This is a genomic window from Streptomyces sp. NPDC052701, assembly GCF_040678355.1.
Lineage (GTDB): Bacteria > Actinomycetota > Actinomycetes > Streptomycetales > Streptomycetaceae > Streptomyces.
Genome location: NZ_JBFATO010000003.1, coordinates 146,498 through 204,168, shown reverse-complemented (window position 1 = coordinate 204,168; position 57,671 = coordinate 146,498). Strand labels below are relative to the sequence as shown.

General features: G+C 73.0%; 44 protein-coding genes and 1 tRNA gene (2 of these 45 running past the window's edge). 23 read left to right on the top strand and 22 right to left on the bottom strand.

The genetic code is table 11. From position 1 onward, the window contains the following. From hisI to lgt, 10 genes are all read left to right on the top strand, one after another. Positions 1-130: the final stretch of a phosphoribosyl-AMP cyclohydrolase gene (gene hisI, locus AB0L29_RS05945; RefSeq protein WP_365823765.1), read on the top strand. It extends 284 nt beyond the left edge of the window; 130 of the gene's 414 nt are visible here — the last part of the coding sequence; its start codon lies off the left edge, out of view; it ends in the stop codon at positions 128-130. Positions 131-141: 11 nt separating this feature from the next. Then, the gene (locus tag AB0L29_RS05940) at positions 142-1,632 is read left to right on the top strand and encodes an anthranilate synthase component I (protein WP_365823763.1); all 1,491 of its coding nucleotides are present in this window, start codon (positions 142-144) and stop codon (positions 1,630-1,632) included. 73 nt (positions 1,633-1,705) lie between these two features. Further along, positions 1,706-2,347: a TIGR02234 family membrane protein gene (locus AB0L29_RS05935; protein WP_365823761.1), complete on the top strand. Its 642-nt coding sequence runs from the start codon at positions 1,706-1,708 to the stop codon at positions 2,345-2,347. A 128-nt stretch (positions 2,348-2,475) separates the two neighbouring features. Continuing rightward, entirely contained in the window at positions 2,476-2,727 is a 252-nt protein-coding gene (locus AB0L29_RS05930; protein WP_365823759.1) for an HGxxPAAW family protein, read from the top strand. Positions 2,728-2,817: 90 nt separating this feature from the next. Continuing rightward, the gene (locus AB0L29_RS05925) at positions 2,818-3,252 is read left to right on the top strand and encodes a DUF2752 domain-containing protein (RefSeq protein ID WP_365823758.1); all 435 of its coding nucleotides are present in this window, start codon (positions 2,818-2,820) and stop codon (positions 3,250-3,252) included. Positions 3,253-3,428: 176 nt separating this feature from the next. After that, complete coding sequence (gene trpC / locus AB0L29_RS05920; RefSeq protein WP_365823756.1) at positions 3,429-4,238, top strand: indole-3-glycerol phosphate synthase TrpC; 810 nt, start codon at positions 3,429-3,431, stop codon at positions 4,236-4,238. A gap of 330 nt (positions 4,239-4,568) precedes the next feature. Continuing rightward, the gene (gene trpB, locus AB0L29_RS05915; protein ID WP_365823754.1) at positions 4,569-5,855 is read left to right on the top strand and encodes a tryptophan synthase subunit beta; all 1,287 of its coding nucleotides are present in this window, start codon (positions 4,569-4,571) and stop codon (positions 5,853-5,855) included. Then, entirely contained in the window at positions 5,852-6,685 is an 834-nt protein-coding gene (gene trpA, locus AB0L29_RS05910) for a tryptophan synthase subunit alpha (protein WP_365823752.1), read from the top strand. The genes trpB and trpA overlap by 4 nt, the downstream gene beginning before the upstream one ends. 87 nt (positions 6,686-6,772) lie before the next feature. Beyond that, entirely contained in the window at positions 6,773-7,546 is a 774-nt protein-coding gene (locus AB0L29_RS05905) for a thioredoxin domain-containing protein (RefSeq protein ID WP_365823750.1), read from the top strand. 84 nt (positions 7,547-7,630) lie between these two features. Further along, positions 7,631-8,602 carry a prolipoprotein diacylglyceryl transferase gene (gene lgt, locus AB0L29_RS05900; protein ID WP_365823748.1) on the top strand — a complete coding sequence of 324 codons (972 nt, stop codon included), beginning with the start codon at positions 7,631-7,633 and terminating at the stop codon, positions 8,600-8,602. An 88-nt stretch (positions 8,603-8,690) separates the two neighbouring features. On the opposite strand, the gene AB0L29_RS05895 is transcribed toward lgt, so the two are convergent. Genes AB0L29_RS05895 through AB0L29_RS05870 form a run of 6 tightly spaced genes read right to left on the bottom strand, consistent with a single transcriptional unit; the run spans position 8,691 to position 15,678 of the window. Next, positions 8,691-9,521, bottom strand: a complete 831-nt coding sequence (locus AB0L29_RS05895) for a CoA ester lyase (RefSeq protein ID WP_365823746.1) — start codon at positions 9,519-9,521, stop codon at positions 8,691-8,693. Then, the gene (locus AB0L29_RS05890) at positions 9,518-10,723 is read right to left on the bottom strand and encodes a CoA transferase (protein WP_365823744.1); all 1,206 of its coding nucleotides are present in this window, start codon (positions 10,721-10,723) and stop codon (positions 9,518-9,520) included. Before AB0L29_RS05890 ends, AB0L29_RS05895 begins: the two co-directional genes overlap by 4 nt. Continuing rightward, positions 10,720-12,099, bottom strand: coding sequence for an ADP-ribosylglycohydrolase family protein (locus tag AB0L29_RS05885; protein WP_365823742.1), 1,380 nt, complete (start codon positions 12,097-12,099; stop codon positions 10,720-10,722). Before AB0L29_RS05885 ends, AB0L29_RS05890 begins: the two co-directional genes overlap by 4 nt. Next, positions 12,087-13,271 carry an ADP-ribosylglycohydrolase family protein gene (locus AB0L29_RS05880; RefSeq protein WP_365823740.1) on the bottom strand — a complete coding sequence of 395 codons (1,185 nt, stop codon included), beginning with the start codon at positions 13,269-13,271 and terminating at the stop codon, positions 12,087-12,089. The genes AB0L29_RS05885 and AB0L29_RS05880 overlap by 13 nt, the downstream gene beginning before the upstream one ends. Before the next feature lie 8 nt (positions 13,272-13,279). Further along, entirely contained in the window at positions 13,280-14,569 is a 1,290-nt protein-coding gene (locus tag AB0L29_RS05875; RefSeq protein ID WP_365823738.1) for an ADP-ribosylglycohydrolase family protein, read from the bottom strand. Then, positions 14,566-15,678: an ADP-ribosylglycohydrolase family protein gene (locus AB0L29_RS05870; RefSeq protein WP_365823736.1), complete on the bottom strand. Its 1,113-nt coding sequence runs from the start codon at positions 15,676-15,678 to the stop codon at positions 14,566-14,568. The genes AB0L29_RS05875 and AB0L29_RS05870 overlap by 4 nt, the downstream gene beginning before the upstream one ends. A 280-nt stretch (positions 15,679-15,958) precedes the next feature. Here AB0L29_RS05870 and AB0L29_RS05865 point away from each other — a divergent pair, with 280 nt between their 5' ends. The 4 genes from AB0L29_RS05865 to AB0L29_RS05850 all read left to right on the top strand — a co-directional run bounded on the left by AB0L29_RS05865 (position 15,959) and on the right by AB0L29_RS05850 (position 24,277). Next, a complete protein-coding gene (locus AB0L29_RS05865; protein ID WP_365823734.1) occupies positions 15,959-16,690 on the top strand; it encodes a VIT1/CCC1 transporter family protein in 732 nt (243 codons plus the stop codon). A 417-nt stretch (positions 16,691-17,107) separates the two neighbouring features. After that, the gene (gltB, locus tag AB0L29_RS05860) at positions 17,108-21,703 is read left to right on the top strand and encodes a glutamate synthase large subunit (RefSeq protein WP_365824069.1); all 4,596 of its coding nucleotides are present in this window, start codon (positions 17,108-17,110) and stop codon (positions 21,701-21,703) included. Beyond that, positions 21,696-23,159: a glutamate synthase subunit beta gene (locus tag AB0L29_RS05855; RefSeq protein ID WP_365823732.1), complete on the top strand. Its 1,464-nt coding sequence runs from the start codon at positions 21,696-21,698 to the stop codon at positions 23,157-23,159. Before gltB ends, AB0L29_RS05855 begins: the two co-directional genes overlap by 8 nt. Before the next feature lie 392 nt (positions 23,160-23,551). Then, on the top strand, positions 23,552-24,277 hold the full coding sequence (locus AB0L29_RS05850; protein WP_365823730.1) for a VWA domain-containing protein: 726 nt from the start codon (positions 23,552-23,554) through the stop codon (positions 24,275-24,277). 170 nt (positions 24,278-24,447) lie between these two features. Here the strand turns inward: AB0L29_RS05850 and AB0L29_RS05845 are convergent, their stop codons facing one another. Together AB0L29_RS05845 and AB0L29_RS05840 are read right to left on the bottom strand one after the other, a co-directional pair. Next, a complete protein-coding gene (locus tag AB0L29_RS05845) occupies positions 24,448-25,089 on the bottom strand; it encodes an SIMPL domain-containing protein (RefSeq protein ID WP_365823728.1) in 642 nt (213 codons plus the stop codon). A 40-nt stretch (positions 25,090-25,129) separates the two neighbouring features. Continuing rightward, positions 25,130-26,026 carry a hypothetical protein gene (locus AB0L29_RS05840; RefSeq protein WP_365823726.1) on the bottom strand — a complete coding sequence of 299 codons (897 nt, stop codon included), beginning with the start codon at positions 26,024-26,026 and terminating at the stop codon, positions 25,130-25,132. A gap of 265 nt (positions 26,027-26,291) precedes the next feature. Between AB0L29_RS05840 and AB0L29_RS05835 the strand changes: the two genes are divergently transcribed. The 4 genes from AB0L29_RS05835 to AB0L29_RS05820 all read left to right on the top strand — a co-directional run bounded on the left by AB0L29_RS05835 (position 26,292) and on the right by AB0L29_RS05820 (position 32,768). Continuing rightward, positions 26,292-26,642, top strand: a complete 351-nt coding sequence (locus AB0L29_RS05835; RefSeq protein ID WP_365823724.1) for a chorismate mutase — start codon at positions 26,292-26,294, stop codon at positions 26,640-26,642. Positions 26,643-27,156: 514 nt separating this feature from the next. Next, complete coding sequence (gene pepN / locus AB0L29_RS05830) at positions 27,157-29,652, top strand: aminopeptidase N (RefSeq protein WP_365823722.1); 2,496 nt, start codon at positions 27,157-27,159, stop codon at positions 29,650-29,652. Between the two features lie 222 nt (positions 29,653-29,874). Then, positions 29,875-31,251, top strand: a complete 1,377-nt coding sequence (locus AB0L29_RS05825) for an aminotransferase class V-fold PLP-dependent enzyme (protein WP_365823720.1) — start codon at positions 29,875-29,877, stop codon at positions 31,249-31,251. Next, positions 31,248-32,768, top strand: coding sequence for a SidA/IucD/PvdA family monooxygenase (locus AB0L29_RS05820; protein ID WP_365823719.1), 1,521 nt, complete (start codon positions 31,248-31,250; stop codon positions 32,766-32,768). The genes AB0L29_RS05825 and AB0L29_RS05820 overlap by 4 nt, the downstream gene beginning before the upstream one ends. On the opposite strand, the gene AB0L29_RS05815 is transcribed toward AB0L29_RS05820, so the two are convergent. Beyond that, entirely contained in the window at positions 32,765-34,582 is a 1,818-nt protein-coding gene (locus AB0L29_RS05815) for a 5'-nucleotidase C-terminal domain-containing protein (RefSeq protein ID WP_365823717.1), read from the bottom strand. The two genes, AB0L29_RS05820 and AB0L29_RS05815, sit on opposite strands and share 4 nt — an antisense overlap. 165 nt (positions 34,583-34,747) lie before the next feature. Between AB0L29_RS05815 and AB0L29_RS05810 the strand changes: the two genes are divergently transcribed. Both AB0L29_RS05810 and pyk read left to right on the top strand, forming a co-directional pair. Further along, entirely contained in the window at positions 34,748-35,476 is a 729-nt protein-coding gene (locus tag AB0L29_RS05810; RefSeq protein ID WP_365823715.1) for an SIMPL domain-containing protein, read from the top strand. A 167-nt stretch (positions 35,477-35,643) separates the two neighbouring features. After that, complete coding sequence (gene pyk / locus AB0L29_RS05805; RefSeq protein ID WP_365823713.1) at positions 35,644-37,080, top strand: pyruvate kinase; 1,437 nt, start codon at positions 35,644-35,646, stop codon at positions 37,078-37,080. A 44-nt stretch (positions 37,081-37,124) separates the two neighbouring features. Here the strand turns inward: pyk and AB0L29_RS05800 are convergent, their stop codons facing one another. Beyond that, positions 37,125-37,898 (bottom strand): transcriptional regulator, encoded by a 774-nt coding sequence (locus tag AB0L29_RS05800; RefSeq protein ID WP_365823711.1) that lies wholly within the window; start codon positions 37,896-37,898, stop codon positions 37,125-37,127. A 106-nt stretch (positions 37,899-38,004) separates the two neighbouring features. Then, positions 38,005-38,079, bottom strand: a tRNA-Leu gene (locus tag AB0L29_RS05795). A 103-nt stretch (positions 38,080-38,182) separates the two neighbouring features. Between AB0L29_RS05795 and AB0L29_RS05790 the strand changes: the two genes are divergently transcribed. Then, the gene (locus tag AB0L29_RS05790) at positions 38,183-38,839 is read left to right on the top strand and encodes a response regulator (protein WP_365823709.1); all 657 of its coding nucleotides are present in this window, start codon (positions 38,183-38,185) and stop codon (positions 38,837-38,839) included. A 93-nt stretch (positions 38,840-38,932) separates the two neighbouring features. Here the strand turns inward: AB0L29_RS05790 and AB0L29_RS05785 are convergent, their stop codons facing one another. The 9 genes from AB0L29_RS05785 to AB0L29_RS05745 form a co-directional block, all read right to left on the bottom strand. Then, the gene (locus AB0L29_RS05785; RefSeq protein ID WP_365823707.1) at positions 38,933-39,649 is read right to left on the bottom strand and encodes an ABC transporter ATP-binding protein; all 717 of its coding nucleotides are present in this window, start codon (positions 39,647-39,649) and stop codon (positions 38,933-38,935) included. After that, complete coding sequence (locus AB0L29_RS05780; protein WP_365823705.1) at positions 39,646-40,554, bottom strand: ABC transporter ATP-binding protein; 909 nt, start codon at positions 40,552-40,554, stop codon at positions 39,646-39,648. Before AB0L29_RS05780 ends, AB0L29_RS05785 begins: the two co-directional genes overlap by 4 nt. Positions 40,555-40,559: 5 nt before the next feature. After that, complete coding sequence (locus tag AB0L29_RS05775; RefSeq protein ID WP_365823704.1) at positions 40,560-42,389, bottom strand: branched-chain amino acid ABC transporter permease; 1,830 nt, start codon at positions 42,387-42,389, stop codon at positions 40,560-40,562. A 5-nt stretch (positions 42,390-42,394) separates the two neighbouring features. After that, entirely contained in the window at positions 42,395-43,327 is a 933-nt protein-coding gene (locus AB0L29_RS05770; RefSeq protein WP_365823702.1) for a branched-chain amino acid ABC transporter permease, read from the bottom strand. A 113-nt stretch (positions 43,328-43,440) separates the two neighbouring features. Beyond that, positions 43,441-44,673: a branched-chain amino acid ABC transporter substrate-binding protein gene (locus AB0L29_RS05765; RefSeq protein ID WP_365823700.1), complete on the bottom strand. Its 1,233-nt coding sequence runs from the start codon at positions 44,671-44,673 to the stop codon at positions 43,441-43,443. A gap of 973 nt (positions 44,674-45,646) precedes the next feature. Continuing rightward, positions 45,647-46,051 (bottom strand): hypothetical protein, encoded by a 405-nt coding sequence (locus AB0L29_RS05760; RefSeq protein WP_365823698.1) that lies wholly within the window; start codon positions 46,049-46,051, stop codon positions 45,647-45,649. A gap of 100 nt (positions 46,052-46,151) precedes the next feature. Continuing rightward, the gene (locus AB0L29_RS05755; protein WP_365823696.1) at positions 46,152-47,024 is read right to left on the bottom strand and encodes a trypsin-like serine protease; all 873 of its coding nucleotides are present in this window, start codon (positions 47,022-47,024) and stop codon (positions 46,152-46,154) included. A 122-nt stretch (positions 47,025-47,146) separates the two neighbouring features. After that, positions 47,147-47,635: a hotdog fold thioesterase gene (locus tag AB0L29_RS05750; protein ID WP_365823694.1), complete on the bottom strand. Its 489-nt coding sequence runs from the start codon at positions 47,633-47,635 to the stop codon at positions 47,147-47,149. Between the two features lie 72 nt (positions 47,636-47,707). Next, on the bottom strand, positions 47,708-49,987 hold the full coding sequence (locus AB0L29_RS05745; protein ID WP_365823692.1) for an FdhF/YdeP family oxidoreductase: 2,280 nt from the start codon (positions 49,985-49,987) through the stop codon (positions 47,708-47,710). 291 nt (positions 49,988-50,278) lie between these two features. On the opposite strand from AB0L29_RS05745, the gene polA reads away from it, so the two are divergent. Then, positions 50,279-53,002, top strand: a complete 2,724-nt coding sequence (polA, locus tag AB0L29_RS05740; RefSeq protein WP_365823690.1) for a DNA polymerase I — start codon at positions 50,279-50,281, stop codon at positions 53,000-53,002. A gap of 509 nt (positions 53,003-53,511) precedes the next feature. Here polA and AB0L29_RS05735 read toward each other — a convergent pair. Further along, on the bottom strand, positions 53,512-54,375 hold the full coding sequence (locus AB0L29_RS05735; RefSeq protein WP_365823688.1) for a DUF4184 family protein: 864 nt from the start codon (positions 54,373-54,375) through the stop codon (positions 53,512-53,514). 328 nt (positions 54,376-54,703) lie between these two features. On the opposite strand from AB0L29_RS05735, the gene AB0L29_RS05730 reads away from it, so the two are divergent. Further along, positions 54,704-56,479, top strand: coding sequence for a lytic transglycosylase domain-containing protein (locus tag AB0L29_RS05730; RefSeq protein ID WP_365823686.1), 1,776 nt, complete (start codon positions 54,704-54,706; stop codon positions 56,477-56,479). A 242-nt stretch (positions 56,480-56,721) separates the two neighbouring features. Here the strand turns inward: AB0L29_RS05730 and hrpB are convergent, their stop codons facing one another. Further along, positions 56,722-57,671, bottom strand: the final stretch of a protein-coding gene (gene hrpB, locus AB0L29_RS05725; RefSeq protein WP_365823684.1) for an ATP-dependent helicase HrpB. The gene runs 1,585 nt beyond the window's last position; the window shows 950 of its 2,535 coding nt (coding positions 1,586-2,535); its start codon lies off the right edge, out of view; the stop codon is at positions 56,722-56,724.

Sequence of the window (57,671 nt, the reverse complement as noted above, 5' to 3'; positions counted from 1 at the left end):
GGTCAAGGTCGACCAGGTGGGGGCCGCCTGCCACACCGGCGCCCGCACCTGCTTCGACGCCGACGTGCTGTTCGAGGCCGGCGACGGCGCCGCCGGCGCCGGTTCCGGCACACCCGCCTCGGATCGGTAGGGTCGGCCGCCATGGACCTCGAGACGTTCCGCAAGCTCGCCGCCGACCGCCGGGTCGTCCCGGTCACCCGCAAGCTCCTCGCCGACGGCGACACCCCGGTCGCGCTGTACCGCAAGCTCGCCGCCGAGCGCCCCGGCACCTTCCTGCTGGAGTCCGCGGAGAACGGCCGTTCGTGGTCGCGCTACTCCTTCGTGGGGGTCCGCAGCGCGGCCACCCTCACCGAGCGCGACGGCCAGGCCCACTGGCTCGGCACCCCGCCCGTCGGCGTCCCGGCCGGGGGCGACCCGCTGGCCGCCCTGCGCGCCACCGTCGAGGCCCTGCACACCCCCCGCGACCTCGCCCACGACCTGGGCCTGCCGCCCTTCACCGGCGGCATGGTCGGCTACCTCGGCTACGACATCGTCCGCCGCCTGGAGAAGATCGGCCCCGGCGAGCGCGACGACCTCGCACTGCCCGAGCTGACCATGCTCCTCACCAGCGATCTCGCCGTCATGGACCACTGGGAGGGCTCCGTCCTGCTGATCGCCAACGCGATCAACCACAACGACCTCGACACGGGCGTCGACGAGGCCTACGCGGACGCGGTCGCCCGTCTGGACGCCATGGAGGCGGACCTGTCGCGCGCGGTCGCCCAGCCGCCCGCCGTGCTGCCGCCCTCCGAACTGCCCGAGTACACCGCGCGGTGGGGCGGCGCCGACTTCCAGGCCGCCGTCGAGGACATCAAGGAACGCATCCGGGCCGGGGAGGCCTTCCAGGTCGTCCCCTCCCAGCGCTTCGAGACGCCGTGCACGGCGAGCGCGCTGGACGTCTACCGGGTGCTGCGGACCACCAACCCCTCCCCGTACATGTACCTGTTCCGCTTCGACGGCTTCGACGTGGTCGGCTCCTCCCCCGAGGCGCTGGTGAAGGTCGAGGACGGGCGGGCCATGGTGCACCCCATCGCCGGCACCCGGCACCGCGGCGCCACCCCGCAGGAGGACCAGGCCCTCGCCGAGGAGCTGCTCGCCGACCCCAAGGAGCGCGCCGAGCACCTCATGCTGGTCGACCTCGGCCGCAACGACCTCGGACGGGTCTGCGAGCCCGGTTCGGTCGAGGTCGTCGACTTCATGTCCGTCGAGCGCTACTCGCACGTCATGCACATCGTCTCGACCGTGACCGGGCGGGTGGCACCGGGGCGGACGGCCTTCGACGTGCTGACCGCCTGCTTCCCGGCCGGCACCCTCTCCGGCGCGCCCAAGCCGCGCGCCCTGCAGATCATCGACGAACTCGAGCCGTCCCGGCGCGGGCTGTACGGCGGCTGCGTCGGCTACCTCGACTTCGCCGGCGACTCCGACACCGCCATCGCCATCCGCACCGCCCTGCTGCGCGACGGCACGGCGTACGTCCAGGCGGGTGCCGGCATCGTCGCCGACTCCGACCCGGTCGCCGAGGACACCGAGTGCCGCAACAAGGCGGCGGCGGTGCTGCGCGCGGTGCACACGGCGAACAGGCTGGGGCGGTAGGGCGCGCCCCGGGAGCGGTGGGGCGTTTCTCACGTCGGCCCCGGGTAAGGGTTCGCCCCGGGTTCAGGCGATAGTGGAGTACGTGACTGCTGCATCCCACCCCCGTCCCGAAGCCCCCGGATCCGCCCGGGCCGGCCGCCTGAGCCTCGCCGCCGCGCTGCTGTGCGGCGCGCTGGGCGCGGCCGTGGCGCTGCTCGCCACCCGGCAGACGTGGTCGCGGGGCACCGCGACGGTGGCCGGCGGCGCCTTCCCCCTGACCGCCAGGGGCAGCGACGTCACCGGTGTCCCCGCGGCCCTGGCCGTGGTGGGCCTCGCCGCGCTCGTCGCCGTCTTCGCCGTCCGGCGGGCCGGACGCCTCGTGGTCGCCGCGCTGCTCGCGCTCTCCGGCGCGGGCGCCGTCCTCGCGGCCCTGCTCGGCGCCGTCGACCGCTCCGCGCTCGACGAGAAGGCCGCCGAGGCCTCCGGCGACACCTCCGCCACCGTGGGCGCCCTCACCCACACCGCCTGGCCGTACGTCGCGGCCGCGGGCGGCGCCCTGATCCTGCTGGCCGGACTGCTCGCCCTGCGCTACGGGCGCCTGTGGCCCGCGATGTCCGGCCGCTACGAGCGCGACGGCGCCCCCCGCCCGCGCCGCCGCGCCCGGCCCGTCGACCCCGACCGGCCCGAGGAACTGTGGAAGGCGCTCGACCGGGGCGAGGACCCGACCGGGGCGTGAGCCGCCCCGCCCGCGGGGACGGGCGCGGACGCGCGGGGGAGCACCCCCGCTCACCGCACGCGCGCGAGTGCGGGACAATGGGCGCGAGCGTCCTGCTCAGACACGCACACAGCAACGAGGAGCAAGCAATGGCGGGCAGCAGCCACGGTCACACCCCGGCCGCCTGGACCGGTGTCATCATCGCCTTCATCGGTTTCTGCGTCGCGGGCGCGTTCATGGTGATGGCCCAGCCGGTGGGCTTCTGGGCCGGCATGGGGATCGTGGTCCTCGGCGGTGTCGTGGGCGCCATCATGCGCGCGATGGGCCTGGGCCAGCCGAAGGACCTCCACCCGGTGCACCGGATGACCGGCGACCGGGAGCCGGCGCGCGCCCGGGGCTGATCCCACGCGACGGGCGGGCGCGGAACTTCGTCGAGGGGCGGTCACGGCACCGGGGTGCCGGGAGCGCCCCTCACGCGTGCGACGGGCACAATGCCTACCGTGGACACCGACCGCCGAAGGGGGACGCGGAGCCTGCCGGGCCGCCTGGCCGCCCCCGCCGGGGTGCTCGCGGCCGTCGTCGGCGCCTTCGCGTACGTGGGCGCGGTGGACCCCAACGAACCCGGCCACTACCCGGTCTGCCCGCTGCTGCGCCTCACCGGCCTGTACTGTCCCGGCTGCGGCGGGCTGCGCAGCGCGCACGCCTTCGTGCACGGGGACGTCGCGGGAGCGCTCGCGGACAATGCCCTGGCCGTCGCGGCGTTCCTCGGCTTCGCGGTGGTGTGGACCGTCTGGGTGGTCCGCTCGGTGCGCGGACGTCCGCTGCGGATCGCCCTGGGGCCCGCGCACCTGTGGGCCCTGGGAGGGCTGCTGCTGGTCTTCACCGTTGTCCGGAACCTGCCGTTCGGTGGCTGGCTGCGTCCTTGATCGACCGGCGGAGGTCCAGGTAGTGGGACCGGCGTCAACCGGATGCGAGGGCTTCGCCCTCCTCCGGATACCATCGCAGTGACCATCGGCTTCGCCCGGTGCCCCGTCCGAGGAGGCCGGGCCGGCGGCGGAAACGACCGCTTCAACAGTCAACCGCCTGGAAGGGGGCCGCTCGCGTGAGTGTGCTCGACGAGATCATCGACGGAGTCCGTGCCGACCTCGCGGAACGGCAGGCGCGCGTCAGCCTCGACGAGCTCAAGGAGCGCGCGGCGAAGGCTCCCGCGGCCAAGGACGGGGCCGCCGCGCTCAAGGGCGACGGCGTCAAGGTGATCTGCGAGGTCAAGCGCTCCAGCCCCTCCAAGGGCGCGCTGGCCGCGATCGCCGACCCGGCCGGGCTCGCCGCCGACTACGAGGCGGGCGGCGCGGCCGTCATCTCCGTCCTGACCGAACAGCGCCGCTTCGGCGGCTCGCTGGCCGACCTGGAGGCGGTCCGCGCGCGCGTGGACGTCCCCCTGCTGCGCAAGGACTTCATCGTCACGTCGTACCAGCTGTGGGAGGCCCGCGCGTACGGCGCCGACCTCGCGCTGCTGATCGTGGCCGCCCTCGACCAGCCGGCCCTGGAGTCACTCATCGAGCGCGCGGTGTCCATCGGGCTCACGCCCCTGGTCGAGGTGCACGACGAGGACGAGGTCGAGCGCGCGGTGGACGCGGGCGCGCGCGTGATCGGCGTCAACGCGCGCAACCTGAAGACCCTGGAGGTCGACCGCTCCACGTTCGAGCGGGTCGCCCCCGAGATCCCCGACGACATCGTCAAGATCGCCGAGTCCGGCATCCGCGGCCCGCACGACCTCATCGCGTACGCCAACGCCGGCGCCGACGCCGTCCTGGTCGGCGAATCCCTCGTCACCGGCAAGGACCCCAGGACGGCGGTCGCCGACCTGGTCGCGGCGGGCGCGCACCCGGCGCTGCGGCACGGGCGGGACTGAACCCCCGATAGGCTTGGCCCCGATGACCCTTCCGATCACCCTGACGGCCCGGGACCCGTACGCCCGCCTCGCGCGCGGCTGCCGGCCCCGTGGCTGCCGCGCGCCCGCACGCCGGGTGCACGGGCGCAGGGTGCGGTACGTCATCGGCGACGAACCCGGGCAGGTCAACGGCCGTCGATGGCAGCGCGCCCCTCAGGGGCGCGGGGCAGTGCCCGCGCACGCGGCTCCGCCGCGTGCGCTCGGCCGGCCGCAAACGGCCTGAGGCCCACCGGCAACCCCCGCCCCCACGGCGATCAGTGTCCGTCCACACACTCACCGTGAGGTTTCCGCATGCCCAGCCAGTTCTTCGTCCCCGATCCGGAGGGCAGCCTTCCCAGCGCCGAAGGCTACTTCGGCGCGTTCGGCGGCAAGTTCATCCCGGAGGCGCTGGTCGCCGCCGTCGACGAGGTCGCCGTCGAGTACGAGAAGGCCAAGGCCGACCCCGAGTTCGCCCGCGAGCTCGACGACCTGCTCGTCCACTACACCGGCCGCCCGAGCGCCCTCACCGAGGTGCCCCGGTTCGCCGAGCACGCCGGCGGCGCCCGCGTGTTCCTCAAGCGCGAGGACCTCAACCACACCGGCTCCCACAAGATCAACAACGTGCTCGGGCAGGCCCTGCTCACCAAGCGCATGGGCAAGACCCGGGTGATCGCCGAGACGGGCGCAGGTCAGCACGGCGTCGCCACCGCCACCGCCTGCGCCCTGTTCGGCCTCGACTGCACCATCTACATGGGCGAGATCGACACGCGGCGCCAGGCTCTCAACGTGGCCCGGATGCGCATGCTCGGTGCCGAGGTCATCGCCGTGAAGTCCGGCAGCCGCACCCTGAAGGACGCCATCAACGAGGCGTTCCGCGACTGGGTCGCCAACGTCGACCACACCCACTACCTCTTCGGCACCGTCGCGGGCCCCCACCCCTTCCCGGCCATGGTCCGCGACTTCCACCGCGTCATCGGCGTCGAGGCCCGCCGCCAGCTGCTGGAGCGCGCCGGGCGCCTGCCCGACGCGGCCGTCGCCTGCGTCGGCGGCGGCTCCAACGCCATCGGCCTGTTCCACGCGTTCATCCCGGACGAGGGCGTCCGCCTGATCGGCTGCGAGCCGGCCGGGCACGGCATCGGCACCGGCGAGCACGCCGCGACCCTGACCGCGGGCGAGCCCGGCATCCTGCACGGCTCGCGCTCGTACGTCCTCCAGGACGACGAGGGCCAGATCACCGAGCCGTACTCGATCTCGGCCGGCCTGGACTACCCGGGCATCGGGCCGGAGCACTCCTACCTCAAGGACTCCGGCCGCGGCGAGTACCGTGCGATCACCGACGACGCGGCCATGCAGGCCCTGCGCCTGCTGTCGCGCACCGAGGGCATCATCCCGGCCATCGAGAGCGCCCACGCGCTGGCCGGGGCCCTGGAGGTCGGCCGGGAGCTCGGCGAGGACGGGCTGATCGTCGTCAACCTCTCCGGGCGCGGCGACAAGGACATGGACACCGCCGCGCGCTACTTCGGCCTGTACGACACCGACGCCGAGGTCGCCGCCGACGCCGACACCGACACCGCCGAGATCGAGGGGGACGCCAAGTGAGCGGGAACATCCGGCTGCTGACCGACACCCTCGCCGCGGCGAGGTCCGAGGGCCGCTCCGCGCTGATCGCCTACCTGCCGGCCGGGTTCCCGACCGTGGACGGCGGCATCGAGGCCGTCAAGGCCGTCCTCGAGGGCGGCGCCGACGTCGTGGAGGTGGGCCTGCCGCACAGCGACCCGGTCCTGGACGGCCCCGTCATCCAGACCGCGGACGACATCGCCCTGCGGGGCGGCGTCCGGATCGCCGACGTCATGCGCACGGTCCGGGAGGCGTACGAGGCCACGGGCAAGCCGGTCCTCGTCATGACGTACTGGAACCCCATCGACCGCTACGGCGTCGAGCGTTTCACCGCCGAGCTCGCCGAGGCGGGCGGCGCCGGGTGCATCCTGCCCGACCTGCCCGTGCAGGAGTCGGCGCTGTGGCGGGAGCACGCCCAAAAGCACGACCTGGCCACCGTCTTCGTGGTCGCCCCCAGCAGCAGGGACGCGCGGCTCGCCGAGATCACCGCGGCGGGCAGCGGCTTCGTCTACGCCGCCTCCCTCATGGGCGTCACCGGCACCCGCGAGACGGTCAGCTCCCAGGCCCAGGACCTGGTGGAACGCACCCGGGCCACCGGCACCGGCCTGCCGGTGTGCGTCGGGCTCGGCGTCTCCGACGCCACCCAGGCCGCCGAGGTCGCCGGCTTCGCCGACGGCGTGATCGTCGGCTCGGCGTTCGTCAAGCGGATGCTGGACGCCCCGGACCACGCGGCGGGCCTCGAAGCGGTCCGCGCGCTCGCCGAAGACCTCGCCCGGGGCGTGCGCCGCCGGGTCCGGCCGGCCGGGGCGTGACGAACCGGGAATTCATACGGGTCCCTCGTCCGGGTGGACCTGAGGCCGGGGAGGCGCGCTGCGCCTCCCCGGTTCGTTCTGCGGGGTGTGAGCGAGAAGAACCGTGAGGGAAAGCGCACCGCCCGGGAGCGGCTGGCGGCCGAGCGCGAGAAGCACAGGGCGGCGGAGAAGCGACGGCGGGCGCTGATCGTGGGCGCGAGCGTGGTCGGTGTCCTGGGACTCGCCGCCGTGACCGGCGTGATCGCCGCGAACGCGGGCAAGGACGACGGCGAGGCGTCGGGCCCGGTGGTGGCGCCCTCGGGGGCGCAGGGCAAGGACGGTCTCGCCGTCCCGGTCGGCGAGGACGGCGCGAAGTCCACGCTCACGGTGTGGGAGGACTTCCGCTGCCCGGCCTGCAAGGCCTTCGAGCAGACGTACCGCTCGACGGTCCAGGAGCTGACGGACGCCGGACAGCTGAAGGTGGAGTACCACCTGGTCACCCTCATCGACGGCAACATGGGCGGCTCCGGCTCCCGCAACTCGGCCAACGCGGCGGCCTGCGCCCAGGACGCCGGGAAGTTCCCCGCGTACCACGACGTGCTGTTCGACAACCAGCCCTCGGAGACCGACGACGCCTACGCCGGGAACGACAAGCTCATCGAGCTGGCCGGCAAGGTCGACGGCCTCGACACGCCCGCCTTCCGCAGGTGCGTCGAGGACGGCACGCACAACGGCTGGGTCGCCAAGTCCCACGAGGCGTTCCGCAAGGGCGACTTCTCGGGCACGCCGACCGTGCTGCTGAACGGGAGGAACATCTACCAGGACCGCACGATGACCCCGGCCAAGCTCAAGCAGGCGGTCCAGGAGGCGGCCCGGGGATGAGGCGCCGGCGCGCCGGCCCGTTATGGACCCGTAGCCGGACTGCCCGCCGTGCTCGCGGTCCGGCACGATAGCGTCGACCCTGCCATGGAACTTGCCTACATTCCCAGCCCGTCGCGCGGGGTGCTGTACCTCGGCCCCGTTCCGCTGCGCGGCTACGCGTTCTGCATCATCATCGGCGTCTTCGTTGCCGTCTGGCTCGGCAACAAGCGCTGGATCGCCCGCGGCGGGCGGGCCGGTACGGTGGCCGACATCGCGGTCTGGGCCGTGCCCTTCGGCCTGGTCGGCGGGCGCCTCTACCACGTCGTCACGGACTACGAGCTGTACTTCAGCGAGGGCCGCGACTGGGTGGACGCCTTCAAGATCTGGGAGGGCGGCCTCGGCATCTGGGGCGCGATCGCGCTCGGCGCGCTGGGCGCGTGGATCGGCTGCCGGCGCCGGGGCATCCCGTTGCCCGCCTACGCCGACGCCGTCGCGCCGGGCATCGCCCTCGCGCAGGCCATCGGCCGCTGGGGCAACTGGTTCAACCAGGAGCTGTACGGGCGGCCCACCGACCTGCCGTGGGCGCTGGAGATCACGTCCTCGGCGGACGGGCGGGTTCCGGGCACCTACCACCCGACGTTCCTGTACGAGTCGCTGTGGTGCGTCGGTGTCGCGCTCCTGGTCGTCTGGGCCGACCGCCGCTTCAGGCTGGGCCACGCCCGGGCGTTCGCGCTGTACGTCGCCGCGTACTGCGCGGGACGCTTCTGGATCGAGTACATGCGCGTCGACGACGCCCACCACATCCTCGGTCTGCGGCTGAACAACTGGACCGCGATGCTGGTGTTCGTGCTCGCGGTGGTCTACATGGTGGTGTCGGCGAAGAAGCGGCCGGGCCGGGAGGCCGTGGTGGAGCCGGAAGCCGCCGGCGCCGCCGGGGCGGAGGCGGAGAAGAAGCCCGGCGCGGATCCCGCCGCGGCGAAGCCCGAGGCGGACTCCGCCGCGCAGAGGTCCGACGGCGACGCCTCCGAGGAGGAGGAAGACGCCAAGGGCGGGGCCGGACCGGCGAAGAAGAGCTGAACAAGAGCTGACGGCCGGCCGCGGAGGCAACGAGGGCGTCCCGGGGTTCCCGGGGCGCCCTCGGCCGTGTCGCGGGGGTCGGGGGAGGTCAGGCCCGGCGGGCCAGCGACAGGGTGCGCCGGGCGGCCGCCACCGCCGCCGCGTCGACGAAGCGGCCGTCCGGCAGGGCCTGGGCGCCCGGATTCCCCGCCGCCGCCTCGACGACCGTCTCGGCCTGTTCGATCTCCTCCCCGGTGGGGAGGTAGGCCCGCTCGATCACCGGCAGCTGGCGGGGGTGGAGGGCGGCACGTCCCAGGAAACCGAGGGCGCGGCCGCGGGCGCAGGAGGCGGCCAGCCCCGCCAGGTCACGGATGTCCGGGTGGACCGACTGCGGCGGCGGGGGCAGACCGGCCGCCCGGGCGGCCACGACCACACGCGAGCGGCACCAGTCCAGGCCCGTGTCGCCGCACATCCCCAGGTCGGCCCTCAGGTCGGTCTCCCCGAGCGCGATGCCGCGCAGCGACGGGTGGGCGGTGGCGACGGCGAAGGCCCGCTCGATGCCGAGGGCCGTCTCCAGCAGGGCGTACAGGGGGAGCGGGCCTCGGCGGGCGGACGCCGCGCGGTGCGCGGCCCGCGTCACGCCGGCGGGGGAGGTCACCTTGGGCAGGCGCAGGCCGGCCAGGCCCGGGGCCGGGGCGACGGCCGCGACGTCCGCCTCGCCCCAGGGGCCGTCCAGGGGGTTGACGCGGACGTGGACCGGGACGGGCTGCCGGGTGCGCAGCAGCTCGGCGGTGGCCTCGCGGGCGTACGCCTTGCGGTCGGGGGCGACCGCGTCCTCCAGGTCGACCACCACCACGTCGGCGCCGCAGGCCAGGGCCTTGGTGACGATGTGCGGGCGGTCGCCGGGGGCGTACAGCCAGGTGAGGGGGAGGGCCGTCACAGGGCGCCCTCCGCGCGCAGGCCGGCCACCTCGGCGGGGGTGAGGCCCAGTTCGGCCAGGACCTCGTCGGTGTCCGCGCCGTGCGGGCGGCCCGCCCAGCGGATGCGGCCGGGGGTGGCGGACAGCCGGAACAGGACGTTCTGCATGCGCAGGGGGCCCAGGTCCGGGTCGTCGACGGTGGTGACGGTGTCCAGGGCCTGGTACTGCGGGTCCGCCATCACGTCCCGGACGTCCTGCACCGGGGCGATCGCGGCCTCCGCCTTCTCGAAGGCCGCGAGGACCTCGCCGCGGGGGTGGGCGGCGATCCAGGTGCCGACCGCCTCGTCGAGGACGTCGGCGTGGCGGGCCCGGCCGGCGCCGGTCGCGAACCAGGGCTCGTCGGTCAGCTCCGGCCGGCCCACCAGGCGCATCACGCGTTCCGCCACCGACTGGGCCGAGGTGGAGACGGCGACCCAGCTTCCGTCCGCCGTGCGGTAGGTGTTGCGCGGGGCGTTGTTCTGGGAGCGGTTGCCGGTGCGCGGCTGGACGTGGCCGAGCTGGTCGTACCAGATCGGCTGGGGGCCGAGGACGGTCAGGATCGGTTCGATCAGGGCCAGGTCGACGACCTGGCCCGCACCGGTGCGCTCGCGTGCGGCCAGGGCCGTCATGACGGCGTACGCCGTGGTCAGGCCCGCGATGGAGTCGGCCAGGCCGAACGGCGGCAGGGTCGGGGGCGCGTCCGGCTCGCCGGTGATCGCGGCGAAGCCGCTCATCGCCTCGGCGAGGGTGCCGAAACCGGGACGGTGCGCGTACGGGCCGAACTGGCCGAAGCCGGTGACCCGGGCCAGCACCAGGCGGGGGTTGACGGCCGACAGCTCCGGCCAGCCCAGGTCCCACTTCTCCAGGGTGCCGGGGCGGAAGTTCTCGATGACGACGTCGGCGGTGGCGGCCAGGCGCAAAAGGATGCTGCGGCCGCCCGGCTTCGACAGGTCGAGGGTGATGGTGCGCTTGTTGCGGCCGAGCAGCTTCCACCACAGGCCGACGCCGTTCTTCGACGGGCCGTGGCCGCGGGAGGGGTCCGGCTTCGCCGGGTGCTCGACCTTGATGACCTCCGCGCCGAAGTCGCCGAGCAGGGTGGCGGCGAGCGGGCCGGCGAAGAGGGTGGCGAGGTCCAGGACGCGCAGGCCGGTGAGCGGCGCGGCGGGGGCGGTGGGGCGGGTCATGGGCGGGAGGCCTCCAGGTGCGTGAGGTGGGCCAGGGTGTCGAAGCCGATGCCGTCGAAGCCGCCGACGGAGGTGGCCAGGCGGTTGCCGAGCGGGGCCGTCCAGCGGTCGGGCAGGGCGGCGGGCGAGCCGGCGAGGAGGGCGGCGACGCTGCCGGCGGTCGCGCCGTTGGAGTCGGTGTCCCAGCCGCCGGAGACGGCGCGGCAGATGGAGCCGGCGAAGTCGCCGTCCGCGTGGGTGAGGGCGGCGGCGATCAGCGCGGTGTTGGGGACGGCGTGCACCCAGTGGTGGGTCGCGGCGTGGGCGGCGTGGAGCTCGTCGACGACGTCGTCGAAGTCGGCGTGGCGCGTGGCGAGCCGGACGGCGTGGCGGACGGCCGCGGCCAGCCGGGACTTCGGGGGGACGACCGTGAGGCCCGTGCGCAGGCAGGCGTGGACGTCCTGGCCGCCGGCCGCCGCGGCGGCGATGGTGGCCGCCGCGAACATCGCCGCGTACACGCCGTTGGCGGTGTGGGTCAGCGTGGCGTCGCGGTGGGCCTGTTCGGCGGCGGCGGCCGGGTCGCCGGGGTTGGTCCAGCCGTGGACGTCGGCGCGGATCAGGGCGCCGATCCATTCGCGGAAGGGGTTGCGGTGGCGGGCGGTGCGCGGGGGTTCCAGGCCGGTGAGGAGGTTGCGGTAGGCGACGCGTTCGGCGGTGAAGGTGCGGCCGGCGGGGAGTTCGTCGAGCCAGGTGCGGGCCACGTCCGCGGTGGTGAAGGCCCTGCCGTGGCGTTGCAGGAGGACGAGGTTGAGCAAGGGGTAGTTGAGGTCGTCGTCCTCGGGCATGCCGTCGATGTTCTCGGCGAGGGAGGCGGCCGCCGAGCGGCGGTTCCAGGGGTGGGCCTCCAGGAGGTCCCGGGGGACTCCCCGGGCGGTGAACCAGGTGCTCAGGGGCCAGTTGCCGGCGGACCGGGCGAGCCGTCGGATGGCGTCCAGGGGGAGCTTCTCGACCGGCTTGCCCAGGAGGCAGCCGGCGGCCCGGCCCAGCCAGGCGGCTTCCAGGCGGGAGCGGGCGGGGGCCGCGGGACGGACGGCCCCGGGCGCAGGGCCCGGCTGCGGCCAGTGCGGGCACAGGCTCCTGATCCCCGCCAGGTCCGTCGGCTCGTCGTCCGCCAGTGCGCTGGGCAGGTCCGCCAGTTCGTCCAGCAGGTCCTGCGCCAGCCGGCGCAGGTACGGGGAGGCCGGCCGCGGGGACGCGCCCGCCCGGAGGGGGGCCTGGCCGCCGCCCGCCGCCCGCCAGCGGGCCGCGATCGCCGACGGCTCCCGGCCGTCCTGGGCCGCCTGGCGCAGTTCGTGGCCGATCAGGTCCTCCGGCTGGACCCAGGTCAGCCGGAGCACGCCGGGCCTCCCAGGAGCGCGAACGCCCGCTCGTGGGCGCGGCGGCGGGCCACGTCGCGTGCGAAGACCTCCCGGGTCACCTCGGTGAGCGTGCGCGCCGGTTCCCACAGGTCCAGGCGGCTGGCCTCGGCCACCGTCTCGGCCCAGTCCTTCGGCACGGGGGAGCCCAGGGCCCCGGCCATGGCGCCCGCCATCGTGGCGATGGAGTCGCAGTCCCGGCCGTAGTTCACCGCGCCGAGGACCGCGTGGCGGTAGTCGCCGCGGGCCACGACCAGCATGCCGAGCGCGACGGGGAGTTCCTCGACGGCGTGCAGCCGGGAGGGGCGGCGGGCGCCCAGCGAGGGGGAGCGGTAGTCGGGGCCCACGGTGTCGTAGGGGGCGACCGCCTCCCGCAGGGGGCGCAGCGCCGACTCGAAGTCCGTGTGGCGGGAGGCCTCCTGGCAGACCCGCTCGATCGCCGCCCGGGTTCCGTCCTTCGCCAGCGACAGGCAGGCCGAGACCACCGAGTCCGCGCTCGCCCCGGGGGCGCACGCCGCCGCCACGGCCGCCGCGAGGACGCCCGCCGCCTCGCGGCCGTACGACGACTGGTGGGCGCCCGCGACGTCCAGTGCCTCGGCGTAGGCGGCCGGCGGGTCGGCCGCGTTGACCAGGCCGACCGGGGCCATGTACATCGCGGCACCGCAGTTGACGATGTTGCCCACGCCGGCCTCGCGGGGATCGGCGTGGCCGTAGTGCACTCTGGTCACCAGCCACTTCTCCGCCAGGAAGATGCGGTGCAGGGGCAGCGCCTCGCTCTCCAGCTCCGGGATCCAGCGCGGGGTCGTCATCAGGTCCGGGACCAGGTGGTCGGCGACCGCGTACGCGTCCAGGTGGTCGCGGACCGTCGCGTAGACGCGGACCAGCGCGTGCGTCATCAGGGTGTCGTCGGTGACGTGTCCGTCGCCCTTGTGGTACGGGGCGATGGGGCGGGCGGTGCGCCAGGCGTCGCCGTTCCAGGGGCCGACGACGCCGTGGACGCGACCGCCGTGCCGCTCGGTGATCTGGTCGGGGGAGTAGCCCTCGACGGGACCGCCGAGGGCGTCGCCGACGGCGGCTCCGACCAGGGCGCCGGTGATCCGCTCGTCCAGACGGGCCCCCGGACTTCCGGGGCTTTCTTCCTCTTTGAGTGTCATGCCCGGAATCATCCTCCCGGTGGGGCCGGTTGCGCGGCTTCCAGGAGCCCGGCGAGTTCCACCAGGTCGGTGCCGGCGAGCCGGGGGAGGACGCAGCCGGGGAGGGTGCGGCAGCTCTCCCGCCAGGACGCCGGGATCGACGCGCCGCCGCCCAGCGCGCCGGTGAGGGCGCCCGCCAGGGCCGGGGCCGAGTCGGCGACCCGGGACAGGCAGGCCGCCGCCGGGACCGCCTCCGCGATGCGGCCGCGGGCGGCCCCGGCCAGGGCGAGGGCGACCGGGACGGTCTCGGCGGCGGCGATGCCGTAGCTGTAGACGTGGTCGACGATCTGGTGTTCCAGGGGAGGGACCAGGGCGAAGGCGCTGTCCGCGTCCCGCGCCAGCCGCAGGGCGTGGCGGGCGTTGCGGCCGATCTCCGTCTTCGCGGGCAGTTCGGCGAGCGCGGCCGCGACGCAGGCGTCGACGTCCGCGCCGGCCAGGGCGAGCGCGAGGGCCGCCGCCATGGCGCGGGCGCCGTGCACGCCGTCGCCGTCCTGGGTGTAGCGGGCGTCGAACTCGGCCAGGGCGGCGGCCCGCCGGGGGTCGCCGGGGTGGGCCACGGCCAGGACGCAGGCCCGGACGCAGGCCGCGTCGTCGAAGTAGTGCGGGTTGTCGTGGCCGGTGGCGGGCGGGCGCAGGCCGGTGGCGAGGTTGCCGAGGCCGGCCCGCACGGAGATGCGGGCGCGCAGGGGCAGGACCGCCGACTCGACCTCGGGGGCGCGGTCCGCCGCCGCGGCGACCTCGGCGGCCACGGCGTTCCAGGTCAGGTCGATCGCGGCGCGGGTGCGGCGGTCGCGGCTCAGGTCGCCGAGGGCGCTGTCGTCGCCGGCCCGCAGGACGGCCTCCGCCGCGAACACGGCCCACTCGGCGTCGTCCGAGGGGCCCAGGCGCAGCGGCTCCGGGGACTGGTTGAGGGCGATCGGCACCGGGAGGGTGGTGATGGCGTTCTGCTCGGCGAAGGTGTCCAGCTCGCGGGTGAGGCGGCGGGTCCACTCGGGCATGCGCGCGGCCCGGTGCCGGGCGGCGGGCCAGCCGGCGGCGTCGCCCGCGGCCAGGCCGAGCAGGAGGCCTTCGACGCGGCGGGGCAGGTGCGGGAGGACGGTCCCGGCCTCGCCCGGTCCCCTCGTGCGCCCGCCCGCGCCGTCCGCCCGCCCCGCGCCGTCCGGCGCGGACGGCCCCCGCGGGGGGTGCCCGCCGTCGGCGTCCGCGGACCGCACCGGTGCCCCGGCCGTCCCCGCGCGCCACGGGCCGGGGGGCCTCACGGCCGCACCTCCGCCTCGTGCTCGTCCGCCGTCAGCACGTACGCGGCCGGGTCCGCGGGCGGCCCGCCGTCCGGCCGCAGCAGCTCCCCGCGGTGCACGGCCGCCGCGGCCCGCTCCTCCCCGCTCAGCAGGTCCGCGATCTCCAGGACGTGGTGGCCGGCCATGGCCGGCAGGCAGCTTCCGCGGGCCGGGCCGATGGCCGCCGCCCACTCGGCGGGGATCGCGCCGACGCCCTGCGTGGCACCGGCCAGGGCGCCCGCCACCGCCGCCGTGGTGTCGGCGTCGCGGCCCATGTTCACGGCCGTCAGCACGGCCTGCCGGAAGTCGGCGTCGGCCGCCGCGTACGCGCCGAAGGCGAGGGCGACGGCCTCGGGGGCCAGGTCGGTCCACGGGTAGCCGCCGATGACGACCGCGCGGCGCACCGCCCGTTCGCCCCGGTGGGCCGCGGCCACGGCCCGGCGCAGGGAACGGGCCGTCCAGGAGTCGTCGGGGACCACGGCCAGGGCCGAGGCGACGACCGCGACCACGGGTGCCCCCGCCATCGCCGCCGCCACCCCCGCCGCGACCGCCTGGCCGCCGTAGATGCCCTCGCCGTCGTGGCTGACCGAGCCGTCGACGGCCACCAGGCGGGCCGCCTGCGCCGGGCGGCCGGCCGCGAAGACGCCGTGCGGGGCCGCGCGCATGGCCAGGCCGTCGCTCCAGGCGTGGCGGTGCTGGGCGGAAATGGGGGCGGCCAGGCCCCGGCGCAGGTTCTCCAGCGTGCCGCGTTCGCTGAAGCCGGCGCCCCGGAAGGGGCCCTCCTCGCGGTCGGCGATCCACTCGTGCCAGGCCGCCTCGACGTGGGCCGGGGCGAGGGCGGAGCCGTGCCGGGCCAGGAGCAGGCCCGAGAAGATCGCGTACTCGGTGTCGTCGGTGCCCGCGGGGCGCTCGGCGACGAACCCGGTGATGCGGCCCCACCGTGCGCGGATCTCGGAGGGTTTCATGTTCTCGGCCGGTGCCCCGAGGGCGTCGCCGACGGCCAGGCCGAGCAGCGCGCCGCGCGCCCGTTCACGGAGTCCGGTGGCGTCCCCGGGCACCGGGACCGAGGGGATGCAGGCGCTCGATGCCATACCGGCCTCTCCTCTCAGGGCGCCGAAACCCTTTGCGGAACTGTCCCCGGTGGGGTCGCCGGCGCAGCATCGAGCGGCCCAGCGTCACCCGGTCGACATTTGTGCGAGTAACTCCACGGATGAGCGCTGAGCGGTAAAACCGCAGGTTAGCCCAGCCTTTCCTTGCTGGCGGAGGGGAAATGCGAGGCGTACTTTAGTTGTTGTCAAAGAATAGAACTTGTCCAAAGAGGCTCCGGACGGGCCCGGAGCCTCCCGCCCGCACCACCGTCAGGGGGGCCGCATGGCCATCATCGAGACCGAGGCGACGCTGCACGAGGCGCACCGCGACAACCACACGCACCGGGACGTCAACGGAGGCTGGCTGCGGCCCGCCGTGTTCGGGGCGATGGACGGCCTGGTCTCCAACCTCGCCCTGATGACCGGTGTGGCGGGCGGGTCGGTCGGTCACCAGACCGTCGTGCTGACCGGGCTCGCGGGCCTGGCCGCCGGCGCCTTCTCCATGGCCGCCGGCGAGTACACCTCCGTCGCCTCGCAGCGCGAGCTCGTCGAGGCCGAGCTGGACGTCGAGCGGCGCGAGCTGAGGAAGCACCCCAAGGACGAGGAGGCCGAGCTCGCCGCGCTCTACGAGGCCCGGGGCGTCGAGCCCGCACTGGCCCGCGAGGTCGCCCGGCAGCTGTCCAGGGATCCCGAGCAGGCGTTGGAGATCCATGCCCGGGAGGAGCTCGGCATCGACCCCTCCGACCTGCCCTCGCCCACCGTCGCCGCGGTGTCGAGCTTCGGCTCCTTCGCGCTGGGCGCCCTGCTGCCCGTCCTGCCGTACCTGCTCGGCGCGAGCAGCCTGTGGCCGGCCGTGCTGCTGGCGCTGCTCGGGCTGTTCCTGTGCGGCGCGGTGGTGGCCAGGGTGACGGCGCGGACCTGGTGGTTCAGCGGGCTGCGCCAGCTCGCGCTGGGAGGCGCGGCGGCCGGTGTGACGTACGCCCTGGGCAGCGTGTTCGGAACGGCCGTAGGATGACACGGCCGGAACTTATGCGTTGAGCCGCATAAGTAGCCGTTACTCGCTGGTTTCGCACACGTGACCACCGGGCATGAGCCGTAAGCGCTGCGGGCAATGAAGCCCGCCGCGCACCCGCGGAGTGGGCGACGACGCTCCCCCCGCCCCTTCGGGCCGGTGCGCATCGATCCGACCGATCACTGCCGTTCCGGTCCCTCCTCAGCTTCCGCCGCCGGGCGCGACACCTGCCGCAACCCCCGCGGCGTCCGCATGTTGGAACGGATTATCCCGCTTCCCGAGAACCGCTCCATCATGTAACCTGCACGAAATTTTGCACTCACGCAGAGGGCCAGCGTCGTCCCTCGGCACCTGTTCCCCCGCAGCCCCAAGGGCCCGGGAGGCAGCACCACCAGCCACATGACGACGACGGGAGAGCCGATGCGTACGCCGCGCCAGCCGTCCCAGCACTCCGCGAATGGCCAGAACTGGTCGTTCATGGATGCTCGCCCTGCTGCGCAGGGTATGTACGACCCCCGCAACGAGCACGACGCCTGCGGCGTCGGCTTCGTCGCCACCCTCACCGGCGAGGCGTCCCACACTCTGGTCGAACAGGCCCTCACCGTCCTGCGCAACCTGGAGCACCGCGGCGCCACCGGCTCCGAGCCGGACTCCGGCGACGGCGCGGGCATCCTGTCGCAGGTGCCGGACGCCTTCTTCCGTGAGGTGGCCGGATTCGAGCTGCCCGAAGCGGGTGCCTACGCCGTCGGTATCGCCTTCCTGCCGGAGGACTCCGTCGCCGAGGCCGTCTCGCGGATCGAGACGATCGCCGCGGACGAGGGCCTGACCGTGCTCGGCTGGCGCGAGGTGCCGGTCGCCCCCGAACTGCTGGGCGCCACCGCCCGGTCCACGATGCCCGCCTTCCGGCAGGTCTTCGTGACGGACGGCGCCTCCCGGGGCCTGGAGCTCGACCGCAGGGCCTTCGTGCTGCGCAAGCGCGCCGAGCGCGAGGCGGGCGTCTACTTCCCGTCGCTGTCGGCCCGCACGATCGTCTACAAGGGCATGCTGACCACCGGCCAGCTGGAGCCCTTCTTCCCCGACCTGTCCGACCGCCGCTTCGCCTCCGCGATCGCCCTGGTCCACTCGCGTTTCTCGACCAACACCTTCCCCTCCTGGCCGCTGGCACACCCCTACCGTTTCGTCGCGCACAACGGCGAGATCAACACGGTCAAGGGCAACCGCAACTGGATGGCGGCCCGCGAGTCCCAGATCGTCTCCGACCTGTTCGGCGACCAGGAGAAGATCGACCGGATCTTCCCGATCTGCACCCCCGACGCCTCCGACTCGGCCTCCTTCGACGAGGTGCTGGAGCTGCTGCACCTGGGCGGCCGCTCCCTGCCGCACTCCGTGCTGATGATGATCCCGGAGGCGTGGGAGAACCACGACTCCATGGACCCCGCCAGGCGCGCCTTCTACCAGTACCACTCCACGATGATGGAGCCCTGGGACGGCCCCGCCTGCGTCACCTTCACCGACGGCACCCAGGTCGGCGCCGTGCTCGACCGCAACGGCCTGCGCCCCGGCCGCTACTGGGTCACCGACGACGGCCTGGTCGTCCTCGGCTCCGAGGTCGGCGTCCTCGACATCGACCCCGCCAGGGTGGTGCGCAAGGGCCGCCTGCAGCCCGGCCGCATGTTCCTCGTCGACACCGCCGAGCACCGCATCATCGAGGACGACGAGATCAAGGAGCAGCTCGCCGCCGAGCACCCCTACGCCGAATGGCTGGAGGCCGGCGAGATCGAGCTGTCCGACCTGCCCGAGCGCGAGCACATCGTGCACACGCACGCCTCGGTCACCCGCCGCCAGCAGACCTTCGGCTACACCGAGGAGGAGCTGCGCGTCATCCTCGCGCCGATGGCCAAGGCCGGCGCGGAGCCGATCGGCTCGATGGGCACCGACTCGCCGATCGCCGCGCTGAGCGAGCGCCCGCGCCTGCTCTTCGACTACTTCACCCAGCTGTTCGCGCAGGTCACCAACCCGCCGCTGGACGCCATCCGCGAGGAGCTGGTCACCTCGCTGCGCAGCTCGCTCGGCCCGCAGGGCAACCTGCTGGAGCCGACCGCCGCGTCCTGTCGCAGCGTCGTCCTGCCCTTCCCGGTGATCGACAACGACGAGCTGGCCAAGCTCATCCACATCAACGCCGACGGCGACATGCCAGGCTTCAAGGCCGCGACCCTGTCCGGCCTGTACCGGGTGCACGGCGGCGGCGAGGCCCTGGCCGCGCGCCTGGAGGAGATCTGCGCCGAGGCCGACGCGGCCATCGACAACGGCGCCCGCCTGATCGTCCTGTCCGACCGCCACTCGGACGCCGAGCACGCGCCGATCCCCTCGCTGCTGCTCACCGCGGCCGTCCACCACCACCTCATCCGCACCAAGCAGCGCACCCAGGTGGGCCTGCTGGTCGAGGCCGGCGACGTCCGCGAGGTCCACCACGTCGCCCTGCTCATCGGCTACGGCGCCGCCGCGGTCAACCCCTACCTGGCCATGGAGTCCGTCGAGGACCTGGTCCGCGCGGGCACCTTCCTGCCCGGCATCGAGCCCGAGCAGGCCATCCGCAACCTGATCCACGCGCTCGGCAAGGGCGTGCTGAAGGTCATGTCCAAGATGGGCATCTCGACCGTCGCCTCCTACCGCGGCGCCCAGGTCTTCGAGGCCGTCGGCCTCGACGAGGGCTTCGTGGAGAAGTACTTCAACGGCACCGCCACCAAGATCGGCGGCGTCGGCATCGACGTCATCGCCAAGGAAGTCGCCGCCCGCCACGCCAAGGCCTACCCGGCCTCCGGCATCGCCCCGGCGCACCGCGCGCTGGAGATCGGCGGCGAGTACCAGTGGCGCCGCGAGGGCGAGCCGCACCTGTTCGACCCGGAGACGGTCTTCCGCCTGCAGCACTCCACGCGCACCGGCCGCTACGACATCTTCAAGAAGTACACCGAGCGCGTGAACGAGCAGTCCGAGCGCCTGATGACGCTGCGCGGCCTGTTCGGCTTCAAGTCCGACCGCAAGCCCGTCCCGGTCGAGGAGGTCGAGCCGGTCTCCGAGATCGTCAAGCGCTTCTCCACCGGCGCCATGTCGTACGGCTCCATCTCCAAGGAGGCGCACGAGACCCTCGCCATCGCCATGAACCAGCTGGGCGGCAAGTCCAACACCGGTGAGGGCGGCGAGGACCCGGAGCGCCTGTACGACCCGGCCCGCCGGTCGTCGATCAAGCAGGTCGCCTCCGGCCGCTTCGGCGTGACGAGCGAGTACCTGGTCAACTCCGACGACATCCAGATCAAGATGGCCCAGGGCGCCAAGCCCGGCGAGGGCGGCCAGCTGCCCGGCCACAAGGTCTACCCGTGGGTGGCCAGGACGCGTCACTCGACGCCCGGTGTCGGCCTCATCTCGCCGCCGCCGCACCACGACATCTACTCCATCGAGGACCTGGCCCAGCTCATCCACGACCTGAAGAACGCCAACCCGCAGGCGCGCATCCACGTCAAGCTGGTCTCCGAGGTCGGCGTCGGCACGGTCGCCGCGGGCGTCTCCAAGGCGCACGCGGACGTGGTGCTCATCTCCGGCCACGACGGCGGCACCGGCGCCTCCCCGCTGACCTCGCTCAAGCACGCGGGCGGCCCCTGGGAGCTGGGCCTGGCCGAGACCCAGCAGACCCTGCTGCTCAACGGCCTGCGCGACCGGATCGTCGTGCAGACCGACGGCCAGCTCAAGACCGGCCGCGACGTGGTCGTCGCCGCGCTGCTGGGCGCCGAGGAGTTCGGTTTCGCGACCGCCCCGCTGGTCGTCTCCGGCTGCGTCATGATGCGCGTCTGCCACCTGGACACCTGCCCGGTCGGCATCGCCACGCAGAACCCGGTGCTGCGGGACCGGTTCTCCGGCAAGGCCGAGTACATCGTGAACTTCTTCCGGTTCGTCGCCGAGGAGGTCCGCGAGCTGCTGGCCGAGCTGGGCTTCCGCTCCATCGAGGAGGCCGTCGGCCACGCCGAGGTCCTCGACGTCACCCGCGCGGTGAACCACTGGAAGGCGCAGGGCCTGAACCTGGAGCCGCTCCTCCACGTGCCCGAGCTGCCCGAGGGCGCGGTCCGCCACCAGGTCGTCGCCCAGGACCACGGCCTGGAGAAGGCGCTCGACAACGAGCTGATCCGGCTCGCCGCCGACGCCCTGGCCGCGAACTCCGCCACCGACGCCCAGCCGGTGCGCGCCCGGGTCGCCATCCGTAACATCAACCGCACGGTCGGCACCATGCTCGGCCACGAGGTGACCAAGAAGTTCGGCGGCGCGGGCCTGCCCGACGACACCATCGACATCACCTTCACCGGCTCCGCCGGCCAGTCCTTCGGCGCCTTCGTCCCGCGCGGCATCACGCTGCGCCTGGAGGGCGACGCCAACGACTACGTCGGCAAGGGCCTGTCCGGCGGCCGGATCGTCGTCCGCCCGGACCGCGCGGCCGACCACCTCGCCGAGTACAGCGTCATCGCCGGCAACACCATCGGCTACGGCGCCACCGGCGGCGAGATGTTCCTGCGCGGCAAGGTCGGCGAGCGCTTCTGCGTCCGCAACTCCGGCGCGCTGGTCGTCTCCGAGGGCGTGGGCGACCACGGCTGCGAGTACATGACCGGTGGTCACGCGGTCGTCCTCGGCGAGACCGGACGCAACTTCGCGGCCGGCATGTCCGGCGGCGTCGCCTACGTCATCGACCTCGACCGCGACAACGTCAACGCCGGCAACCTGAACGCGGTCGAGGCGCTCGACGACACCGACAGGCAGTGGCTGCACGACGTCGTCCGCCGCCACCACGAGGAGACGGGCTCGACCGTCGCGCAGAAGCTGCTCGCCGAGTGGGACACCGCCGTGGAGCGCTTCAGCAAGATCATCCCCAGTACGTACAAGGCAGTGCTCGCCGCCAAGGACGCCGCCGAGCGAGCCGGTCTGTCCGAGACCGAGATCACCGAGAAGATGATGGAGGCGGCGATCAATGGCTGATCCGAAGGGCTTTTTGAACCACGGCCGCGAGGTCGCCAAGTCCCGCCCGGTCGAGGAGCGCGTCAAGGACTGGAACGAGGTCTACGTCCCCGGTTCCCTGCTGCCGATCATCAGCAAGCAGGCCAGCCGGTGCATGGACTGCGGCATCCCGTTCTGCCACAACGGCTGTCCGCTGGGGAACCTCATCCCCGAGTGGAACGACTACGCCTACCGCGAGGACTGGGCGGCGGCGAGCGAGCGCCTGCACGCCACCAACAACTTCCCGGAGTTCACGGGCCGTCTGTGCCCCGCGCCGTGCGAGTCGGCGTGCGTGCTCGGCATCAACCAGCCGCCGGTCACCATCAAGAACGTCGAGGTCTCCATCATCGACAAGGCGTGGGAGACCGGGGACGTCGCCCCGCAGATCCCCGAGCGCCTGTCGGGCAAGACCGTCGCCGTCATCGGCTCGGGCCCGGCGGGCCTGGCCGCCGCCCAGCAGCTGACCCGGGCCGGCCACACCGTCGCCGTCTACGAGCGCGCGGACCGCATCGGAGGCCTGCTGCGCTACGGCATCCCCGAGTTCAAGATGGAGAAGCGGCACATCAACCGCCGTATCGAGCAGATGCGCGCGGAGGGCACCCGCTTCCGCACCGGCATCGAGATCGGCCGCGACCTGAAGGCGACGGACCTGCGCAAGCGGTACGACGCCGTGGTGATCGCGGCGGGCGCGACGACGGCACGCGACCTCCCGGTGCCCGGCCGCGAGCTCAAGGGCATCCACCAGGCCATGGAGTACCTGCCGCTGGCCAACAAGGTCCAGGAGGGCGACTACGTCAGCCCCCCGATCTCGGCCGAGGGCAAGCACGTCGTCGTCATCGGCGGCGGCGACACCGGCGCCGACTGCGTGGGCACCGCCCACCGCCAGGGCGCGGCCTCCGTCACGCAGCTGGAGATCATGCCCCGCCCGAACGAGGAGCGGGACCCGGTCTCCCAGCCGTGGCCGACCTTCCCGATGCTCTACAAGGTCACCTCCGCGCACGAGGAGGGCGGCGAGCGGGTCTACTCCGTCTCCACGACCCGCTTCGAGGGCGACGAGGACGGCAACGTCCAGTGGCTGCACATGACCGAGGTCGAGTTCGTCGACGGCAGGCTCACCCCGAAGCCGGGCACCGAGCGCAAGATCCCGGCCCAGCTGGTCACCCTCGCCATGGGCTTCACCGGCACCGACCGGGACAACGGCCTGGTCGAGCAGCTCGGCCTGGAGCTCGACGCGCGCGGCAACATCGCCCGCGACGCCGACTTCCAGACCAACGTGCCCGGCGTGTTCGTCGCCGGTGACGCGGGCCGCGGCCAGTCGCTCATCGTGTGGGCGATCGCCGAGGGCCGCTCGGCGGCGCGCGGGGTGGACCGCTACCTCACGGGCGCGAGCGACCTGCCGGCCCCGATCCGGCCGACGGACCGCGCACTGGCGGTCTGACCGGCCGTGCCACCCCGGTGACCCCACGGTCACCCATCCACGTCCCGTACAACGGCGTACGGAACACCGACGGCGCCTGCCCCCTGTCCCCGACCGGACGAAAGGGCGGGCGCCGTCATGTGCGCCGTGCGGATCACGGCACCCCGGCCGTGTCCCCGTCCGTCTGCGTCCATCCGCGTCCATCCGCCGCACCGGCGGCGCGTCCGGCTCCGGTGCGCCCTCGTCCAGGAAGCGGCGCCGGACGGTGCCGACGCGGCCCGTGCCGGCGCCGGGGCGCCCGGTGGTCCTGGCCGTGCGGCGGACGGAACGACGAACGCCCGGGGACGGAACGGGAGACGGGTGCCCGTGGCGTACCCTCGCAGGCACGTCCGGTGATCAAGGGGGGAGCACATATGGCCGCGATCAGTCTGCGCAAGGTGGAGGAGACCGCGCCCGCCCTGGTCGACCTGTACAAGAGCGCCGGGGCGTCGCTCCACCGGCACGGGCTGGACGGGCTGCGCGCCGCGGTCTACCTCGTCGTCGACTACTCGGGGTCCATGAAGCCGTACTACGAGGACGGCAGCGTGCAGGCGCTCGCCGACCGGGTGCTCGGGCTGTCCGCGCACCTCGACGACGACGGCACCGTGCCGGTGGTGTTCTTCTCCACGGACGTCGACGCCGTCACCGAGATCGCGCTCGCCGACCACCGGGGGCGGATCGAGCGGATCGTGGCCGGGCTCGGCCACATGGGCAGGACCAGCTACCACCTGGCGATGGACGCGGTCATCGACCACCACCTCGACAGCGGCTCGGACCAGCCCGCCCTCGTCGTCTTCCAGACCGACGGCGGGCCCGTCAGCAAGCCCGCGGCGGAGCGCTACCTGTGCAAGGCGGCGAGACTCCCGCTGTTCTGGCAGTTCGTCGGCTTCGGCGACCCGGCGAGCCGGCAGTTCGACTTCCTGCGCCGGCTGGACGAGCTGGCCGTGCCGGACAAGCGGGTCGTCGACAACGCCGGTTTCTTCCACGCCGGCGCGGATCCGCGCAAGGTGTCCGACGCCGAACTGTACGACCGTCTGGTGGGCGAGTTCCCGAAGTGGCTGGTGGCCGCACGGTCCCGGGGGATCGTGCGGCCGGCCTGAGCCGGGGGCTGTTCCCGGTCCGCTCGGACCGCGCCTCGTCCGGGGCGGCTCCGAGGGCGCCGCCACCGCGGCGGGTGGGACCGGCTCGCCCCGGCTCCCCGGCGACGACGGGGACCGGGCCGCCGCCGGGCGGGTGCGTCAGCGGACGGGTGTGTCAGCGGGCGGGCGCGTCAGCGGTCCAGGGCGAAGCCCATCACCACCCCGGCCGACACCTCCACCATCCCCGGCGCCAGATCGCCCGCCGGGCCCCCGCCCCCGCCCCCGTGGCCGCGGTGCCCGCGGAACTCGTACGACTCGGCGTCCACGTCCTGGATGTGCACCACCGGGCCCAGCCGGACACCCGCCGCCTCCGCGTACACCTCGGCCTTGCGCCGGGCGGCGGCCACCGCCCGGCGCCGGGCCTCGTCCCGCAGCGCCGGCTTGTCGCGCACATCGAACTCGACGTGGTCGATGTGGTGCGCGCCCGCCTCCACGGCGTCCACGATCAGCTGCTGGAGATAGTCCAGCGCCTCGGCCTCCACCGCGTACGAGGCCCGGCAGCGGTAACCGGCGAACGTGCGCTCGCCGCCGTACCCGTCGTACTCCGAGCTCAGCTTCAGCCGGGAACCCGACACCGACGCGTCCGGTATGCCGTGCCGGCGCAGCGCCTCGCGCAGCCGGGCCACCGCCGCGCCCGCCTCCCTGAAGGCCTCGTCCGGCGACGGCTTGAGCACGTCCACCGCCAGTCGCACCCGCACCAGCTGGGGTTCGACCCGCACACTGCCCGCCCCGAACACACCGAGCCCCCAGGGCTCCCTGATCGTTTCCGTCATGCGCGCATTGAAGCACCCCCCGGCACCCGTGTGCCGTGCCCTACGTGTCGCACTCCAGCACCGTGCGGCACAGCGCGCACCGCGCCCGCACCCGCCCCCGCACCGGCACCCTGATCCGCTGGTGGCAGGTCGGGCAGGGGAAGCTGACGCGCAGCGGACCGCGCCCGTCCGGGGTGAAGGTGTACGGCGCGCTGCCGTCGGGGGGCACGCGCGCGTGGTCCTGGGCGTGCCGCCGGTCGCGCGCGTACCGGCGCCGTCCCGCCCAGCCGGCCGCCGTCAGCGGCGGCTGCTGCCCGTCGCCGCGGGCCCGCGCCAGGCCCTTGACGTACGCCGTGTACGCCTGCGGACTGGTGAACCACACCGAGGGGTCCTCGCCGAACAGCAGCGCGCGTTTGGCGAGCACGTACCCGAACTCCTCCGGGGTGAGGTAGCCCAGTTTCTGCGAGGACGCCGCGTCCTCCCGGTAGGCGTCCAGCAGCAGCCAGCCCGCACCCAGATACGTCGTCGCCGTGTCCGTGAGGATCTCGTTCTCCCGCGTCCCGGGGAACGACAGGTCCAGGCGGTGCAGGTAGACGTGCATGATCTCGTGGGCCAGGGCCGCGCCGATGTCCCGGCGATGCGTACGGAACCGGTCGTTCAGCTCCACGAAGTACTCGGGGCCCGCCGTCAGTTCGATGTTCGCCGCGTGCGGCATCGCGCGGAAGGACACGACCAGCCGGGCGTCCGGCAGCCGGTAGTGCCGCACCAGCTCGCGCGCCACGCGCTGCGCCCCCAGATACAGGTCGTCGGTGTCGCAGAACGCCACGTCGGCGGGGACCACGCTGGTCGAGAACGTCTGGATCGTGTCGTACGACAGCCGCCTGTACAGCGCGGTGATCGCGGCCCGCACCGTCCGCAGGTGCGGATAGCCGTGCTCGACCGGTCCGTCGTTCACCACGCCTCACCCCCGAGCGCCTGAACCCGCTTCCACTGTACGGGCAGGGCGCGGACCGGGCCCGCGACAGCGGCCGGAAACCGTTCGGCGCTCCCCGCTGTCACCGGCGGAACCCGGGCCGTGACCGGCGGACGGCGCCCGGCCGCCGGGCCGCGGGCGGGCGGCCGGGACGACGGGGGCCGGTCCGGGCCCGGGGCGGCGAGGAGTGGTCCGGACCCGGGCGGCGAGGGGTGAGGGGAGGCCCGTCCGCCCCGTAGGCTGACCACCCATGACCACCAGCAACACCGGCACCCACGGCGCCGACCCCGCCGTCGGCGAGGAGCTCGCGCGGCTGCGCGACAGCATCGACAACATCGACGCGGCCGTCGTCCACATGCTCGCCGAGCGCTTCAAGTGCACCCAGCAGGTCGGCCACCTCAAAGCCCGCCACCAGCTGCCGCCCGCCGACCCGGCCCGCGAGGCCCGCCAGATCGCCCGCCTGCGCGCACTCGCGGAGGACGCCAAACTGGATCCGGCGTTCGCCGAGAAGTTCCTGAACTTCATCGTGGCCGAGGTGATCCGCCACCACGAGCGGATCGCCGACGAGACCGTCAACGGCGCCGCACCCACCGTGAACTGAGCCCGTCGAAGGGGCCGGGGGAGTGACACGGCGGCCCCCGCGGGGCATGCCGCGCCGCGCACTCCCCGCCGCCGGCGAGCACGGCGCGTCGGCGCCCCGGACACGGACCGGCCGCCCACCGGGAGGGACGCCGGGCCGTGCCGCCGGAAGCCGGGATCCTCCCCGCCGACGACCCCGAGGACACCCGCCGCCCCCCTCCCCGGAGAGCGCCCTGGCCCCGCCGGGCCACCGCGGCGACCGGGCGCCCGGCCCGGCCCGCTGCCTCCACGACGCCCACCGGCGGCACCCGGCCGCAGCGCGGGGTACGCGTGCGCGTCCCGCCCCGCGACCGGACCCGAGACCGCCGGACGCCTCCTCTGTCTCGTCCCGCCCCACCCGGACGCACGCGTGCCGTCCCACGGCCCTGGGGGGCGCACGCCGGGGAGCCCGGGAAGGACCCGGACCCGGAGCGGACATGGGGGACGTACCGGTCCGCCCCTGTGCCCTGCCGACCACATCGGGCAGCATGGCCTGCATGTCCGTACTGACGCGCGACGAAGCGCAGACCCGAGCAGAGCTCCTCGACGTCCACCGCTACACGATCGAACTCGATCTGACCACCGGGGACGAGACCTTCGACTCCCGCACCGTGATCAGGTTCACCGCGCGCACCGACGCGGACACCTTCGTCGAGGTCAAGCCCGCCGAGTTGCGCTCCGTCACCCTCGACGGACAACCCCTGGACCCCGAGACCCTGGACGGCAACCGGCTGCCGCTGAAGAACCTCACCGCGGGCGCGCACGAACTGCGCGTCGAGGCGTCGATGCGCTACTCCCGCACCGGCGAGGGCATGCACCGCTTCACCGACCCCACCGACGGCGAGACCTACGTCTACACCCAGCTGTTCATGGACGACGTGCAGCGCGTCTTCGCCGCCTTCGACCAGCCCGACCTCAAGGCCGTCTTCGACCTGTCCGTCACGGCCCCCGAAGGCTGGACCGTCCTGGCCAACGGCATCACCGAACACCTCGGCGCGGGCCGCTGGCGGGCCGCCCCCACCCCGCTGATCTCCACCTACCTCGTCGCCGTCGCCGCCGGCCCCTGGCACTCCGTGCGCACCGAGCACCGCGGCCTGCCCTTCGGCATCCACTGCCGCCGCTCCCTCGCCCCCCACCTCGACGCCGACGCCGACGAGATCCTCGACGTCACGCGCGCGTGCTTCGACCGCTACCACGAGAAGTTCGACGAGCCCTACCCCTTCGACTCCTACGACCAGGCGTTCGTCCCCGAGTTCAACGCGGGCGCCATGGAGAACCCGGGCCTGGTCACCTTCCGCGACGAGTTCGTCTACCGCTCCGCCGTCACCGACACCGAGCGCCAGACCCGCGCCATGGTCATCGCCCACGAGATGGCCCACATGTGGTTCGGCGACCTCGTCACCCTCAAGTGGTGGGACGACATCTGGCTCAACGAGTCCTTCGCCGAGTACATGGGCTACCAGACCCTCATCGAGGCCACCCGCTTCACCGACACCTGGACCGAGTTCGGCGTCGCCCGCAAGGCCTGGGGCTACGACGCCGACCAGCGCCCCTCCACCCACCCCGTCGCCCCCGAGGCCGTCGACGACACCGCCTCCGCGCTGCTCAACTTCGACGGCATCTCCTACGCCAAGGGCGCCTCCGCCCTGCGGCAACTGGTCGCCTGGCTCGGCGAGAAGGACTTCCTCACCGGCATCAACACCCACTTCACCCGCCACAGGTTCGCCAACGCCACCCTCGCCGACTTCGTCGACTCCCTCGCCGGCGCCACCGAACGCGACGTCCACGCCTGGGCCGACGCCTGGCTGCGCACCACCGGCGTCGACACCCTCACCCCCCGCGTCACCACCGGCGACCACGGCACCTGCGCCCTCACCGTCGAGCGCACCGGCAGCCGCCCCCACCGCATCGCCGTCGGCCTCTACGACCGCGACCTCACCGACGAGGGCCGCCTCACCCTGCGCGAACGCCTCGACCTCGACGTCCCGCAGACCACCCCCCAGCCCCTGGGCAAGCGCCCCACCCTGCTCCTCCTCAACGACGGCGACCTCACCTACGCCAAGATCCGCTTCGACGCCGACTCCTTCGAGGCCGTCCGCGCCGGCCTGTCCGGCCTGCCCGAACCACTCACCCGCGCGGTCGTGTGGAACGCCCTGCGGGACGCCGTCCGCGACGGCGAACTGCCCCCCACCGCCTACCTGGACACCGCCCGCGCCCACCTCCCGCACGAGACGGACCTCGCCCTCGTCCAGGGCGTCCTCGCCTTCGCCACCGGCCACATCACCGACCGCTACCTCACCCCCGAGCAGCGGCCCGCCGCCCTGGCCACCCTCACCGACCTGTGCCGCGACCTCATCCGCCGCACCGAGGACGGCGACCACCCCGGCCTGCGCCTGATCGCCGTACGCCACTTCATCGACGTCGCCGCCCACCCCGACACCATCGACGCCTGGCTCGCCGACGGCACCGTCCCCGGCGGCCCCGAACTCGACCCCGAACTGCGCTGGCGCATCCTGGCCCGCCTCGCCGTCCTCGGCGCCACCGACGAGGACGCCATCGCCGCCGAACTGGACCGCGACCCCAGCGCCACCGGCCGGGAGGGCGCCGCCCGCTGCCGCGCCGCCCTGCCCGACGAGGCGGCCAAGAGGCGCGCCTGGGAGGCGATGTTCGCCTCCGACGACCGGACGGACCTGTCGAACTACCTGTTCACCGCCACCGCCCGGGGCTTCTGGCAGCCCGAACAGGCCGACCTGGTACGGCCCTACGTGGCGCGCTACTACACCGACGCGGTCGCCGTCGCCGCCCGCCGCGGCCCCGCCATCGCCGAGGCCGCGGGCCGCTGGGCCTTCCCCGCCCACGCCGTCGACGCCGACACCCTCCACCTCGGCGAGGAATGCCTGCGCGAAGCCGACCCGATCCCCGCACTGCGCCGCAAGCTCGTCGACCAACTCGACGACCTCGCCCGGGCGTTGCGCATCCGGCAGGCCCCGTAACAGCACGCCGCCGGCACGGCACCGCGGCCCGGCCGCCCTCCTGGGAGGGCGGCCGGGCCGTCTCCCGCCGCGACCGCCGCGGCGCACCGGGTACGACGCGTCCGCCCCGCCGGGTCGTACCCCCTCACGGGTGCCGGTCGTTGGGCTCTCCGGGCGCGTCACCGCATCCGCGTACAGGCCGGAACCCTCCCTGCGGAACGCCCGCGCCCCGGAGGAGAACCCATGAGCGCGCGCCCGCCCCTCGCCTCGGGCCCCCACGGCCCCAACGCCCTGCGACCGCTGCTCGACACCGTGCTCGACGCCCTGGAAGCCGGCACCCGCGCCCGCCGGGGGCCACTGCCCGCAGGCGGCCCGCGCACGGTCGCCGCGCGGCTGCGGGCCGCGGTGGGAGACGTCCTGCCCGACGAGGGCGACCCCGAGGCCCTGCGGGACCTGGTGCGCGCCTTCGCCGAGGGCGCCGCCGACCCGGCGCACCCCCTGTGCGCCGCACACCTGCACTGCCCGCCCCTCGCCGTCGCCACCGCCGCCGACCTCGCCGCCGGCGCCCTCAACCCCTCCCTCGACTCCTGGGACCAGGCCCCCGCCGCCTCCGCGCTGGAAGACCTCGTCACCCGCGCCCTGGCCCGCGAGGCCGGCCTCGCCGACGCCCTGGTCACCACCGGCGGCACCGAGGCCAACCAGCTCGCCCTCCTGCTGGCCCGCGAGGCACACGGCCCCGCCCTGCGCCTGGTGTGCGGCGCGAACGCCCACCACTCGCTGCCCCGCGCCGCCTGGCTGCTCGGCCTGCCCCAGCCCCTCGTCCTCCCGGCCCCCGGCGGCACCCTCGACCCCGCCGCACTCGACACCGCCCTCACCGGCCTGCCCGGCCCCCTGCTCGTCGCCGCCACCGCCGGCACCACCGACGCCGGCCTGATCGACCCCCTGCCCCAGATCGCCGCCCGCTGCGCCGCCCACGGCGCCCGCCTGCACATCGACGCCGCCTACGGCGCGGGCCTGCTGTTCAGCGACCGGCACCGCGCGAAACTCACCGGACTCCACACCGCCGACACCGCCACCCTCGACCTGCACAAACTCGGCTGGCAACCGGTCGCCGCCGGCCTCCTCGCCGTCAAGGACCCCCGCGACCTCACCGCCCTGCGGCACCGCGCCGACTACCTCAACGCCGACGACGACACCGACGCGGGCCTCCCCGACCTCCTCGGCCGCTCCCTGCGGACCTCCCGCCGCCCCGACATCCTCAAGATCGCCGTCACCCTCAAGACCCTCGGCCGCACCGGCCTGGGCCGCCTCGTCGACCAGGTCTGCGCCCTGGCCCAGGACTTCGCCGGCCTCGTCCACGGCCACCCCGCGTTCGAACTCCACGGCCGGCCCACCCTCAGCACGGTCCTCTTCCGGCCCGCCGACGCCCCCGACGACACCGTCGCCGCCGTACGCCGCGCCCTCCTCACCGACGGCCGTGCCGTCCTCGGCCGGGCCCGCCTCGACGGCCGGCTCTGGCTCAAGGCCACCCTCCTCAACCCCGCCGCCCGCCCCGACGACCTCGCCGCCCTGCTGCACCTCGTGGCAGCGCACCCCGTGGAAGGACACACCCCCGGATGACCCCCGCGACACCCCCCGCCGCACCCGCCCCCCGCCCCCCGCACCACACCCCCGACACCCCCCGCGACCTCGTCGGCATCGGCATCGGGCCGTTCAACCTCTCCCTCGCCGCCCTCGCCCACCCCCTCCCCGGCCTCGACACCGTCTTCTACGACCAGCGCCCCGCCTTCCGCTGGCACCCCGGCCTGCTCATCGACGGCGCCACCGTCCAGGTGCCGTTCCTCGCCGACCTGGTCACCCTCGCCGACCCCGCCAGCCCCTGGACCTTCCTCAACTACCTCAAGACCCGCGAACGCCTCTTCCCCTTCTACTTCGCCGAGCGCTTCCACATCCACCGCGCCGAGTACGACGCCTACTGCCGCTGGGTCGCCGGGCACCTGCCCGCACTCCGCTTCGGCCACCAGGTCGACGCCGTCCGCTGGAACCCCGGACGCGACCTGTTCGAAGTCGACTTCACCCGGCTCGGCACCGAGGGAGAAGCCGAAGCCCCCGGCCGGACGTACACCAGGAACATCGTCGTCGGCATCGGCACCGAGCCCCACATCCCCGAACCCCTCAGACCCCTCGCCGAAACCCCCGGCGTGCCCGTCCTGCACGCCGCCGACTACCTCCGGCACCGCGAAGCCCTCCTCGCCGCCGGGCACGTCACCGTCGTCGGCACCGGACAGTCCGGCGCCGAGGTCTTCCTCGACCTGCTGCGCCACCGGCCCGCCGGCCGCGAGCGGATCCACTGGCTCGGCCGCACCGAGGCCTTCGCGCCCATGGAGTACTCCAGACTCGGCCTGGAGCACTTCACCCCCGACTACACCCGCTACTTCCACGCCCTCGCCGAACCCGCCCGCGACCGCCTGACCGCCTCCCAGTGGCAGCTGCACAAGGGCATCGACGCCGGCACCGTCACCGCCATCCACGACGAGCTCTACCGCCGCACCCTGCACGGCGGCTGGCCCGACGCCGTCCTCACCCCCGGCGTCCGGGTGCGCGCCGCCGACCGCCTCGCCACCACCAGGATCGAACTGCACCTCGAACACGTCCGGCAGGACACCCGGTCCCGCCTCACCACCGACGCCGTCGTCCTCGCCACCGGCTACCGCGAACGCCCCCTGGACCGCATCCTCGCCGGCCTCGGCCCCCACCTGCGCCGCGACCACCGCGAACGCCCCCGCGTCGACGACCGGTCCAGGCTCGTCCTGGACCCCGCCGTCACCGGCACCGGCCGCCACGTCTACGTACAGAACGCCGGGACCCACACCCACGGCGTCGGCACCCCCGACCTCGGCCTCGCCGCCTGGCGCAGCGCGACCATCCTCAACGCCCTCACCGGCCAGGAGACCTACGCCCTGCCCCGGCGCACCGCCTTCACCACCTTCGGCCTCGACACCCGGCCACAGGCACCGCCCGCCCCGCAGACCCCGCCCCCGTCCCGCTCGCCGACGGCCGGCACTGACCCGGCGACGGAAAACGAAGGACGGGGCCCGGCACACACCGGACCCCGCCACCCGCTCCCGCGGCCCTAGAACACCGGCGCACCGTTCCGCGTCAGCCTCCAGTCCACCGACGCGAACTCCGCCGGATCCAGCGCACCCTTCGCCTTCACCCAGGCGATCATCGTGTTGCGGATCTCCTCCGAGTTCGACCACAGCAACGGCGCCGCCGCCACATGCGGGAAGTTCCCGCCGCCGTTCGCCCGGTAGTTGTTGACCGCGAACACGAACCGCGCGTCGTCCGCGAGCGGCGCACCCCCGAACCGCACGTCCGTCACCCGCGACCCCGCCGGCTTCGCGACGTCGATCTCGTACGTCAGCCCGCTCACCACGTCGTAGTTGTAGTTCGGCGTCCCGTTCGCGTTCGTCAGCTTCGCCGGATCCACCACGGCGTCCGCGGGGGTCTGGACGTAGTAGTTCGCCGAGAACTCCAGGTACGCCCTCATCTGCGCACCCGTCATCAGACGCGCCTCCAGCGTGTTCTCGAACACGTACAGCCCCGCCACGTCCCGGATCGTCACCTCACCGGCCGGGATCCGCGCACTGCGCGAGAAGCACGCCGCCTGCGACAGCACCGGCAGCGCCGCGTACTCCGTGCCCGCCAGGGCCTGCCGCACCGTGTCCGCCTGGATGTGGTTGATCAGGTCGATGATCGGCACGTCCCGGTACGGTGCCTCCGCCGACGTCATCTCGGCGGCGTTCGTGCCGACGACCTGGTTGACGTACGCCACCACCTTCTCGTGCTCGTCCGACAGCAGCCGCACGATCTTCGGGTCCTCCCCGACCGTGTTCGAGTCCAGGACCTTCGCACCCACCTTCTCGACCGTCCAGCGGCCCCCGCCCCACACCAGCTCGAAGTCGAACAGGGTGAGCCGCTGGCCCCACTTCAGCGGCTCGGAGAGCACGACCCGCCGGCCCGTCTCCTCGTTCGTCACGAAGTACTCGGGGATCTCCGTGTGCGCGTGCCCCACCAGGATCGCGTCGATCCCCGGCACCTGCTGGGCCACCAGCCCCGCCGCGTTCTCCACGTACGGCAGCTGGTCACCGTACGAGGAGGTGCCCGACGAACCGCTGTGCGCCGAGACGACGACCACGTCCGCGCCCATCGACCGCAGCTTCGGCACCCACTTCGCCGCCTGCTCCTCCAGACCCGGGAACGTCATCTTCCCCTGCACGTTCGCCTTGTCCCAGATCGCGATGCCCGGATTGGTCAGCCCCAGCACCGCCACCTTCACATCACGGCCGAACGGCGTCCGCAGCCGGTGCATGCTGTACGGCGGGAAAGCCGGCCGCAGCGTCCTCGCGTCCAGCGCGTTCGCCCCCAGCAGCGGGAAACGGCACTGCTCCTCGAACTTGCGCAGCACCGGAATGCCGTAGTTGAACTCGTGGTTCCCCAGCGCCGCCGCGTCGTAGCCGATCGCGTTCATCGCCTGCGCCATCGGGTGCACCGGCCCGCCCTCGGCCGTGATCGGGTCCACCTTGGCGTAGTAGTACGACAACTGCGTGCCCTGGATCGTGTCGCCCGCGTCGATCAGCAGCGTGTTCCCGCGCCCCTTCTCGGCCCGCACCCGGTCCACCAGCGTGGAGATCTTCGCCAGGCCCACGTCGTTGTGCGCCTTGTCGTCGAACTCGGCGTCCGTGAAGTAGTCCCAGTTGAAGACGTTGCCGTGCAGATCGGTCGTGCCCATCACCGTGAAGGAGTACCGCCTGGGCACCCTCCTCCCGCCCCCGGGCGCCTCGGCCGCCTCGGCCGCCTCGGCACCCGGCGCGGCGGCCGCACCGGCCAGCGCCACCCCCGCCCCCGTCACGGCGGACCTCTTCAGGAACTTCCGGCGGTTCAACGGCATGTCGGGCTCTCCTCGGGCAGGGACGGCGGCGCGCCGATGGACGACACGCATGGACAACGCGCGTAGATTCTGACCTGGCCATGACGCACCGGAACAGATCCCACAGGTTGCGATCTGATGACCCACCGGGGTCGCACCCCCACGAGAAATGACAGAGTGGGACACATGGCCACCCCCTCGTCCGCCACCCCCGCGCCCGACGAACCCCAGCCCGCCGTCCCCTACGGCACCCCCGAGGCCCCCCGCATCGCCGTCCGCGGCGAAGCCCACCTCGACGTCGACCCCGAGATCGCCCGCATCGGCATCACCGTCACCGCCCGCGGCCGCGACCGACGCGGCACACTCGCCGACCTCACCCGCCGCAACACCACCGTCCTCGACCTCGTCAAGTCCTACGGCGAAGCCGTCGAACGCCTGGAGACCGGCGCCTTCTCCATCACCCCGGAACTGACCGGACACGGCCGCGGCGAACGCGTCCGCACCCACCACGGCACCGTCCGCATCACCGCGGAACTCGCCGACTTCACCGCCCTGGGCGAACTCACCACCCGCCTGGCCGATCTGGACCTCACCCGCGTCGACGGCCCCTGGTGGGCCCTGCGCCCCGACTCCCCGGCCCACCGCGAAGCACGGCGCAAGGCGGTACACGAGGCGGTCCAGCGCGCCCGCGAGTACGCGGAGGCACTCGGCACCTCCCTGGCCGCCCTCGTCGAACTCGCCGACGTCGGCGCGGAGGGACCCCGGGCCTACCCACCGCCCCCCGGCCGCATGCGCACCCTGGCCCACGCCGCGGCGGCCGAGGACACCGCGGCCGCCCTCGACCTCGAACCCCAGCGGCAGCAGGTGTACGCCCAGGTGAACGCGCGGTTCACCATGCGGCCGCCCCGGCTGTGACCGCACCCGGATTCACGCGCCCGAAAACACCCGCGAGACGCCCCGGAATGCTCATCGGAGCACCCCGCCGCACCATTCAACCCTTGTCGAAAACCCTTCACCCCCAGTCCGCCGGGCAGTTGCACGCGACCAATTCACTACCCACCGGTAAGCCCTAGGCTCGACCTATGCGCCGAGCGAAAATCGTCTGCACACTGGGGCCCGCCACCGACTCGTACGACCAGATCAAAGCCCTGGTCGACGCCGGAATGGACATCGCCCGATTCAACCTCAGCCACGGCACCCACGCCGAGCACGAGGAGCGCTACCGGCGGGTCCGCAAGGCCACCGACGAAACCGGCCGCAGCGTCGGCGCCCTCGCCGACCTCCAAGGCCCGAAAATCCGGCTCGGCCGCTTCGCCGAAGGACCCGTACTCCTTGAACGCGGCGACACCTTCACCATCACCGTCGAAGAAGGCGTCGAAGGCGACCGTCAGACCTGCGGCACCACCCACGCCGGCCTCGCCGACGACGTCACCCCCGGCGAACGCATCCTCGTCGACGACGGCAAGGTCTGCCTGGAGGTCACCGAGGTCGACGGACCCCGCGTCCACACGACGGTCGTCGAGGGCGGCATGGTCTCCGACCACAAGGGCCTGAACCTCCCCGGCGTCGCCGTCTCCGTCCCCTCCCTCTCCAAGAAGGACGAGGACGACCTCCGCTGGGCCCTGCGCACCGGCTTCGACGTCATCGCCCTCTCCTTCGTCCGCAGCGGACGCGACATCAAGGACGTCCACCGCATCATGGACGAAGAGGGCCGCCGCCTCCCCGTCATCGCCAAGGTGGAGAAACCGCAGGCCGTCGAGAACCTCGACGACATCGTCGCCGCGTTCGACGGCATCATGGTCGCCCGCGGCGACCTCGGCGTCGAAATGCCCCTCGAACAGGTCCCCGTCGTCCAGAAACGCGCGATCAAACTGGCCAGACGCAACGCCAAGCCGGTCATCGTCGCCACCCAGATGCTCGACTCCATGATCGACAACGCGCGCCCCACGCGCGCGGAGGCCTCGGACGTCGCCAACGCGGTCATCGACGGCACGGACGCGGTGATGCTCTCCGGCGAGACGAGCGTCGGCAAGCACGCCATCGAGACCGTCCGGACGATGGCACGCATCGTCCAGGCGGCCGAAGAGGACATCCTCGCCAAGGGCCTCCCGCCCCTGACCGAACGCAACAAACCCCGCACCCAGGGCGGCGCGGTCGCCCGCGCGGCGGCCGAGATGGGCGACTTCCTCGGAGCCCGCTTCCTGGTCGCCTTCACCCAGTCGGGCGACACCGCCCGCCGCCTCTCGCGCTACCGCTCCCCGATCCCGCTGCTCGCCTTCACCCCCGACCCGGCGACGCGCTCGCAGCTGAGCCTGACGTGGGGCGTGGAGACCTTCCTCGGCCCGCACGTCGACTCCACGGACGCGATGGTCGACCAGGTGGACGAACTGCTGCTGAAGTACGGCCGCTGCCAGAGGGGCGACGTGGTCGTGATCACGGCGGGCTCGCCCCCCGGCGTCTCCGGCTCCACGAACATGGTGCGGGTGCACCACATCGGGGAGGACGACGGTCCCCGGTAGGCGGTGAGGGGACCTCTTGCCGAGGGACCCCTCCGCTCGGCCGGTCAGTGTTTGGGACCTACGTGGGCGTCCATGAGGGCCACGGAGGCTTTGCGGGCGATGGAGATGTTGAACGGATCACTGCCGCGGGCGAGTGTGGTCCACTCGACGCCGACCTTGTCGAGGGTGTCCGTGAAGAGCTTCCGGATGTCGTCGGACTTGTTGGTGAAGAAGTACCGCGGGTATTCGTAGCGCTTGCGCTCGCCGGCGACCACGCGGGTCGTCCAGTTGGTGATGCGGCAGCCGTCCGAGTGGATCAGGCCTCGGACGAACTCCCAGGGGTGGGCGTCGACGATGTCCTGCTGCCAGGGTTCCAGGGCGATACGGCGCTCGTGCTTCTTACCGGGGCCGTGCTGGGGGAAGAGGCAGGGCCAGTGCTTGCTGGTGCTGCTCACCGCGACACAACCCTGTTTCCGCACCCGGAAGACGCTGTTGTCCGGGCGTACCGCGCGCATCGCCGCGTCACACGCCTCGATGATGCCCGGCCAGGCGTTGTCGAGGACGACGCGCAGGAAGTAGACGCCTTTGCGGTGGGCATTGATGCAGCCGTCACCGAGGTAGAGACCGAGGAGGTAGGCATAGGCGGCTGGGTCGTCAGGCGGAGTGGGCACCTCTCGGCATCTCGGGCAGGGCCTGCCCGGGCGTTCAAGGGGTTCGATACGCGTCTGCCAGGAACGGATCGCATACCGTGATATCCCCGTCTCCCTGCTGACGGAATTCAGGCTGCATCCCTGGGCGACCAGTTCCAGTGCTCGCTTGCGCGTACCGATGTCGTACATGTGAACACTCTGTCGGCGTGATCGCGGCGGCACGCAGCAAAAAACGGATGTTCACGAGAACGTGGACATCCGCTTATGAATGGTGACCTTGGAATCTAAGGAAAAGTGCCCCGGGTCGGACTCGAACCGACACTGTATGGGTTTTGAATCCATTGCCTGCTGCCAATTGGGCTACCGGGGCCCAGCGAATCGAAGGTTGACCTCGACCCACTGCCTGACCACCATACCGCAGCTAGGTACGCTCTTGGGAGCAGTACCGGCCTGCCCCGCACCAAGGAGCCCACGTGAGCGCCCCCGAGTCGCCCCAGCCCGTCGACGTGCCCGAAGACGACAACTCGCACGTGCCTCCGCTGACGACCCGTGTCGTCATCGCCGAGGACGAGGCCCTGATCCGGCTCGATCTCAGGGAGATGCTGGAGGAGGAGGGGTACACCGTCGTCGGTGAGGCGGGGGACGGCGAGCAGGCGGTCGAGCTGGCCCGGGAGCACAAGCCCGATCTGGTGATCCTGGACGTGAAGATGCCCAAGCTGGACGGCATCTCGGCGGCCGAGCGGATCGCCGAGGAGCGGATCGCCCCGGTGCTGATGCTGACGGCCTTCTCGCAGCGCGACCTGGTCGAGCGGGCCCGGGACGCCGGTGCGATGGCGTACCTGGTGAAGCCGTTCAGCAAGAGTGACGTGGTGCCGGCGATCGAGATGGCCGTGTCGCGGTTCACGGAGCTGAAGGAGCTGGAGAAGGAGGTCGCGGACCTCTCGCAGCGGCTGGAGACGCGGAAGCTGGTGGACCGTGCGAAGTCGATCCTGCAGACGGAGTACGGGCTGACGGAGCCGGCCGCGTTCCGGTGGATCCAGAAGACGTCGATGGACCGGCGGATGTCGATGCAGCAGGTCGCTCAGGCGGTCATCGACGACGCGGAGGAGAAGAAGGCGTCCAAGGGCTGAGAAAGGCCTGAGAAGGGCCTGATGTGTGCGCGAGGCCCGCGCCCCGTGTGTCGTGGGGTGCGGGCCTCGTCGTGCCGCCGTGGGCGGGGGTGCTCAGTCCTCGCCGAGGTAGGCCTTGCGGACCGACTCGTCGTGGAGGAGGTCCTGGCCGGTGCCGGACAGGACGATGGAGCCGACTTCCATGACGTGGCCGTGGTCGGCGAGGGAGAGGGCGGCCTGGGCGTTCTGCTCGACGAGCAGGATGGTGGTGCCCTGGGCCTTGAGTTCGGCGATGGTGGCCATGATCTTCTGCATCATGATCGGGGAGAGGCCCATGGAGGGTTCGTCGAGCATGAGCAGTTTGGGCTGGGACATCAGGGCCCTGCCCATGGCGAGCATCTGCTGTTCGCCGCCGGAGAGGGTTCCCGCGGCCTGCTTCCTGCGTTCGCCCAGGATGGGGAAGAGGTCGTAGGCGCGCTGGATGTCCTTTTCGATGCCGGGCCTGTCGCTGCGGAGGAAGGCTCCGAGGCGGAGGTTGTCCTCGATCGTCATGCGGGGGAAGATGTGCCGGCCTTCGGGGGAGTGGGCGAGGCCGAGGGAGACGATCTGGTGGGCGGGGATCTTCTTCAGGGATCTGCCGTTGAACTTGATCTGGCCGCCGACCGGCTTGAGGAGGCCGGAGAGGGTGCGCAGGGTGGTGGTCTTGCCGGCGCCGTTGGTGCCGATGAGGGTGACGACCTCGCCCGCGTCGACGGTGAAGGAGATGCCCTTGACGGCTTCGATCTTGCCGTAGGCGACGCGGAGGTCCTCGACTTCGAGCAGTGCGGTCATCGGTCGTTCTCCTTGCCGGGCGCGGCGTCCGTCGTGGGGCCGGCCTGTGCCTCGGCGGCCTCGACCTCCGCGATCTCTTCCTTGCCGGGTGCGTCTTCGAAGGGTTCGCCGAGGTAGGCGGCGACGACGCGTTCGTCTCCCTGGACGGTGGCGCTGTCGCCCTCGATGAGTTTCTCGCCCTGGACGAGGACGGCGACGCGGTCGCAGAGGTTGAAGATGAAGCGCATGTCGTGCTCGATGACGAGGACGGCGATGCCCTGGTCGCGGATGGCGAAGACGAGGTCCTCGGTGACGCGGGTCTCCTGGGGGTTCATGCCGGCGGTGGGTTCGTCGAGGAGGAGCAGGCCGGGTTCGCTGGCGAGGGCCCGGGCGATCTCGAGCTTGCGCTGTTCGCCGTAGGGGAGGTTGCGGGCGAGGTGTTCGGCCTTGTTCGCGAGGCCGACGAACGCGAGGAGCTCCATGGCGCGTTCGCGGGAGGCGGCTTCGGCCTTGTGGAAGCCGGGGCCGCGCAGGAGGGCGGACCAGAGGCCTTCCTTGGTGCGGGTGTGGCGGCCGACGAGGACGTTCTCCAGGACCGTCATGTTGGCGAACAGGCGGATGTTCTGGAAGGTGCGGGCGATGCCGGCGGCGGTGACCTTGAAGGACTTGGGCGGCAGGATCTGGCCCTTGTAGCGGACTTCGCCCTCGGTGGGGATGTAGAGGCCGGTCAGGCAGTTGAAGAAGGTGGTCTTGCCGGCGCCGTTGGGGCCGATGAGGCCGACGATCTCGCCGCTGTTGACCTGGAGGTCGACGCCTCGTACGGCGGTGAGTCCGCCGAAGCGCATGGTGACGCCGCGTGCGTCGAGGACGGTCTGGCCGGGGGTGGTGCCCGGGGTGGCGTCCTTGGTGGTGGTGTCGGTTGTCATGGTGGTCAGACCCCTGCCTTGCTGAGGACTGTGGGCGCTTCGGCTTCTTCGTGGAATTCGAGCTGGCGGCGCTTGTTGGGGATGAGGCCTTCCGGACGGAAGCGCATGAGCAGGACGAGTGCGAGGCCGAAGGCGAAGAGCTGGTAGTCGCCGAGGAACTGGAGCTTGGCGGGGATGAGGTAGAGGAGGGAGGCGCCGACGAGGGGGCCGAGGATGGTGCCCATGCCGCCGAGGACGACCGCCGCGAGGAGGAAGGCGGAGTTGGGCGGGACGACGTGGGCGAACTGGTACTGCTCGGGGGTCACGGTGTAGGTGACGTGGGCCTGGACGGTGCCGGCGAGGCCGGCGAGGCAGGCGCCGAGGGCGAAGGCGATGAGTTTGACGCGGAAGCCGTTGATGCCCATGGCGAGGGCGGCGGTCTCGTCCTCGCGGATGGCGACCCAGGCGCGGCCGATGCGGGAGTCGCTGCTGCGCCGGAAGACGATGACGACGACCAGCGTGATGAGGAGCATCAGCAGGAAGTAGTTGGCGAAGCGGGCGATGGTGAAGCCGGCGACGGTGTGTTCCTGGCCGAAGTCGAATCCGAAGATGTTGAGGTTCGGTATGGAGGAGATGCCGTTGGAGCCGTTGGTGACGTCGGGTCCGGAGGTGCCGTCCATGTTGAGGACGGTGATGCGGAAGATCTCTCCGAAGCCGAGGGTCACGATGGCGAGGTAGTCGCCGCGCAGGCGGAGGGTGGGGGCGCCGATGATGACGCCGAAGACCATGGCGACGGCGGCGCCGAGGATGGCGGAGAGCCAGAAGGGGAGGTGGAGGTCGAAGGGGGAGGAGGGGGAGCCGGAGACCATGGCCGCGGTGTAGGCGCCGACGCCGAGGAAGGCGACGTATCCGAGGTCGAGGAGGCCGGCGAGGCCGACGACGATGTTCAGGCCGAGGGCGACGGTGGCGAAGATGAGGATGTAGACGCCGATGGTGGCGTACTGGTCGTCGGCCTGGGTGAAGGGGAAGGCGGCGGCGGCGACGAAGGCGCCGGTCATGGTGATCGTGCGGTGCTTGGCGGTGGTGGCGGAGACCCGTTTGACGAGTCCTGCCTTGGTGACGGCGGCGAAGCCGAAGCCGGCGGTGATGAGGAAGCCGACGAAGAGTTCGTCGTACTCGGTGCCGATGCCGTAGGTGAAGACGGTCAGGCCGAGGGCGAGTGCGGCGACGATGACGAGGATTTCGGCGTACGGGGGGAGTGTGCGGGCCGCGGGGGTGAGGGGGCCGGTGGCGAAGGCCGCTTTGACGACGGCGCCCTTGGTGCGTGCGGTGTGGCGGAACTGCTCCCAGCCGGTGTCGTCGGGGTCGTGGGGCTCGGGTGCCGGGTGTTCGAACGGCAGGGCGAGCGCGCCGAGGACGGCGGCGAGGGTGACGGCGGCGGCGATCCAGCCGCCGGGTTCGAGGTTGACCAGGCCGCCGAGTTTCACGCTGATCGCGATGACGGTGTACCAGGTGGTGGCGAAGGTGCCGAGGGCGGCGAGTTTGAGGGCGCTGTCGGCGCCGGCGGGGGTGAGCCAGCGCAGGCCCTTGACGCCGTAGGAGGCGAGGCCGAACAGGGCGGTGAGGGCGCCGCCGACGAGGACGAGGACCTGCAGGCCGCCGGGGTAGCCGTAGACGGTGAGGTCGCCGGGGAACTCGGCGGTCCAGGTCCAGGCGAGGAAGGTGGAGATCACGGCGAGGACGCCGCCGCCGGTGGCGAGGGCGCGGCCGGTGTTCTCGGGGATGCCGACCAGGCCCTTGGGGGTGCGGGTGGCCGGGGTGCCGGGGGTCTTGGGTGCTGTGGTGTGTGTCGTCATCGGTGTCACGCCCTGTCCGCGACGCGCTCTCCGAGCAGGCCCTGGGGCCTGAACAGGAGCACGAGGATGAGGAGTACAAAGGCCCAGACGTCTGCCCAGGACTGGCTGCCGAACTGTGCCATGCCGGGGATGTCGGCGATGTAGGCCGTGGACAGTGCTTCGGCGATGCCGAGGACGACGCCGCCGATCATGGCTCCGTAGATGTTGCCGATACCGCCGAGGACGGCCGCGGTGAAGGCCTTGAGGCCGAGGATGAAGCCCATGCGGAACTGGACTTCGCCGTACTTGAGGCCGTAGGCGACGGCTCCGACGGCGGCGAAGGCGGCGCCGAGGGCGAACGCGATCACGATGATGCGGTCGGTGTTGATGCCCATGAGCTTGGCGGTGTCGGGGTCCTGCGCGGTGGCCTGCATGCCGCGCCCGGTGCGGGTCTTCATGACGAAGTAGGCGAGGACGGCCATGCTGATGGGGGCGGCGACGAGGAGGAAGACGTCACCGGTCTGGATGGTGACGCTGCCGATCTCGAAGGGGCCGCCGCCGATCTGCGGGAAGGTGACGGCGGAGCGCGCGTCGGGGTACCAGGCCCACACCGCCTGCTGGAGGGCGAGGGAGAGGCCGATGGCGGTGATGAGGGGGGCGAGGCGTGGTGCGTCTCGCAGGGGGCGGTAGGCGAATCGTTCCGCTCCCACGGCGACCAGGACGGCGACGATGATGCCTCCGACGAGCATCAGGGGGAGGGCCACCCACAGGGAGGTGCCGTCGGGCAGTACGTACAGATAGACGGTGAGGGCGCCGAAGCCACCCACCATGAAGATCTCGCCGTGGGCGAAGTTGATGAGCTGGACGATGCCATAGACCATCGTGTAGCCGATGGCGACCAGCCCGTACATGGATCCCAGTAGCAGGCCGTTGACCAGCTGCTGCGGCAGTTCGTTCACCGCATGTCCTCCGAGACGTTCGGAATGATTCGACGGATGGGGCTCGGATGCGAGTCCGCGCGGGGCGCCAGTGGAACAGCGCCCCGCGCGGCTCTGGGTGGTGCGGGTGTGGGTCAGCCGGTGTAGGTACCGGACTTGACCGGCTTCCAGGCACCGTCCTTGACGGCGTACACGGTGAGCTGCTTGTTGGTGGCGTCGCCGTACTCGTCGAAGGAGACCTTGCCGGTCACACCGTCGAAGGAGACGTTCTGCATGGCCTCGGTGACCTTGGCCCGGGCGTCGTCGGGGAGCTTGCCGTCGTTGTCCTCGACGACCTTCTTCACGGCCTCGATGATCGCCCACGCCGAGTCGTAGGAGTAGCCGCCGTAGGCCTCGTAGGCCTCCTTGTAGCCGGCGCTCTTGTAGTTGGCGACGAACTCCTTGGCGGAGGGGAGGTCCTCGACCGGGGCGCCGACGGAGGTGGCGAGGTCGCCGGTGCCGCCGGTGCCGGCCAGCTTGATGAAGTCGGCGCTGTAGATGCCGTCGCCGCCGACCAGCGGGACCTTGGCGCCGGCGGCCTTGATCTGCTTGCTGAGCGGGCCGGCCTGGGGGTATTCGCCGCCGTAGTAGACGACGTCGGCGCCGGAGTTCTTGACCTTGGTGGCGACCGCGGAGAAGTCCTTGGCGTCGGGGTTGATGTGCTCGGTGCCGACGACCTTGCCGCCGAGCTTCTTGAACTCGGCGCTGAAGGTGGCGGCCAGGCCGGCGCCGTAGGTCTTCTTGTCGTCGATGACGAAGACCTTCTTCTTCTTGGCGTCGTTGTAGAGGTACTGCGCGGCGAACGGGCCCTGGACGGCGTCCGTGGTCGCGGTGCGGAAGTACGACTTGTAGGGGCGGGTCTTGGTCTTCTGCCAGTCCGCGCCCTGGGTGAGGGCGGGGTTGGTGTTGGCGGGGGAGACCTGGACCAGCTTGGCGTCGTCGAAGACCTTCTGCATGGACTCGGCGACGGAGCTGTTCAGCGGACCGACGACGCCGAGGACGTTCTTGTCGGCGACCAGTTTGGTGGCGTTCTGCTGGCCCGAGGAGGGCTGCGCCTGGTCGTCGAGGGCCTGTATCTCGAACTTGATCCCGTCGACGAGGTTTTCCTTGTTGGCGGTCTTGGCCGCGAGGTCCACCGAGTTCTTGATACCCAGGCCCAGCGCGGACAGGTCGCCGGTCAGCGGGGCGTCGACGCCGATGACGACGGTGGTGCCCCCGCCGCCGGAGTCCGAGCCGCCGCCGTTCTCGTCGCGCGAGCCGCAGGCGGTGAGGGTGAGTGCTCCCGCCGCCAGCGCGGCGGTGATGGCGATGAGCGAACGTTGACGCACGATCAGTCCTTTCCCCTGGCAGCCGTCTCCGGGCGGGAACGGCCGAGTCGAGCGCTGGACCGACGTGACAATCGGACGGCGCGGTGACTGGGCGTGACTCTAAGCGTGTGTGGGGAACGTGGAGGAGAGTCTGACGAAGGCTGTGACGCTCTTGTTATGACACGACGTATTGCAGAGCGGTACCGCGCGGGGAGAACGACGGAATTCTTGCCGATTCGCCCGGTCCACATAGTGAGAACTCGCAGGACTCGAGGGGGACCGTTCAGGCGTCTCAGGGGTTTTGGTGATTACGCGGAATCGTTGCTACAGGCGACCTGTAGAGCTTCGGAGAGGTGCCGGGCATAGGGCGGGCCCAGGGTGAAACCGTGGAGTTGTATTGCGCTTGCATTACATAGAGTTACGCCGGGGAAAGGCGGTCCGACTTTTTCCGGCACTTTTTCGCCTCGGGGCGCCTGCGGAGTGATCGTGATCTTGCGGGGGAAATCCGCGCTGTCCGGACGGCGCGGGCGGCACGGGCGGTGCCGGGGAGGCGTCGAGGCCGTCGTGGGCCGGTCGGTCCGCGTGACGGTGACGGTCGGTCCGCGTGACGATGACGGCGGGCCGCGTGACGATGGCGGCGGGCCGCGCGACGGTGACGGGGCCGGAGTGCACGCCCGGCGTCACGCCGAGGCCGGAGCCCCGGAGCCCCGGGGCGTTCCGAGGGGCGGACCACGCGTCCACGGGGGCGAGGTCCACGGCCTGGCAGGGGTGCGACGGGGGCGGTTTCGGCGGTTCCCGCGGCCGTGCGGCGTGCGGGTGGCCCCGGGCCGCCGGGACGGCGCACGGCCGCCCCGGCTGTCGGGGCGGCCCGGCGGGTGCCGGCCGTACGGGCGCGCGAGGGCCGCGCGGCGGGCCGGGGCGGCCGGCGGTGAGGGGGCCGGGGCGTCCCGCGGGTGGGTCCCCCCGCTCGGTCCGAGGGAGAGACCGACGCCGGTCACCGCCAGGGATCCCCGCCGGGGGCGCCGGTGCGGTACCGGTCGGCGCAGGCTTCGCGCGCCCGGCGGACGAGCAGCTCGTCGGCCGCGCGGGCTCCGTGGCGTCTCTCCTCGGCCCGCGCGGCGTCCACGACCGCGCGCAGGATCTCGTACTGCCCGCCGGACAGGCCCATCGACTGGTAGTCGCCGTAGGTGTCCTGGTCCAGAGTCTTCCGGGACCAGTGGGTGACGAGGCGCGCGCACAGGTCCTGGGGCGGGGCGGCGGGGGCCGCCGGGGCCGAGCGGGCCGGTGTGGCGGGGGCCTCGCGGCCGGTCCCCGCCGGTCCGCACCCGCCGATCAGCCCGCCGGCCGCGAGGATCACGCCGAGCACCGCCCCCGGGCGGTGGACTCCTGCCGTTGCCATGCCCCGACGCTAGGGCCCGGCCGGCGGATCGGCCAGGGGGAGGCGGGCCGGGGCCGCGGCGGTGGCGTGCACCGCCGCGGACGGTGGACCTGGTGCCGGGCTACGGCAGGTCCACGAACGGCGCCAGGAAGGCCCGCGCCCCCGGAGTGTCCAGGCGGTACGTCACATTGGTGGCGTAGCACGGGCCGTCACCGGTGATGGTGGTGGAGGCGAGGATCCGCTCGCCGTCGAGCACCGCGAAGTTCGGGCCGCCCGAATCGCCGTAGCAGGCACCGCCGTTGCCCTGCGGCGCGGTCATCGCCAGGCGGACCCAGGAGGCGTTCAGGGCGTCGAAGGCGACGGGTGCCTTCAGTCGGACGCCGCCGCCGGGGTGGGTGTGGCCGCCCGGCTGCCGCACGGCCTCCTGGGTGCCGTATCCGGCGACCAGCCAGTCGGCGGAGTCCAGCCCCCGCGGGCCCGGCCGGTCCAGCCGGCCGGCCGTGGGCAGGGTGGCCGGCGTGAAGCTCCAGCGGGCCCTGACCTGCGCGGCGGGCAGTTCGATCACCGAGATGTCGTGGGTGTCGGAGGCGGGCCCGGGATAGTCGGGGTGGCTGTGGGCGGTGCCCCGGACGGCGACGGCGTCCGCCTGGGCGGCCGGGTTCCCCGGGTACGTCTTCGCGGCGGCGTCGAGCCCGGCCCGCACGTCCTGGTCCAGCGACACGTGGAACTCCACGGTGTCGGGCCAGTCGGTGGTGCAGTGCGCGGCGGTCAGGAAGGTGTCCGCGTCGATCATGGTGCCGGAGCAGACCCAGTCGACCCGGTCCGGGGTGGCGGGGTCGCCGTCGTCGTCCCAGGTGGCCACGAGTGCGCCGACCTCGGTGCGTTCGGGGGCGGGGGCGGCGTTGTAGGAGTTGATCGCGGAGGACGGCGGCGCGGTGGCGAGCACGGCGGCGCAGGCCGCGGCGAGGACGGCAAAGGCGCGTACGGGGGTCAAGAGAAACCCTTCTGGGGGTGGGGACGGGGTTCTCCTGCGGGGGGTGGAGCAGCGCCAGTGAAGCGCCTGGGGGCGGCCGCGACAAGAGCGCGCCCGCCCCTCCAGGGTTTTCCCTGTGCCGGTCAGCCCTCGGTGCGGACGTGCTCGCCGTCGCCGGGCCGCACGTCGCGCAGCAGGCAGGTCAGCCGGGCGGTGCACACCCGCCTGCCGTCCTCGTCCGTGATGACGATCTCGTACGTGGCGGTCGAACGGCCCCGGTGCACGGGCGTGGCCACGCCCGTCACGAGCCCGGAGCGCACGCCCCGGTGGTGGGTGCAGTTGAGGTCGACCCCCACGGCGATCCTGGAGCTGCCGCCGTGCAGCATGGAGCCCACCGACCCCAGGGTCTCCGCGAGGACGGCGGACGCGCCGCCGTGCAGCAGCCCGTACGGCTGGGTGTTGCCCTCCACCGGCATCGTGCCGACGACACGGTCCGCCGAGGCCTCGAGGATCTGCACGCCCATCCGCGTCCCCAGGTGCCCGGCGGAGAACAGGGCCCTCAGGTCGACGCCGAGCGCCGCGTACTCGTCGATGACCTCCTGCGGGAACTTCACGGTGTGCTGCTCGCCCATCGGCCCGGCTCCGTTCGTCGTCGATCACTGCGGCCTGATCGCACCGCCGCGACCAGGTGGCTGAGCAAACGCTCAGTCGGTCGCCGATTGTTCCAGACGGACCACGACGGACTTGCTGGCCGGGGTGTTGCTGGTGTCCGCGGTGGCGTCCAGCGGGACGAGGACGTTGGTCTCCGGATAGTAGGCGGCCGCGCAGCCGCGCGCGGTCGGGTAGTGCACGACCCGGAAACCGGGCGCGCGCCGCTCCACGCCGTCCCGCCACTCGCCGACCAGGTCGACGTACGCGCCGTCGGCGAGGCCCAGCTCCCGGGCGTCCGCCGGGTTGACCATGACCACCCGGCGGCCGTTCCTGATGCCCCGGTAGCGGTCGTCGAGGCCGTAGACGGTGGTGTTGTACTGGTCGTGCGAGCGCAGCGTCTGCAGCAGCAGCCGCCCCTCGGGCAGTTCGGGGTACTCCACCGGCGCGGCGGTGAAGTGGGCCTTGCCGGTGGCGGTCGGGAAGCGGCGCTCGTCGCGCGGGGCGTGCGGGAGGACGAACCCGCCGGGGCGCTCCACGCGCGCGTTGAAGTCCTCGAAGCCGGGGATCACGCGCGCGATGCGGTCCCGGATCGTCGCGTAGTCCTTCTCGAACTCCTCCCACGGCACCCTGCTGTCCGCGCCCAGCACCCGGCGGGCCATCCGGCACACGATGGCCGGCTCGGACAGCAGGTGCGGACCGGCCGGCTCCAGGCGTCCGCGCGAGGCGTGCACCATGCCCATGGAGTCCTCGACCGTCACGAACTGCTCGCCGCTCTCCTGGACGTCACGCTCGGTGCGGCCGAGGGTCGGCAGGATCAGCGCACGCGCGCCCGTGACCACGTGCGACCGGTTCAGCTTCGTCGACACGTGCACGGTCAGCCGGGCGCGGCGCATCGCCGCCTCCGTGACCTCCGTGTCGGGGGAGGCCGAGACGAAGTTGCCGCCCATGGCGAAGAACACCTTCGCCTCGCCGTCGCGCAGCGCGCGGATCGCCCGGACGACGTCGTAGCCGTGCTCGCGCGGCGGCGCGAAGCCGAACTCCCTCTCCAGGGCGTCCAGGAAGGCCGGGGCGGGCCGCTCGAAGATGCCCATCGTGCGGTCGCCCTGCACGTTGGAATGGCCGCGCACCGGGCACACGCCCGCGCCCGGCCGGCCGATGTTGCCGCGCAGCAGAAGGAAGTTGACCACTTCCCTGATCGTCGGGACGGCGTGCTTGTGCTGGGTGAGGCCCATCGCCCAGCACACGACGGTGCGCCGGGAGGCGAGCACCATGGCCAGGGCTTTTTCGATGTCCGCCCGGTCCAGGCCGGTCGCGGTGAGCGTCTCCTCCCAGTCGGCGGCGCGGGCGGCCGCGGCGAACTCCTCGTAGCCGAGGGTGTGCGCGCGGACGAACTCCTCGTCGACCGCGCCCGGCGTCTCGACGATCAGTTTGTTGAGGAGGCGGAAGAGGGCCTGGTCGCCGCCGATGCGGATCTGCAGGAACAGGTCGGTGAGGGCGGAGCCGGTGGTCAGGCCCTTCGGGGTCTGCGGGTTCCTGAAGCGCTCCAGGCCCGCCTCGGGCAGCGGGTTGACGCTGATGATCCGCGCGCCGTTCGCCTTGGCCTTCTCCAGGGCGGACAGCATGCGCGGGTGGTTGGTGCCGGGGTTCTGGCCGGCGACGACGATCAGGTCGGCCCTGTGGAGGTCGTCCAGCAGGACGCTGCCCTTGCCGACGCCGATCGTCTCCGACAGGGCGGAGCCGGAGGACTCGTGGCACATGTTCGAGCAGTCGGGCAGGTTGTTGGTGCCGAGCTCGCGGGCGAACAGCTGGTAGAGGAAGGCGGCCTCGTTGCTGGTGCGCCCGGAGGTGTAGAAGACGGCCTGGTCGGGGGAGTCGAGGGCGGCGATCTCCTCGGCGACGACGTCGAAGGCGCGCTCCCAGGTGACCGGCTCGTAGTGCGTACCGCCCTCGGGCAGGTACATGGGGTGCGTGAGCCTGCCCTGCTGGCCGAGCCAGTAGCCGCTCCTGGCCGCGAGATCGGCGACGGAGTGCGCGGCAAAGAACTCGGGGGTGACCCGGCGCAGCGTGGCCTCCTCGGCGACCGCCTTCGCGCCGTTCTCGCAGAACTCCGCCCGGTGCCGGTGCTCCGGCTCAGGCCAGGCGCAGCCCGGGCAGTCGAAGCCGTCCTTCTGGTTCACGTTCAGCAGCGTCAGCGCGGTGCGCCTGAGGCCCATCTGCCGCTGGGCGACGCGCAGCGTGTGGCCGATGGCGGGGAGCCCCGCCGCCGCGTGCTTCGGTTCGGCGACCTGCGGCGCGTCCTGAACCGGATCGCTCTTGGGCGGCTTCGCGGCCATCGCGCACTCCCCTTTACTGTGCCTGCGGGATACGCCTTCGATCCTCGCACGCGCCACCGACGGTGAAGGCGGGCTTTCCCCGGTTCTTTGCCTGCGGTACGAGCGGGACGAGCGGGGGAGCGCGAAGGCGGGCGGGCGGCGCCTCCCGGAGGACCTGCTCCCCCGGGTGCGGCGCGGGGCGGGACCGGGCGGGCCGCACCCTTCGCCGCGACCCGCGACCCGCGACCTGCGACCCGCGGTCCCGGCTGGGGCCGGAGCGGACTGTCAGTGGCTCGTGGCAGGATCGGGGACGTGGCAGAGACAGCATCGAAGACGACCGACAACACCTCCGGCAGCCGCCCGCGCCTGATGCTCATGGACGGGCACTCGCTGGCCTACCGCGCGTTCTTCGCGCTGCCCGCGGAGAACTTCACCACCGCGACCGGTCAGCCGACGAACGCCGTCTACGGCTTCGCGTCGATGCTGGCCAACACGCTGCGTGACGAGGCGCCCACGCACTTCGCGGTCGCCTTCGACGTCTCCCGCAAGACATGGCGCTCGGAGGAGTTCACCGAGTACAAGGCGAACCGTTCCAAGACGCCGGACGAGTTCAAGGGCCAGGTGGAACTGATCGGCGAGCTCCTCGACGCGATGCACGCGCCCCGCTTCGCCGTCGAGGGGTACGAGGCGGACGACGTCATCGCCACGCTCGCCACCCAGGCCGAGGCCGAGGGCTTCGAGGTGCTGATCGTCACCGGTGACCGCGACTCCTTCCAGCTGGTCAGCGAGCACGTCACGGTGCTGTACCCGACGAAGGGCGTCTCCGAGCTGACCCGGTTCACCCCGGAGAAGGTCCTGGAGAAGTACGGGCTGACGCCCGCCCAGTACCCCGACTTCGCGGCCCTGCGCGGCGACCCGTCCGACAACCTCCCCGGCATCCCCGGCGTCGGCGAGAAGACGGCCGCGAAGTGGATCAACCAGTTCGGGTCCTTCGCGGAGCTGGTCGAGCGCGTCGACGAGGTCAAGGGCAAGGCCGGGCAGAACCTGCGCGACCACCTGGAGGCGGTCAAGCTCAACCGCCGGCTCACCGAGCTGGAGCGGAACGTGGAGCTCCCCAAGGGCGTCGCCGACCTCGCGCGGGCACCGTACGACCGCAAGGCCGTCGCGATGATCCTCGACACCCTGGAGATCAGGAACCCCTCGCTGCGCGAACGGCTCTTCGCCGTCGACCCGGGCGGCGAGGAGGCCGAGACCACCCCGGTCGTCGCCGACGGCGTGGAGCTGGACGGCACGGTGCTGGGCACCGGCGAGCTGGCCGGCTGGCTCGCCGAGCACGGCACCGAGACCCTCGGCGTCGCCACGGTCGGCGCCTGGGCGCTCGGCACGGGCTCGGTCACCGAGGTCGCGCTCGCCGCGTCCGGCGGGGCCGCCGCCTGGTTCGACCCGTCCCAGCTGGACGAGGCCGACGAGAGGGCGTTCGCGGCCTGGCTCGCCGACCGGGCCCGGCCGAAGGTCCTCCACGACGCCAAGAGCGCGATGCGTGTCTTCGCCGAGCACGGCTGGCGCGTCGAGGGCGTCACCATGGACACCGCGCTCGCCGCCTACCTGGTCAAGCCGGGCCGCCGCTCCTTCGACCTGGACGCGCTGTCCCTGGAGTACCTGCACCGGGAGCTCGCCCCCGCCGCCGAGGCCGACGGCCAGCTGGCCTTCGGCACGGACGAGGGCGCCGAGGCCGAGGCCCTGATGCTCCAGGCCCGCGCCGTCCTCGATCTCGGCCAGGCCTTCGAGGACAAGCTGCGGGAAGTCGGCGCGGCCGACCTGCTGCGCGACATGGAACTGCCGACGTCCGCCCTGCTCGCCCGCATGGAGCGGCACGGCATCGCGGCCGACCGGACGCACCTGGAGGCCATGGAGCAGATGTTCGCCGGCGCCGTGCAGCAGGCCGTGAAGGAGGCGCACGCGGCGGCCGGGCACGAGTTCAACCTGGGCTCCCCCAAGCAGCTCCAGGAGGTCCTCTTCGGCGAGCTGGGCCTGCCCAGGACCAAGAGGACCAAGACCGGCTACACCACGGACGCCGACGCCCTGGCCTGGCTCGCCGGCCAGACCGACAACGAGCTGCCGGTGATCATGCTCCGCCACCGCGAGCAGGCGAAGCTGCGTGTCACCGTCGAGGGCCTGATCAAGACGATCGCCGCCGACGGCCGCATCCACACCACGTTCAACCAGACGGTCGCCGCCACCGGCCGCCTGTCGTCGACCGATCCGAACCTGCAGAACATCCCCGTCCGCACGGACGAGGGCCGGGCCATCCGCCGCGGTTTCGTCGTCGGCGAGGGCTTCGAGTCCCTGATGACGGCGGACTACAGCCAGATCGAGCTGCGCGTGATGGCCCACCTGTCCGAGGACGCCGGCCTCATCGAGGCGTTCACCTCGGGCGAGGACCTGCACACCACGGCCGCCTCGCAGGTGTTCGGCGTCGAGCCCGCCGCGGTGGACGCCGAGATGCGCCGCAAGATCAAGGCGATGTCCTACGGCCTGGCCTACGGACTGTCGGCCTTCGGCCTGTCCCAGCAGCTGAACATCGAGGCCGCCGAGGCGCGCGCCCTGATGGACGCGTACTTCGAGCGCTTCGGCGGCGTCCGGGACTACCTGCGCCGGGCGGTCGACGAGGCCCGGGCGACGGGCTACACGGCGACGCTCTTCGGGCGCCGTCGCTACCTGCCCGACCTCAACAGCGACAACCGCCAGCGCCGCGAGGCGGCCGAGCGGATGGCCCTCAACGCGCCCATCCAGGGCACGGCGGCCGACATCGTCAAGATCGCCATGCTCAAGGTGGACCGGGCGCTGCGCGAGGCCGGTCTCAACTCCCGCATGCTCCTCCAGGTCCACGACGAGATCGTCCTGGAGGTCGCTCCCGGCGAGCGCGCCACCGCGGAGGAACTGGTCCGCCGCGAGATGGCGGGCGCGGTCGAGCTCCGTGTCCCGCTCGGTGTGTCGGTGGGAGTGGGGCCCGACTGGGAGTCGGCGGCGCACTAGGGGCTGTCGTCGGACTCCCGCCTGCCCGCGACGCCCTGCACGCCCTCTCGCCGCACCGGGCGCGGACCCGAGTACATCCCGTACGAGGGTCCGTGCCCGGCACGCCGGGAGCACGCACCCGACGCCGCGGGGCCCGCCCTCCGGGCGGACGACGGGAGTTCGACGACAGACCCTAGGCCCTGGCGTCGCCGGGCAGGCGGGAGCCCGAGGACAGGGCCTGGTCCTTCGGAGCACGGCGGTGGTCGCGGCGCAGGGCTGTCCCACCGGGCCCGGGCCGCGATCGGGAGCGGGCCCGGCGCGCCGCCCGCGGCCCCGGGCCCGGTTCCACGAGGACCGCGGGCCCGGGCCGGCCTACCGACGCGGGGCTCGCCGTCCTCCCCGTCCAGCCCTCCGCCTGGCGGCCGCGGGCCGGCCCGGCCCGAGGCCACCTCACCCTCGCGCTGCTCCGCTGTTCCCGCGGCTCCGCCCCGCCTTCCTCCTCACCGTGTCCGCCGCGACCGCCGGCACCCTCAGCGCGCGGCCGGACGGCTCGGCTCCCTGCCGACGCCTCCAGGGCCCTCGATCCCCGCGAGGACCGGGGCCGGACGCCACAGCCTGATTCCCGCGGCGTACAGCAGTACTCCCAGGACGAGCCCCGCACCCGCCCCGAAACACACCGTCGGAATCAGCTCCCACGGCTTCGCCACCGACCCCCAGTAGGCCCACCACCGTGACGCGCGCTGCACGGCCGCCGCCAGCGCGCAGCCGCCGACCAGCGCCCCGGCCCACCACCGGTCCCGTGCCGACAGCACCGCGACCCCGGCCGGCTCGGCGCGGGGCGCGCGGCGCAGCGCGTGCGCCACGAACACCGCGATGACCACCGCGGCCACCGCCGAACCGCCGTACTGCAGGTACCAGTACAGCGGTGCACCCGCCACCTCCCGGCCCAGGACGGGGAACACCCGCATCCCCCACCGGTCGAGATGGGTGAACGCGTCCCACACGACGTGGGTCAGCGCCCCGAGCGCCGCCGACACGTACCACCGGGCCGCCGCCGACGGCCCTAGACGCGCGCGCGGCGCCCCGCACCGCAGCAGCGCGGCCGGCCGTCCCTGCCGGGCCCGCGGCAGCAGGGCCACCAGCGGCTCCCGTACGAACAGCCACAGGCCCACCAGCGCCCAGGCGATCAGCACGTCGACCGTGAACACGCCGGGAAAGGAGTGCGTGACGTCACCGAACTCCATCGCCCCGGACAGGACACTCGCCGCGTAATAGGTCATGTCGGGAGAGAAGGAGCCCGCCACGAGAGCGGCCGGCACCAGCGGGCCCCGGCCGGTCCCGTCGGTGCGCAGGGCGGGCAGCACGGCTGCCGCATGGCTCAAGGTGAACGGCAACTCGGCTCCCCGGCAGGATCGTTGAGGAGACCGGTCGGCCCCTGGTGGTCACTGGTTCCCAGTATGCGGGACACCGCCACAGGCGGGCCGTCGCGACCGGGTGCGCCCAACCGGGAAAACCGGGCACGAACAGGTGCCCGGGCAAAGCAAGTTGTCGTAGGGTCACGAGGACCGGCGTGCCGGGAAGCACGTCGTATGTGTGAACAGGGCGCGACGGAACAGAGATATACCTGCCGGGGGGCAACCCCCGCGGCGGGTCGATCGTCACAACAGGTCGAAACACCAGACAGAGACGGGCGCTCGGGCGTCCACGGGAGGGGTTCAGCCTATGGCGGCGCATTTCGGCAGGAGGCTGCGCAAGGGAGCGGCAACCACCGCCGTGGCAGCGGCCGCGGTCGCGGCCCTGTCCGCGTCCCAGGCTCCGGGGGTGACGGCCGACGGCCACGGCAGACAGACCGCCGCGGACGCCACTCCCTCACCCGAGGTGAACACCGACGGCAGCGCGACCGGCAACTCGCCCTACTACACGGACCTGCCGCCGCTCAACAGCCCGAACCCGTCACCGACCACCGGCGCCACCCCGGCCGCGCCGGGCGCGTCCGAGGCGGGCATCCCCGCCACCGTCCTCGACGCGTACAAGAAGGCCGCGGCCGCCCTGCGCGAGTCCAAGCCCGGCTGCAACCTGCCCTGGCAGCTCCTGGCCGCCATCGGCAAGGTGGAGTCCGGCCAGGCCCGCGGCGGACGCGTCTCCGCCGACGGCACGACGCTCTCCCCGATCCTCGGCCCGCAGCTCAACGGCAACGGCTTCGCGAGCATCAAGGACACCGACGGCGGCGCCCACGACGGGGACAGCGCGTACGACCGCGCGGTGGGCCCCATGCAGTTCATCCCGTCCACCTGGCAGTGGGCGGGCCGCGACGGCAACGGCGACGGCAAAGAAGACCCCAACAACGTCTACGACGCCGCGCTCGCCGCCGGCCACTACCTGTGCCGGTTCGGCTGGGACCTGTCCGACCAGGCCGACCTCAACCGCGCGATCCTGAGCTACAACCACTCCCAGGAGTACCTGAACACCGTCCTGTCCTGGCTGGAGTACTACCGCAAGGGCACGCACGAGATCCCCGACGGCACCGGCACCGTGCCCGTGGACCGCAGCGACGGCAGGGGCACGGGCGCGGGCACGAACCAGGACAAGGGCACGGACAAGGACCAGGGCAAGAACCAGGACGGCAACGGCGAGGCGAGCCCCCGGCCCACGCCGCCGGACTCGCCCGAGCCGTCCTCGCCCCCCGCCCCGGGCGGCGGCCAGAGCCCGGACCCGACCCCGCCGCCCTCCACTCCTCCCGCCACCCCCACCGACACGGTGGACCACCTGGAGGACGCGGGCACCGCGAAACTCACCGCGACGGCGGGCGAGGCGTTCCCCGCGAGGATCAGCACCCGGGCCGAGACCGAGACCGGCGAGGCCGTCGCGAAGGTGAGGATCCGCTTCACCGTCGTCGGCGACACCGACGCCACCTTCACCGGTGGCGAGAGCGTGGCCACGGTCGTCACCGACGGCTCCGGCGTGGCCGTGGCACCCGCCCTGCGCGCGGGCGAGAAGACGGGCGACTTCACCGTGCGCGCGACCGTCGTGGGCCGCGCGGTCCGGGGCCTGGACTACAAGGCCACCGTCACCGAGCGCACCGCCGACGCCCTCGTCCGCACCGGCGACGCCCCGCTGACCTGCACCCCGGGCGGGGAGTTCGCCGGCCGGGTCGTGGTGAAGGCCACGTACCGGGGCGCCGCCGCGGGCAAGGTCGCGGCCACCGCCACACTGATCAAGTCGGCCGCCGACCCGACCGCCAACGACAAGGGCCCCTACTTCCAGGGCGCCGACGGCAAGCCCGTTCGCACCCTGACGGGCCTGCGGACCGACGGGAACGGCCTGCTGACGCTGCCGCAGCTGCACGCGGACGACACCGTCGGCACGTTCCTGCTCCGCGTCACCACCGCGGGCGGCGCGACGCTCACCGTCGAACTGACCGTGGCGGCGGCCCCGTCGCCGTCGCCCAGCCCGTCCACGGGCGCGTCCGCCGGCCCCTCGGCCAGTCCCGGCGCGTAGCCCCGCGGGGTCCTCCCCGCGGCCAGGGCACGACGGCGGCGTCCCTCCCGGCGCAGGGGCGTCGCCGTCGCGTGCACCGCTCTCCCGGGCCGCTGCCGACGGCGGTGCCCACACCTCCCCGGCCGCCCCGCCCGGCAGGGCGGCCGCCGCACGCCGTGGGAGGGGCCCGGCCCCCGCTCGCCTTCGCCGGTTCCGCACGGCCGGCCCCGCGGCCCGCGCGAAGGCCGCGGGACCGGCACGGATCAGCGCCCGAGCCGGGCGTTGGTGTGCCGGGTCGGCTCGGCGGTGGCCGGGTCCTCGGGCCACGGGTGCTTCGGGTACCGGCCGCGCAGCTCGGCGCGCACACCCCGGTAGCCGTCCCTCCAGAAGGAGGCGAGGTCGGCGGTGACCGCGGCGGGCCGCCCGGCGGGGGAGAGCAGGTGGACGAGGACGGGCACCCCGGCGACCTCCGGCGACCTCTGCAGTCCGAACATCTCCTGGAGCTTCACCGCGAGGACGGGCTGCTCGGGGTCGGAGTAGTCGACGCGGATCCGCGACCCGCTGGGGACGGTGATCCGCTCCGGGGCGAGCTCGTCGAGCCGCGCGGCCTGCCCGCAGGCCCAGGGCAGCAACCGGCCGAGCGCCTGCCCGGCATCGATCCGCGCGAGGTCGGCACGGCGCCGCGCCTGTCCGAGCTCCGGCTCCAGCCACTCCGCCACGCGCGCGTGCAGCGCCTCGTCGGAGACGTCGGGCCAGGGCTCGCCCAGGTGCAGGCGGAGGAAGGCGAGCCGCTGCCGCAGCACGACGGCCTCCGGCGACCACCGCAGCAGTGCGAACCCCTCCTGCCGCAGCCCGTCGAGAAGCGCCGCGCGGACGTGGGCGGGGTCGGCGTCCGGCAGGGGACGCACGGTCAGTTCGACGGACCCCAGCCGCTCCACCCGCCGGGCCACGATGTCCCCGTCGCCCCAGTGCACCTCGTCCCGCTCCTCCAGCAGCGCCCCGGCCGCGTACCGCGCGACCTCCTCGTCGACGGCCGCGCCGAGCCGCACGCGCGCGTGCCTGCTGCCGACGGGCCGGTCGGCAGCGGCGACGGCGATCCAGGGCGCGCCGCGCAACCCGCTGCCCTCACCCGGTTCGGCCCGCGTACCGGACACCATGAGGTAGGACCCGCCGTCGGCCCTGGCCACCCGCTCGGGAAAGGCGAGAGCGGCGA

Excerpts from the sequence above, each read along its gene's own strand:
- AB0L29_RS05780 (WP_365823705.1), bottom strand. The coding sequence starts at position 40,554 with ATGACAACCGACACCACCACCAAGGACGCCACCCCGGGCACCACCCCC.
- AB0L29_RS05890 (WP_365823744.1), bottom strand. The coding sequence starts at position 10,723 with ATGACCCGCCCCACCGCCCCCGCCGCGCCGCTCACCGGCCTGCGCGTC.
- lgt (WP_365823748.1), top strand. The coding sequence starts at position 7,631 with ATGGAACTTGCCTACATTCCCAGCCCGTCGCGCGGGGTGCTGTACCTC.
- gltB (WP_365824069.1), top strand. The coding sequence starts at position 17,108 with ATGCGTACGCCGCGCCAGCCGTCCCAGCACTCCGCGAATGGCCAGAAC.
- AB0L29_RS05820 (WP_365823719.1), top strand. The coding sequence starts at position 31,248 with ATGACCCCCGCGACACCCCCCGCCGCACCCGCCCCCCGCCCCCCGCAC.
- AB0L29_RS05730 (WP_365823686.1), top strand. The coding sequence starts at position 54,704 with ATGGCGGCGCATTTCGGCAGGAGGCTGCGCAAGGGAGCGGCAACCACC.
- AB0L29_RS05800 (WP_365823711.1), bottom strand. The coding sequence starts at position 37,898 with ATGTACGACATCGGTACGCGCAAGCGAGCACTGGAACTGGTCGCCCAG.
- trpB (WP_365823754.1), top strand. The coding sequence starts at position 4,569 with ATGCCCAGCCAGTTCTTCGTCCCCGATCCGGAGGGCAGCCTTCCCAGC.
- pepN (WP_365823722.1), top strand. The coding sequence starts at position 27,157 with ATGTCCGTACTGACGCGCGACGAAGCGCAGACCCGAGCAGAGCTCCTC.
- AB0L29_RS05855 (WP_365823732.1), top strand. The coding sequence starts at position 21,696 with ATGGCTGATCCGAAGGGCTTTTTGAACCACGGCCGCGAGGTCGCCAAG.
- AB0L29_RS05825 (WP_365823720.1), top strand. The coding sequence starts at position 29,875 with ATGAGCGCGCGCCCGCCCCTCGCCTCGGGCCCCCACGGCCCCAACGCC.
- AB0L29_RS05850 (WP_365823730.1), top strand. The coding sequence starts at position 23,552 with ATGGCCGCGATCAGTCTGCGCAAGGTGGAGGAGACCGCGCCCGCCCTG.
- pyk (WP_365823713.1), top strand. The coding sequence starts at position 35,644 with ATGCGCCGAGCGAAAATCGTCTGCACACTGGGGCCCGCCACCGACTCG.
- AB0L29_RS05745 (WP_365823692.1), bottom strand. The coding sequence starts at position 49,987 with ATGGCCGCGAAGCCGCCCAAGAGCGATCCGGTTCAGGACGCGCCGCAG.
- AB0L29_RS05865 (WP_365823734.1), top strand. The coding sequence starts at position 15,959 with ATGGCCATCATCGAGACCGAGGCGACGCTGCACGAGGCGCACCGCGAC.
- AB0L29_RS05835 (WP_365823724.1), top strand. The coding sequence starts at position 26,292 with ATGACCACCAGCAACACCGGCACCCACGGCGCCGACCCCGCCGTCGGC.
- AB0L29_RS05925 (WP_365823758.1), top strand. The coding sequence starts at position 2,818 with ATGCCTACCGTGGACACCGACCGCCGAAGGGGGACGCGGAGCCTGCCG.
- AB0L29_RS05940 (WP_365823763.1), top strand. The coding sequence starts at position 142 with ATGGACCTCGAGACGTTCCGCAAGCTCGCCGCCGACCGCCGGGTCGTC.
- AB0L29_RS05810 (WP_365823715.1), top strand. The coding sequence starts at position 34,748 with ATGGCCACCCCCTCGTCCGCCACCCCCGCGCCCGACGAACCCCAGCCC.
- AB0L29_RS05815 (WP_365823717.1), bottom strand. The coding sequence starts at position 34,582 with ATGCCGTTGAACCGCCGGAAGTTCCTGAAGAGGTCCGCCGTGACGGGG.
- AB0L29_RS05880 (WP_365823740.1), bottom strand. The coding sequence starts at position 13,271 with ATGACACTCAAAGAGGAAGAAAGCCCCGGAAGTCCGGGGGCCCGTCTG.
- AB0L29_RS05775 (WP_365823704.1), bottom strand. The coding sequence starts at position 42,389 with ATGACGACACACACCACAGCACCCAAGACCCCCGGCACCCCGGCCACC.
- AB0L29_RS05870 (WP_365823736.1), bottom strand. The coding sequence starts at position 15,678 with ATGGCATCGAGCGCCTGCATCCCCTCGGTCCCGGTGCCCGGGGACGCC.
- AB0L29_RS05760 (WP_365823698.1), bottom strand. The coding sequence starts at position 46,051 with ATGGCAACGGCAGGAGTCCACCGCCCGGGGGCGGTGCTCGGCGTGATC.
- AB0L29_RS05785 (WP_365823707.1), bottom strand. The coding sequence starts at position 39,649 with ATGACCGCACTGCTCGAAGTCGAGGACCTCCGCGTCGCCTACGGCAAG.
- AB0L29_RS05845 (WP_365823728.1), bottom strand. The coding sequence starts at position 25,089 with ATGACGGAAACGATCAGGGAGCCCTGGGGGCTCGGTGTGTTCGGGGCG.
- AB0L29_RS05930 (WP_365823759.1), top strand. The coding sequence starts at position 2,476 with ATGGCGGGCAGCAGCCACGGTCACACCCCGGCCGCCTGGACCGGTGTC.
- AB0L29_RS05750 (WP_365823694.1), bottom strand. The coding sequence starts at position 47,635 with ATGGGCGAGCAGCACACCGTGAAGTTCCCGCAGGAGGTCATCGACGAG.